At 72.3% G+C, this 56,907-nt stretch carries 50 protein-coding genes and 1 riboswitch (2 of these 51 only partly in view); of the genes, 36 read left to right on the plus strand and 14 right to left on the minus strand.

Annotated elements, in window-relative coordinates; genetic code table 11:
- Positions 1-233, plus strand: the 3' end of a protein-coding gene (locus AB0M35_RS04475; protein WP_363741284.1) for an MATE family efflux transporter. The gene continues 1,117 nt to the left of window position 1, outside the view; the window shows 233 of its 1,350 coding nt (coding positions 1,118-1,350); the start codon falls outside the window, past its left edge; it ends in the stop codon at positions 231-233.
- Between the two features lie 28 nt (positions 234-261).
- On the opposite strand, the gene AB0M35_RS04480 is transcribed toward AB0M35_RS04475, so the two are convergent.
- A complete protein-coding gene (locus AB0M35_RS04480; protein ID WP_363741286.1) occupies positions 262-570 on the minus strand; it encodes a hypothetical protein in 309 nt (102 codons plus the stop codon).
- 189 nt (positions 571-759) lie between these two features.
- Between AB0M35_RS04480 and truB the strand changes: the two genes are divergently transcribed.
- From truB to dapB, 6 genes are all read left to right on the plus strand, one after another.
- Positions 760-1,602, plus strand: coding sequence for a tRNA pseudouridine(55) synthase TruB (gene truB / locus AB0M35_RS04485; RefSeq protein WP_363741927.1), 843 nt, complete (start codon positions 760-762; stop codon positions 1,600-1,602).
- A 48-nt stretch (positions 1,603-1,650) separates the two neighbouring features.
- A complete protein-coding gene (locus AB0M35_RS04490; protein WP_363741288.1) occupies positions 1,651-2,580 on the plus strand; it encodes a bifunctional riboflavin kinase/FAD synthetase in 930 nt (309 codons plus the stop codon).
- A gap of 209 nt (positions 2,581-2,789) precedes the next feature.
- Positions 2,790-3,059 carry a 30S ribosomal protein S15 gene (gene rpsO, locus AB0M35_RS04495; protein ID WP_111243763.1) on the plus strand — a complete coding sequence of 90 codons (270 nt, stop codon included), beginning with the start codon at positions 2,790-2,792 and terminating at the stop codon, positions 3,057-3,059.
- 222 nt (positions 3,060-3,281) lie between these two features.
- A complete protein-coding gene (locus AB0M35_RS04500; protein WP_363741290.1) occupies positions 3,282-5,648 on the plus strand; it encodes a polyribonucleotide nucleotidyltransferase in 2,367 nt (788 codons plus the stop codon).
- 227 nt (positions 5,649-5,875) lie between these two features.
- Positions 5,876-7,162 (plus strand): pitrilysin family protein, encoded by a 1,287-nt coding sequence (locus tag AB0M35_RS04505; RefSeq protein WP_363741930.1) that lies wholly within the window; start codon positions 5,876-5,878, stop codon positions 7,160-7,162.
- A gap of 188 nt (positions 7,163-7,350) precedes the next feature.
- The gene (dapB, locus tag AB0M35_RS04510) at positions 7,351-8,118 is read left to right on the plus strand and encodes a 4-hydroxy-tetrahydrodipicolinate reductase (RefSeq protein WP_363741292.1); all 768 of its coding nucleotides are present in this window, start codon (positions 7,351-7,353) and stop codon (positions 8,116-8,118) included.
- Between the two features lie 111 nt (positions 8,119-8,229).
- Here the strand turns inward: dapB and AB0M35_RS04515 are convergent, their stop codons facing one another.
- Complete coding sequence (locus tag AB0M35_RS04515; protein WP_363741294.1) at positions 8,230-8,811, minus strand: GNAT family N-acetyltransferase; 582 nt, start codon at positions 8,809-8,811, stop codon at positions 8,230-8,232.
- Between the two features lie 35 nt (positions 8,812-8,846).
- Here AB0M35_RS04515 and AB0M35_RS04520 point away from each other — a divergent pair, with 35 nt between their 5' ends.
- Positions 8,847-10,133: a glycosyltransferase family 87 protein gene (locus AB0M35_RS04520; protein ID WP_363741933.1), complete on the plus strand. Its 1,287-nt coding sequence runs from the start codon at positions 8,847-8,849 to the stop codon at positions 10,131-10,133.
- Here AB0M35_RS04520 and AB0M35_RS04525 read toward each other — a convergent pair.
- Positions 10,032-10,583 carry a GNAT family N-acetyltransferase gene (locus tag AB0M35_RS04525; protein ID WP_363741296.1) on the minus strand — a complete coding sequence of 184 codons (552 nt, stop codon included), beginning with the start codon at positions 10,581-10,583 and terminating at the stop codon, positions 10,032-10,034. The genes AB0M35_RS04520 and AB0M35_RS04525 overlap by 102 nt on opposite strands.
- Before the next feature lie 80 nt (positions 10,584-10,663).
- On the opposite strand from AB0M35_RS04525, the gene AB0M35_RS04530 reads away from it, so the two are divergent.
- From AB0M35_RS04530 to AB0M35_RS04555, 6 genes are all read left to right on the plus strand, one after another.
- Entirely contained in the window at positions 10,664-11,893 is a 1,230-nt protein-coding gene (locus AB0M35_RS04530) for a crosslink repair DNA glycosylase YcaQ family protein (protein ID WP_363741298.1), read from the plus strand.
- A gap of 188 nt (positions 11,894-12,081) precedes the next feature.
- Positions 12,082-12,642, plus strand: coding sequence for a DUF2752 domain-containing protein (locus AB0M35_RS04535; protein WP_363741936.1), 561 nt, complete (start codon positions 12,082-12,084; stop codon positions 12,640-12,642).
- Between the two features lie 218 nt (positions 12,643-12,860).
- A complete protein-coding gene (thyX, locus tag AB0M35_RS04540; RefSeq protein ID WP_363741939.1) occupies positions 12,861-13,604 on the plus strand; it encodes an FAD-dependent thymidylate synthase in 744 nt (247 codons plus the stop codon).
- 179 nt (positions 13,605-13,783) lie between these two features.
- On the plus strand, positions 13,784-14,710 hold the full coding sequence (dapA, locus tag AB0M35_RS04545) for a 4-hydroxy-tetrahydrodipicolinate synthase (protein ID WP_363741300.1): 927 nt from the start codon (positions 13,784-13,786) through the stop codon (positions 14,708-14,710).
- A 52-nt stretch (positions 14,711-14,762) separates the two neighbouring features.
- Positions 14,763-16,454 (plus strand): ribonuclease J, encoded by a 1,692-nt coding sequence (locus tag AB0M35_RS04550; RefSeq protein WP_363741302.1) that lies wholly within the window; start codon positions 14,763-14,765, stop codon positions 16,452-16,454.
- Between the two features lie 70 nt (positions 16,455-16,524).
- The gene (locus AB0M35_RS04555; protein ID WP_363741304.1) at positions 16,525-17,709 is read left to right on the plus strand and encodes a S1 family peptidase; all 1,185 of its coding nucleotides are present in this window, start codon (positions 16,525-16,527) and stop codon (positions 17,707-17,709) included.
- A 61-nt stretch (positions 17,710-17,770) separates the two neighbouring features.
- On the opposite strand, the gene AB0M35_RS04560 is transcribed toward AB0M35_RS04555, so the two are convergent.
- Entirely contained in the window at positions 17,771-19,528 is a 1,758-nt protein-coding gene (locus tag AB0M35_RS04560; protein ID WP_363741306.1) for a YbjN domain-containing protein, read from the minus strand.
- 35 nt (positions 19,529-19,563) lie between these two features.
- Complete coding sequence (locus tag AB0M35_RS04565; protein WP_363741308.1) at positions 19,564-20,046, minus strand: YbjN domain-containing protein; 483 nt, start codon at positions 20,044-20,046, stop codon at positions 19,564-19,566.
- A gap of 106 nt (positions 20,047-20,152) precedes the next feature.
- On the opposite strand from AB0M35_RS04565, the gene AB0M35_RS04570 reads away from it, so the two are divergent.
- Complete coding sequence (locus AB0M35_RS04570) at positions 20,153-22,597, plus strand: DNA translocase FtsK (RefSeq protein WP_363741311.1); 2,445 nt, start codon at positions 20,153-20,155, stop codon at positions 22,595-22,597.
- Between the two features lie 126 nt (positions 22,598-22,723).
- Here the strand turns inward: AB0M35_RS04570 and AB0M35_RS04575 are convergent, their stop codons facing one another.
- Positions 22,724-22,951: a hypothetical protein gene (locus tag AB0M35_RS04575; protein ID WP_363741314.1), complete on the minus strand. Its 228-nt coding sequence runs from the start codon at positions 22,949-22,951 to the stop codon at positions 22,724-22,726.
- A 79-nt stretch (positions 22,952-23,030) separates the two neighbouring features.
- Positions 23,031-23,345, minus strand: coding sequence for an SMR family transporter (locus tag AB0M35_RS04580; protein ID WP_363741317.1), 315 nt, complete (start codon positions 23,343-23,345; stop codon positions 23,031-23,033).
- 58 nt (positions 23,346-23,403) lie between these two features.
- Positions 23,404-23,468, minus strand: a riboswitch (guanidine-III (ykkC-III) riboswitch).
- Positions 23,469-23,562: 94 nt separating this feature from the next.
- Here AB0M35_RS04580 and AB0M35_RS04585 point away from each other — a divergent pair.
- From AB0M35_RS04585 to AB0M35_RS04615, 7 genes are all read left to right on the plus strand, one after another.
- Positions 23,563-24,492, plus strand: coding sequence for an ornithine cyclodeaminase family protein (locus AB0M35_RS04585; protein WP_363741320.1), 930 nt, complete (start codon positions 23,563-23,565; stop codon positions 24,490-24,492).
- A gap of 71 nt (positions 24,493-24,563) precedes the next feature.
- Entirely contained in the window at positions 24,564-26,042 is a 1,479-nt protein-coding gene (gene rimO / locus AB0M35_RS04590; protein ID WP_363741323.1) for a 30S ribosomal protein S12 methylthiotransferase RimO, read from the plus strand.
- 53 nt (positions 26,043-26,095) lie between these two features.
- Positions 26,096-26,689 carry a CDP-diacylglycerol--glycerol-3-phosphate 3-phosphatidyltransferase gene (gene pgsA, locus AB0M35_RS04595; protein WP_363741325.1) on the plus strand — a complete coding sequence of 198 codons (594 nt, stop codon included), beginning with the start codon at positions 26,096-26,098 and terminating at the stop codon, positions 26,687-26,689.
- A gap of 138 nt (positions 26,690-26,827) precedes the next feature.
- Complete coding sequence (locus AB0M35_RS04600; protein ID WP_363741942.1) at positions 26,828-27,355, plus strand: CinA family protein; 528 nt, start codon at positions 26,828-26,830, stop codon at positions 27,353-27,355.
- Between the two features lie 125 nt (positions 27,356-27,480).
- Entirely contained in the window at positions 27,481-27,933 is a 453-nt protein-coding gene (locus tag AB0M35_RS04605; protein WP_363741328.1) for a helix-turn-helix transcriptional regulator, read from the plus strand.
- Positions 27,934-28,128: 195 nt separating this feature from the next.
- The gene (locus AB0M35_RS04610) at positions 28,129-28,992 is read left to right on the plus strand and encodes a PspA/IM30 family protein (protein WP_363741331.1); all 864 of its coding nucleotides are present in this window, start codon (positions 28,129-28,131) and stop codon (positions 28,990-28,992) included.
- A 22-nt stretch (positions 28,993-29,014) separates the two neighbouring features.
- The gene (locus AB0M35_RS04615; RefSeq protein WP_363741333.1) at positions 29,015-29,785 is read left to right on the plus strand and encodes a hypothetical protein; all 771 of its coding nucleotides are present in this window, start codon (positions 29,015-29,017) and stop codon (positions 29,783-29,785) included.
- 6 nt (positions 29,786-29,791) lie between these two features.
- Here the strand turns inward: AB0M35_RS04615 and AB0M35_RS04620 are convergent, their stop codons facing one another.
- From AB0M35_RS04620 to AB0M35_RS04635, 4 genes are all read right to left on the minus strand, one after another.
- The gene (locus tag AB0M35_RS04620) at positions 29,792-33,442 is read right to left on the minus strand and encodes a hypothetical protein (protein ID WP_363741336.1); all 3,651 of its coding nucleotides are present in this window, start codon (positions 33,440-33,442) and stop codon (positions 29,792-29,794) included.
- A gap of 183 nt (positions 33,443-33,625) precedes the next feature.
- Entirely contained in the window at positions 33,626-34,426 is an 801-nt protein-coding gene (locus AB0M35_RS04625) for a DNA-formamidopyrimidine glycosylase family protein (protein ID WP_363741339.1), read from the minus strand.
- 436 nt (positions 34,427-34,862) lie between these two features.
- Positions 34,863-35,198 carry a CPCC family cysteine-rich protein gene (locus AB0M35_RS04630; RefSeq protein WP_363741342.1) on the minus strand — a complete coding sequence of 112 codons (336 nt, stop codon included), beginning with the start codon at positions 35,196-35,198 and terminating at the stop codon, positions 34,863-34,865.
- On the minus strand, positions 35,155-35,991 hold the full coding sequence (locus AB0M35_RS04635; RefSeq protein WP_363741344.1) for an SAM-dependent chlorinase/fluorinase: 837 nt from the start codon (positions 35,989-35,991) through the stop codon (positions 35,155-35,157). Before AB0M35_RS04635 ends, AB0M35_RS04630 begins: the two co-directional genes overlap by 44 nt.
- A gap of 125 nt (positions 35,992-36,116) precedes the next feature.
- Between AB0M35_RS04635 and AB0M35_RS04640 the strand changes: the two genes are divergently transcribed.
- Complete coding sequence (locus AB0M35_RS04640; protein ID WP_363741347.1) at positions 36,117-36,695, plus strand: hypothetical protein; 579 nt, start codon at positions 36,117-36,119, stop codon at positions 36,693-36,695.
- Between the two features lie 107 nt (positions 36,696-36,802).
- Here the strand turns inward: AB0M35_RS04640 and AB0M35_RS04645 are convergent, their stop codons facing one another.
- Complete coding sequence (locus tag AB0M35_RS04645; RefSeq protein ID WP_363741349.1) at positions 36,803-41,392, minus strand: ATP-dependent helicase; 4,590 nt, start codon at positions 41,390-41,392, stop codon at positions 36,803-36,805.
- A 164-nt stretch (positions 41,393-41,556) separates the two neighbouring features.
- Here AB0M35_RS04645 and AB0M35_RS04650 point away from each other — a divergent pair, with 164 nt between their 5' ends.
- The 10 genes from AB0M35_RS04650 (at position 41,557) to AB0M35_RS04695 (ending at position 51,826) form a co-directional block, all read left to right on the plus strand.
- Positions 41,557-41,934 (plus strand): hypothetical protein, encoded by a 378-nt coding sequence (locus AB0M35_RS04650; RefSeq protein WP_363741351.1) that lies wholly within the window; start codon positions 41,557-41,559, stop codon positions 41,932-41,934.
- 204 nt (positions 41,935-42,138) lie between these two features.
- Positions 42,139-44,976, plus strand: a complete 2,838-nt coding sequence (locus tag AB0M35_RS04655; protein WP_363741353.1) for a Na+/H+ antiporter subunit A — start codon at positions 42,139-42,141, stop codon at positions 44,974-44,976.
- A gap of 41 nt (positions 44,977-45,017) precedes the next feature.
- Positions 45,018-45,440: a Na(+)/H(+) antiporter subunit C gene (locus AB0M35_RS04660; RefSeq protein ID WP_363741944.1), complete on the plus strand. Its 423-nt coding sequence runs from the start codon at positions 45,018-45,020 to the stop codon at positions 45,438-45,440.
- 34 nt (positions 45,441-45,474) lie between these two features.
- Positions 45,475-46,977: a Na+/H+ antiporter subunit D gene (locus tag AB0M35_RS04665; protein ID WP_363741355.1), complete on the plus strand. Its 1,503-nt coding sequence runs from the start codon at positions 45,475-45,477 to the stop codon at positions 46,975-46,977.
- On the plus strand, positions 46,974-47,570 hold the full coding sequence (locus AB0M35_RS04670) for a Na+/H+ antiporter subunit E (RefSeq protein ID WP_363741357.1): 597 nt from the start codon (positions 46,974-46,976) through the stop codon (positions 47,568-47,570). Before AB0M35_RS04665 ends, AB0M35_RS04670 begins: the two co-directional genes overlap by 4 nt.
- Positions 47,567-47,830: a monovalent cation/H+ antiporter complex subunit F gene (locus tag AB0M35_RS04675; RefSeq protein ID WP_363741359.1), complete on the plus strand. Its 264-nt coding sequence runs from the start codon at positions 47,567-47,569 to the stop codon at positions 47,828-47,830. Before AB0M35_RS04670 ends, AB0M35_RS04675 begins: the two co-directional genes overlap by 4 nt.
- 71 nt (positions 47,831-47,901) lie before the next feature.
- Positions 47,902-48,255, plus strand: coding sequence for a monovalent cation/H(+) antiporter subunit G (gene mnhG / locus AB0M35_RS04680; RefSeq protein ID WP_363741947.1), 354 nt, complete (start codon positions 47,902-47,904; stop codon positions 48,253-48,255).
- Between the two features lie 234 nt (positions 48,256-48,489).
- Entirely contained in the window at positions 48,490-49,842 is a 1,353-nt protein-coding gene (locus AB0M35_RS04685) for a hemolysin family protein (RefSeq protein ID WP_363741361.1), read from the plus strand.
- Positions 49,839-50,906, plus strand: a complete 1,068-nt coding sequence (locus AB0M35_RS04690) for a hemolysin family protein (protein WP_363741363.1) — start codon at positions 49,839-49,841, stop codon at positions 50,904-50,906. The genes AB0M35_RS04685 and AB0M35_RS04690 overlap by 4 nt, the downstream gene beginning before the upstream one ends.
- 11 nt (positions 50,907-50,917) lie before the next feature.
- Positions 50,918-51,826, plus strand: a complete 909-nt coding sequence (locus tag AB0M35_RS04695) for a sporulation protein (RefSeq protein WP_363741366.1) — start codon at positions 50,918-50,920, stop codon at positions 51,824-51,826.
- Between the two features lie 66 nt (positions 51,827-51,892).
- Here AB0M35_RS04695 and leuE read toward each other — a convergent pair whose 3' ends face one another.
- Complete coding sequence (gene leuE, locus AB0M35_RS04700; RefSeq protein ID WP_363741368.1) at positions 51,893-52,555, minus strand: leucine efflux protein LeuE; 663 nt, start codon at positions 52,553-52,555, stop codon at positions 51,893-51,895.
- Positions 52,555-53,796, minus strand: coding sequence for a bifunctional pyridoxamine 5'-phosphate oxidase family protein/GNAT family N-acetyltransferase (locus AB0M35_RS04705; RefSeq protein WP_363741371.1), 1,242 nt, complete (start codon positions 53,794-53,796; stop codon positions 52,555-52,557). Before AB0M35_RS04705 ends, leuE begins: the two co-directional genes overlap by 1 nt.
- 34 nt (positions 53,797-53,830) lie before the next feature.
- Between AB0M35_RS04705 and AB0M35_RS04710 the strand changes: the two genes are divergently transcribed.
- The 3 genes from AB0M35_RS04710 to AB0M35_RS04720 form a co-directional block, all read left to right on the plus strand.
- Positions 53,831-55,171: an aminotransferase class I/II-fold pyridoxal phosphate-dependent enzyme gene (locus AB0M35_RS04710; RefSeq protein WP_363741374.1), complete on the plus strand. Its 1,341-nt coding sequence runs from the start codon at positions 53,831-53,833 to the stop codon at positions 55,169-55,171.
- A 278-nt stretch (positions 55,172-55,449) separates the two neighbouring features.
- Entirely contained in the window at positions 55,450-56,142 is a 693-nt protein-coding gene (locus AB0M35_RS04715) for a UdgX family uracil-DNA binding protein (RefSeq protein ID WP_363741377.1), read from the plus strand.
- A 169-nt stretch (positions 56,143-56,311) separates the two neighbouring features.
- On the plus strand, positions 56,312-56,907 hold the 5' portion of the coding sequence (locus AB0M35_RS04720) for an acyl-CoA dehydrogenase family protein (protein ID WP_363741380.1). 544 nt of this gene lie beyond the right edge of the window; only the first 596 of its 1,140 coding nucleotides appear in the window; it begins with the start codon at positions 56,312-56,314; its stop codon lies off the right edge, out of view.

Genomic DNA, 56,907 nt, shown 5'->3' on the forward strand with positions numbered 1-56,907 from the left:
GTGCCGGCGACATTCGTTATCTGCGAAATCTCACCGTGGCCGGTGTCCTCGGCGGGTTCCTTCCCGCCATCTGGCTCTCCCACGCCTTCGCGCTCGGCCTCGGCGGCATCTGGGCCGGTCTGCTGCTGTTCACCGTGATCCGGCTGATCGGCCTGCTGCTGCGACTGGGCGGTGGCGCCTGGGCGGTGACCGGGGCGGTCCGCACCGAGCAGCGCGCGGGCAGTGCCGCCTGACCGCTGGCCCGACTGGTCAGGCCTGGCCCTAGAGGGCGTAGACCAGCAGCACCAGGGCCGTCCCCACGGCCCAGGAGACGACCATGGCGACCACCTTGAAGGTGTTCGGATAGCGCTGGTAGAGGCGGTCCCGATCCTGCCAGGCCCACCAGCGGCGGCGGAGCCGGCTCGCGCCGGGCAGCGCGGCGAACGCCCCGGCCACCCGGGCGCCCAGCGTGCGCCTCGGCGGTGGCGGGTCGAGCATCCAGTCGGGCAGCGTGGTCGACTGCCGGGGCGTACGCAGGCGAACCGGTGCATCGGTGACTGGCCGGTCGGTGGGTGTGCCGTCCGTGGTCATCTCGGTCTCCCCGTGGTCTGCGGCGCCGAGCCGGCCGACGCCGATGTGCGCCCATCGTTACAGTCCCCTCCCAGGCCGTAAATCCGGTTTCGGCGGGCGGTCGTCCGCTGCCGAGCCCGCCGCGTCGATCTGGCAGGCTTGCACGTCGTGAGCACAGACGGTCTGATCGTGGTGGACAAGCCGGGCGGCATGACGTCGCACGACGTCGTGGCGCGCATCCGCCGGTTGGCGCGTACCCGGCGGGTGGGACACGGGGGCACCCTCGACCCGATGGCCACCGGCGTGCTGGTGATTGGGGTGGGTCGGGCGACCCGCCTGCTGACGTACGTGATCGGCGCTGACAAGTGCTACGCGGCCACCATTCGGCTCGGTCAGGCCACCGTCACCGACGACGCGGAAGGCGACGTGATCTCCACCGCTGCTGCCGGTGGGCTGACCGACGAGGCGATCCGAGCCGCGCTGGCCGCATTGACCGGCCAGATCGACCAGGTGCCGAGCGCGGTCAGCGCCATCAAGATCGATGGGCAGCGGGCGTACAAGCGGGTCCGGGACGGCGAGAGCGTCGACCTGCCGGCCCGGCGGGTCACCGTGTCGCGGCTGGACGTACTGGCGATCCGGCGCGACCAGCCCGACGTGGTGGACGTCGACGTCCAGGTGGCCTGCTCGACCGGCACGTACATCCGGGCGATCGCCCGGGACGCGGGCCTGGCACTGCGGGTCGGCGGGCACCTCACCGCGTTGCGGCGTACCGCTGTGGGTGGTTTCACCCTTGCCGAGGCCGCCACCCTCGATGACCTGGAGCAGCGCGCACCCGAAGTGGTCGACCTGCCGTTGGCGGCGGCGGCCGCCCGGTTCTTCACCCGCCGGGACGCCAGCCCGGACGAGGCCAAGGTGCTCTCCCACGGCGGACCGCTCGACGCGGTCGGTCACGCCGGGCCGTACGCGGTCTTCGATCCGGCCGGCCAGTTGATCGCTATCGTCAGCGAGCGGGCCGGCCGGGCCCGCGCGGAGATCGTGCTCGCCCCGGCGTGACAGCAGCCGGCGGCCGAGCGGAGCACCGGGCAACAGGAGAGGATCAGCATGCAGCGGTGGCGGGGGTACGACGCGGCGCCGGGGGGCTGGGGACGCTCGGTCGTCACCATCGGTGTTTTCGACGGCGTGCACAAGGGTCACCAGGCCACCATCGGGCACGCCGTGGCCCGCGCCCGGGAGTTGGGCGTGCAGTCGGTCGTGGTCACCTTCGACCCGCATCCGGCGGAGGTGGTCCGGCCGGGTTCCCATCCGGCGGTGCTCACCGAGCCGGCGCGCAAGGCGGAGTTGATCGAGGCGCTCGGCGTCGACGTGCTCTGTGTGGTGCCGTTCACCCCCGAGTTCTCCCGACTGCCGGCCGAGGCGTTCGTCCATGACGTGCTGGTCGAGCACCTGCACGCCACCTTGGTGGTGGTGGGGGACAACTTCCGGTTCGGGCACCGGGCGGCCGGCGACGTGGCGCTGTTGGAGCAGCTCGGCCGCACGTTCGGCTTCGCCGTCGAGGGCGCCCCGCTGGTGGCCGAGGCCGGTACCGTCTTCTCCTCGACGTACATCCGCTCCTGCGTCGATGCCGGCGACGTGACGGCGGCGGCCAGCGCACTGGGGCGGCCGCACCGGCTGGAGGGCGTGGTGGTCCGGGGCGACCAGCGCGGCCGTGAGCTGGGTTTCCCGACCGCGAACCTGCTCTGCCACCGGTACGCCGCGATTCCCGCAGACGGGATCTACGCCGCCTGGCTGATCCGTCGCGGTCAGCGGCAGCCGCTGGGCGCGGCCGTGTCGATCGGCACCAACCCGACCTTCTCCGGCCGGGAGCGCCGGGTCGAGGCGTACGCGCTGGATTTCGACGGCGACCTGTACGGCGAGCGGCTCGCCCTGGACTTCGTGGCGCGTCTACGGGGGCAGGTCCGGTTCGATTCGATCGAGCCGCTGGTCGCCCAGATCGCCCAGGACGTCGAGCGGACCCGCAGGGCGCTCGCCTGAGTGGCCTCATCCGGGCGATCGGGACGAGGTGCTGGTAGGCTGGCGGAGACGTCGGCTGACCGACGTGTGTCCTCGCATGTCTGCTCGACGCCGCGGATGTGAGGGCGCGTCCGGTAGCGGTGCCCGGCCTGTGGCGGTGCTCAGCCTGTAGCAATGCATCAGCCCGGCCCGCACGGACAGCATCGACAACCCACTGGAACAGGGAGAACATGGCGCTCGACCAGCAGTCAAAGGCCAAGATCCGCGAGGAGTACGCGACCGTCGAGGGCGACACCGGTTCGCCCGAGGTGCAGGTCGCTGTCCTCACCAAGCGGATCGCTGACCTCACCGAGCACCTGAAGGTGCACAAGCACGACCACCACAGCCGCCGTGGGCTGCTGCTGCTGGTCGGCCGCCGCCGTCGGCTGCTCAACTACGTGCAGAAGAAGGACATCAACCGCTACCGGTCGCTCATCGAGCGACTCGGCCTGCGCCGGTGACGTGAGACGGGGGAGTGGCCACCGGCCGCTCCCCCGTCGCGTCCCACCTCGAGACACGGGCCGCGAGCACCCAGACAGGGGAGCCGTCGGCGTACCGGTCTCCGGTAGTGGCCTCCGGGCGCCTCCGGCATTTTGCCGCTGGTCCCGGGCGCTTCGATCGAAGACCGGCCGTCGGTACAGCTCCCGCTCGTGGCCCCCGATGCGAAGGAGCATTGCCGCACCATGACCGAGACCAAACTCGGCACCGAATCCCGTACCGCCGTGATCGACAACGGGTCCTTCGGCACCCGTGAGATCACTTTCTCCACCGGTCGGCTGGCCCGGCAGGCCGCCGGCTCCGTCATCGCCCAGCTCGGCGAGACGGTCGTCCTCTCCGCCACCACCGCCGGCAAGCAGCCGAAGGAGCAGTTCGACTTCTTCCCGCTGACCGTCGACGTCGAGGAGCGGATGTACGCCGCGGGCCGGATCCCCGGTTCGTTCTTCCGCCGTGAGGGCCGCCCCAGCGAGGACGCCATCCTCACCTGCCGCCTGATCGACCGGCCGCTGCGCCCGTCGTTCGTCAAGGGCCTGCGCAACGAGGTCCAGGTGGTCGAGACGATCCTCGCGCTCGACCCCCAGCACCCGTACGACGTGGTGGCGATCAACGCCGCCTCGATGTCGACCAAGCTGTCCGGCCTGCCGTTCTCCGGCCCGATCGGGGCCACCCGGATGGCGCACGTCGACGGCCAGTGGGTCGCCTTCCCGACCCACGAGGAGCTGAGCCGGGCCACCTTCGACATGGTGGTGGCCGGTCGGGCCCTGCCCGACGGCGACGTCGCGATCATGATGGTCGAGGCCGAGGCCACCGAGCACACCGTCAAGCTGGTCGCCGGCGGCGCCCCGGCGCCCACCGAGGAGGTCGTGGCCAGCGGCCTGGAGGCCGCCAAGCCGGCCATCCGTGAGCTGTGCCGGGCGCAGAGCGAGCTGGCCGACGTGGCCGCCAAGCCGGTCGCCGAGTTCCCGGTCTTCCTGGACTACCAGGACGACGCGTACGACGCGGTTGCCGAGTTCGCTCGCGCCGACGTCGCCGAGGCCCTCCAGATCGCCGGCAAGGCGGACCGCGAGGAGGCCCTGGACGCGGTCAAGGCCCGCCTGCTGGAGGAGGTCGGCCCGCGCTTCGAGGGTCGGGAGAAGGAGCTGTCGGCCGCCTTCCGCTCGCTGACCAAGTCCGAGGTACGCAACCGGGTACTGCGTGAGCAGGTCCGCATCGACGGCCGTGGCCCGCGTGACATCCGGCCGCTGAACGCCGAGGTCGGCGTGCTGCCCCGGGTGCACGGCTCGGCGCTGTTCGAGCGCGGTGAGACCCAGATCCTCGGCGTCACCACGCTCAACATGCTGCGCATGGAGCAGGCGCTGGACACCCTCTCCCCGGAGAAGTCCAAGCGCTACATGCACAACTACAACTTCCCGCCGTACTCCACCGGTGAGACCGGCCGGGTCGGCTCGCCGAAGCGCCGCGAGATCGGGCACGGCGCGCTCGCCGAGCGGGCACTGATCCCGGTGCTGCCCTCGCGCGAGGAGTTCCCGTACGCCATCCGGCAGGTCTCCGAGGCGCTCGGCTCCAACGGCTCCACCTCGATGGGGTCGGTCTGCGCCTCCACGCTGGGTCTGCTCAGCGCCGGTGTGCCGCTGAAGGCGCCGGTGGCCGGCATCGCCATGGGCCTCATCTCCGACGAGGTGGACGGCAAGACCCAGTACGTGACGCTGACCGACATCCTCGGTGCCGAGGACGCCTTCGGTGACATGGACTTCAAGGTCGCCGGCACCCGCGACTTCGTCACCGCGTTGCAGCTCGACACCAAGCTCGACGGCATCCCGTCCGACGTGCTTGCGGCCGCGCTCCAGCAGGCCCACGAGGCCCGGCAGACCATCCTCGACGTGATGCAGCGGGCCATCGAGGCTCCGGCCGAGATGTCCGACTACGCGCCGCGGGTCACCACGGTGAAGATCCCGGTCGACAAGATCGGCATGGTGATCGGCCCGAAGGGTCAGACCATCAACGCCATCCAGGACGAGACCGGCGCCGAGATCTCCATCGAGGACGACGGCACGATCTACGTCGGTGCGACCAACGGCCCGTCGGCGCAGGCAGCCGTCGAGCGGATCAACGCGATCGCCAACCCGACCATGCCGAAGGCCGGTGACCGGTTCCTCGGCACCGTGGTCAAGACCGCACCGTTCGGCGCGTTCGTCTCGCTGCTGCCCGGCCGCGACGGCCTGCTGCACATCTCCAAGGTGGGCGACGGCAAGCGGGTCGAGAAGGTCGAGGACTTCCTCAACGTCGGCGACCGGGTCGAGGTCGAGATCGCCGACATCGACCAGCGCGGCAAGATCTACCTGGACAAGGTCCGCCCCGAGGGCGCCGAGGCACCGGCTCCCGCCGAGGCGGGCGACGAGCGGCCGGCCAGCCGTGACCGGGGTGACCGTGCCCCGCGTGACCGCGGTGACCGTGAGCGCGGCGGCGACCGTGGCGGCCGTGGCCCGGAGCGGGGCGAGGGCGGCGAAGGTGGCGGCGACAACCGGCCGCGTCGGCGCACCCGGCACAGCTGATCTCCGACCAACCGTACTGATCCGCTGACCGGCCGGGCGACATCGTCGCCCGGCCGGTTCGTCACCGTCCACCCTCGTCGTACTGGAAGCAGGTTGCCGTGAGTCGCACCCGGCGTTCGTCCCTGTCCGTGGCTCGCCCGGGGGCGACGCCGCCCGGCGCCGGTGGCCGGCACGCCGTCGGCACCGTCCGTCCGGCCGGCGGCTCGACCCGGGCCGTCACCCGGACGTTGAGTGACGACCCGTTGGGCGGTACGGTGCGTCGCACCGTGCTGCCCAGTGGGCTGCGCGTACTGACCGAGGCGATCCCGGCCATGCGCAGCGTCTCGTTCGGCATCTGGGTGGCGGTGGGTTCCCGGGACGAGACCGGGCCGCAGGCCGGTGCCGCGCACTTCCTGGAGCACCTGCTGTTCAAGGGCACCCACAAGCGGGGTGCGTTGGAGATCTCCTCGTCGATCGAGGCGGTGGGTGGCGAGACCAACGCCTTCACCACGAAGGAGTACACCTGCTACTACGCGCGGGTGCTGGACGAGGACCTGCCGCTGGCCATCGACGTGATGTGTGATCTGGTCGCCGACTCGGTGCTGGAACCGGCCGATGTGGAGACCGAGCGGGGCGTGATCCTCGAGGAGATCGCCATGCACGACGACGAGCCCGGTGACGAGGTGCACGACCTTTTCGCCCGGGCCGTCTACGGCGACCATCCGCTGGGCCGGCTGATCTCCGGCACCTCGGACACCGTCACCCCGATGACCCGTCGCCAGATCCAGGCCTTCTACCGGCGCCGCTACGTCGCACCGCAGATCGTCATCGCGGCCGCCGGAAACCTCGATCACTCCGCCGTGGTCCGGCTGGTCCGGCAGGCGCTGCGAGGCACCCCGCTGGACACCGACCCGGCCTCGCCCGCGCCGTACCGACCGGCCACCCCGACGGTACGCACCCGGGCCGCCAGCACGGTGGTGGAGGCGAAGGAGACCGAGCAGGCGCACGTGGTACTCGGCTGCCCGGCCATCGACCGGCTCGACGAGCGGCGCTTCGCGCTCGGCGTACTGAACAACGTGCTCGGCGGCGGCATGTCCAGCCGACTGTTCCAGGAGATCCGGGAGCAGCGCGGGCTGGCCTACTCGGTCTACTCCTACGCCAGCCAGTACGCCGACAGCGGTCTGTTCGGCGTCTACGCCGGCTGTGCCCCGGGGCGGGTCGACGAGGTGCTGGAACTGACCCGGGCCGAGCTTGCGCGTACCGCCGAGCACGGCATCACCGAGGTCGAACTCGCCCGAGGCAAGGGGATGAGCAAGGGCGCCTTCGTGCTCGGGCTGGAGGACACCGGCTCGCGGATGAGCCGGCTGGCCAAGGGTGAACTGCTCTACGGCAACCTGATGCCGGTCAACGAACTGCTCGACCGGGTCGACGCGGTCACCTTGGACGACGTCAACACCCTCGCCGCCGACCTGCTCGCCCGGCCGATGTCCCTGGCGGTGGTCGGCCCGTTCACCGACCGCGACTTCACCGCCTGACCGTCTCCGCCCCGCCAACCCCGCCCGCCCCGGGCTGGCCTCGGGGTGGGCGGAGATCAACACCGTTACAGCGCGATGGCGGTAACCCGGTCGACCGGATACCGCCATTGCGCCGTAACGGAGTCGGTCACGCCGCATCTGCCGGCTCTGGCGCTGGCTGCGGAGTCGATTGGGATAGGTTGTGCCGCGTGACTGACGAGCGGGAAAAGGCCGGGCCGATCAGGGTCGGCGTAGTGGGTGCGCGGGGCCGGATGGGCGCCGAGGTGTGCAGGGCCGTCGACGCCGCTGCCGACACGACGCTGGTGGCGGCGGTGGACCAGGGCGACGAACTGGCCGCCGTCGCGGACGCCGGTGCGCAGGTGGTCGTCGACTTCACCACCCCCGGTGTGGTCATGGACAACCTGCGTTGGTGCATCGAGCAGGGCATCCACGCGGTGGTCGGCACCACCGGCTTCACCGAACAGCGCCTCGACCAGGTGCGCGACTGGTTGGCCGCCAAGCCGGGCGTGGGTGTGGTGATCGCCCCGAACTTCGGCATCGGCGCCGTACTGATGATGCAGTTCGCCGCCCGCGCCGCCCGGCACTTCGAGTCCGTCGAGATCATCGAGCAGCACCACCCGCGCAAGCTCGACGCGCCAAGTGGCACCGCCACCCACACCGCCCGCCTGATCGCGGCGGCCCGCGCCGAGGCCGGGCTGGGCCCGGTGCCGGACGCGACCGCCGACGAGGTGGCCGGTGCCCGGGGCGCCGACATCGACGGGGTACGCGTGCACGCGGTACGCGCCACCGGGCTGGTCGCCCACCAGGAGGTGCTCTTCGGCACCACCGGCGAGACGCTGACCATCCGGCACGACTCGTACGACCGGGTCTCGTTCATGCCCGGCGTGCTGGTCGCGGTCCGCGCGGTCGGCAACCGCCCCGGCCTGACCGTCGGCCTGGACCCGCTGCTCGACTGAGCGTCTCGCCGGGGCCGGGCTCACCCGGCCCCGGCCCGCTCGGGCCGTCCAGGCCGGTTCGGGTCGTCCAGCCGGCTCCGGCTCGGGACCGCTCAGCCGGCCGCAGGTCGGTCAGCTGGCGTCGGCCGGCTCGGTGGGGACCGCGACGTGCAGGCGGAGCTGGGGGACCAGCATGTCGTCCACGTCCAGCGCGCGGCCCGCGCCATCGGGTTCCCACCCGGCGGCGGTGAGGAACTTGCGGGACGCCTGGTCACCCTCGAAGACCCAGGCCAGCGCCCGGCTGAAGCCGGACTCACGCCACAGGTCGACGCTGGCGGCCAACAGCCGGCTGCCGTGTCCACGGCGGCCCCAACGCGGCTCCACCAGCAGGTCGGTCACCGCGACCACGTCCGGGCCGAGGGCGTCGGCCGGCTCGTTCGGGGCCAGCGCCTCGGCGTCGACCGGACCGGAGGCGGCGAAGCCCACCAGATACGATTGCTCGGCCTGCTCGACGGCGACCAGTACCCGATGGTTCTCGCTGGGCGGTTGGCGTACCGCAGCCTCCCAGCGCTGGGCGAGCAACGCCTCGTCGAGGTTGGCCAGCACGTGCCGGGGCAGCAGTCGCCGGTAGGCGACCCGCCAGGTGGCGAGCTGGATGCGTGCGATCTCGCCGGCGTCCTCCGGACGCGCCGGGCGGACAAACCCGAGAGCCATGGGACGACAGCCTACGCAGGGTGAGGGAGGCGACGGTGGCGCAGGGTGCCAGGCGGACGATCGGACAGATCGTCGTCGTGGTCGTGCTCGCCGTCGCGGTGGCCGCCTTCCTGTCCGTGGCGGCGGCCCGACACGGCTTCTTCGACCTCGGGGTCTACCGGGGTGCGCTGGTCTGGTGGGCACGCGACGGTGGGGAACTCTACGACTACCTGCGGCCCGGCACCCAGTACGGCTTCACCTACCCGCCGTTCGCCGCGCTGATGATGTTGCCGATGGCATACCTGCCCTGGCATGCGGCGATCGTGGTGAGCGTGGCCGCAGGCGTGGCGACCAGCGCGGTGCTGATCTGGTGGCTGCTCGACCCGGTGTCGCGGCGGGCCGGCTGGACCCGCTGGTTCGCCTTCGTGGTGGCGCTCTGCCTCGCCGCCGCGTTCGAGCCGATGCGCGAGACCATCAACTTCGGCCAGGTCAACACCCTGCTGCTGTGCCTGGTCGCGATCGATCTGCTGCGGCTGCTGCCGAACGGCAGCCGGTGGGCCGGGATCGGCATCGGCCTGGCCACCGCGATCAAGCTCACGCCGGGCATCTTCCTCGTCTACCTGCTGGTGACCGGCCGCATCCGGGCGGCGGTCACCGCCGTCGCCGCCGCGACCGGGGCGACGGTGCTCGCCGCCGCGCTGTTCCCGGACGCCTCCCGGGAGTTCTGGACCACCGCGTTGTGGAACACCGGCCGGGTCGGTGAGCTGGCGTTCGTCTCCAACCAGTCGCTGCGCGGCGTGGTGGCCCGACTCGATCCGACCAGCCCCAGCACGCTGGCCTGGCTGGTGCTGGTGGCCGCGACGGTGGCGCTGTGGGTGTGGCGGTCCCGCGCCGCCGCGTCCGCCGGAAACGAGGCCGCCGGCCTGGCCCTGACCGGCGTGGTGATGTGCCTGGTCAGCCCGGTCACCTGGGTGCACCACCTGGTCTGGCTGCTGCCCGGCCTGCTCCTGCTGGTCGAGGACGGCATGGCCGCGCCGTCGCGCAGCCGCCGACGTCGCGTCCTGCTGGTCGCCGCGGCCGTCGGGTACGGCTTCCTGAGCAGCCGGATCGTCTGGGCGTGGGAGAAGGACTTCACCGGGCTGGACGGGTTCGTGTTCAGCAACACCTACGTGTGGATCAGCCTGGCGTTGCTGGCTTTCCTGCCGGTGCGCCGGCCCGGTGCGGTCGACGGCGCGTCGGCCTCAGCCGTCGAGCCGTCCGGCGTAACGCAGTTCGACCAGACCGAGCGGCGCACGCCCGCCGGACAGCGGCACCGGATAGGTCGACCGCTCACCGTCCGGTGACAGCCCGGCCCGCTGGTAGAACCGGCGGGCCCGGTGGTTGTCCGCCAGTACCCACACCCGGTACTCCGTCCAGTCCCGGTCGCGCAGGCCGGCTTGGGCCGCCGCGAGCAGAGCCTTCGCCGTGCCGTCACCCCAGTGCTCGGGCGCCACGTACATCGCCACCACCTCGCCGTACGCCGGATCGAGGTCGCCCCGGTCCTGGTTGTTGCGGTACGGGCCGAAGGTGGTGAACCCGGCGAGCGTGCCGTCGGTCTCGGCGAGCAGGGTGGTGAAGGGATGCTCCGGATCGGCGGTGCCGAGATCACGGCGGCGCTGTGCCCAGGCGACCGGGTTCAGTCGATCCAGCACCTCGTCCGGCATGATCCCGGCGTACCCGGCCTGCCACCCCCTGATGTGCACGCGGGCGATCGCCTCGGCGTCGGCGGCCTGTTCGCGGCGGATGGTCGGCATGATTGCCGTTCTACGCGGCCGGCGGCGGCAGGTCCAGCGTCGTGCACGGGTGTCGTACGGCTGACGTAGCCTGCCTGGCGATGGCCGCACCGGAATCGCTCTCGCTCGCCCAGGCCCGGCGGATCGCACTGGCCGCACAGGGCTTCCTCGACCCTGCGCCCACCGGGGCGCCCACCCGCCGTCACCTGCGCCGGGTGCTAGACCGGGTCGGCCTGATCCAGATGGATTCGGTCAACGTGCTGCAACGGGCGCACTACCTGCCGCTATACAGCCGGATCGGGTCCTACCCGACGTCGCTGCTCGACTCGGCCGCCTACCGGGCGCCCCGTGAGATGTTCGAATACTGGGGGCACGAGGCGTCGCTGGTGCCGGTCGGTCTGCATCCGGCGCTGCGTTGGCGAATGGCCCGGGCACACGCCGACGCCTGGGGCGGCATGCGGCGCATTGCACAGGAGCAGCCGAAACTGGTGGCCTGGGTCCGTGACGAGGTGGCCGCCCGAGGGCCGTTGACCGTGGCCGAGATCGAGCACGACGCGCCCCGAGCGACCGGCAACTGGGGGTGGAACTGGTCGGCGGTCAAGCAGGCCCTGGAGTTCCTCTTCTGGGCCGGTGAGGTCTGCGCCGCCGAGCGCACCACCTCCTTCGCCCGCCGCTACGACCTGCCCGAACGGGTGCTGCCGGCCGAGGTGCTGGGCACTCCGACACCCTCCGACGCCGAGGCGTACCGCACGCTGGTCGGCATCGCCGCCCGGTCGCTCGGGGTGGCCGCCGAGCCGGAGCTGCGGGACTACTTCCGGCTGCCGGTGGCCGGGGCCCGACAGGCCATCGCCGAGCTGGCCGAGGCGGGGGAGTTGCGACCGGTCACGGTGCAGGGCTGGCGGCAGCCGGCCTGGCTGCACGGCCAGGCCCGGCTGCCCCGGTGGGTACGCGGCAACACGCTGGTCAGCCCGTTCGACCCGCTGGTCTGGGAACGTGGCCGCACCGAGCGGCTGTTCGACTTCACCTACCGCATCGAGATCTACGTGCCGGCGGCGCAACGGGTGCACGGCTACTACGTGTTGCCGTTCCGGCAGGGTGAACGCTTCACCGCCCGGGTCGACCTCAAGGCCGACCGCAGAGCCGGGGTGCTGCTGGTGCCGGCCGCCTGGGTGGAGCCGGGCGCCGACCCGGGTGAGACCGCCGTGGCGCTGGCCGCCGAGCTGTACCGGCTGGCCGGCTGGCTCGGCCTGGACGCGGTGGCGCCGCCGGCCGCCGGTGACCTCGCCGCCCCGTTGGCCGCCGCCCTGGTGGGTGTGGCCGGTGTACGGTGAGCCTCGTGACGAGCGTTGACCGACCGCCCGCCCAGCCGCACCCGCCGACCGGAGCACCAACCCCGGCCGGTGCGCCGGTCGAGGCCGTGCCGACCGCTGTCGGGCCGGGCAGCGTCGGGCCGGCCCCTGAGGGGCGCGACGGTGTGGTGCCGGGTGGTGTCGAGTCGGGCGGGGCTTGGTCGGGTGGTGTGGGACCGGACGGGGCTTGGTCGGGTGGTGCCGGGCCGGGCGCCGGAGTGCCGGGCGGTGCCGGGCCGGGCGGGTGGCCAGCCGGTTACCAGGGCGGCTATCCGGTGGCCGAGTCGGATCGGCTCACCCGGTTCGTGGCGCGGCTCTATGACCGTACGCCGCGTTGGGTGGTGCCGTTGGCCGCGCTTGGCTGCGTGGCTGCCGGCGTCGGCTACACGTTGCTCAGCGACCCCACCCGGTCCGCGCCGGACGCCCTGCCGAGCTGCCTGCTGAAGATGACCACCGGGCTGGACTGTCCGGGCTGCGGGGGCACCCGCGCCCTGTGGTACGTGTTGCACGCCGACCTGCCCGCCGCTGCCCGGCACCACTTCCTCTTCGTGTTCGCGCTGCCGTTCCTGGCGTACTTCTTCGTCGCCTGGGCCGGCAAGCAGGCGTTCGGTTGGCGGCTGCCCGAGCTGCGCGTCGGCCCGAAGATGGTCGGTGCCTTCCTGGCCGTCTGGATGGCCTTCTCCGTAGCCCGCAACCTCCCCTGGCCCCCCTTCACCACCCTCTACGTCTAACCCACCCCCCCACCACCCACACCCCACCCCCACCCCAGTGCGTCGATCTTGCACTTTCTGTCGGGGTAAAAGTGGTCAAGGCGTGCATTTCGCCGACCGAAAGTGCAAGATCGGCGAGGTGGGGGCGGGGTGGGGGCTGGGTGAGGGCGGGGTGGGGGCGGGGTGGGGGCGCGCTGGAGAGCGGGGCGGGGTGGGGTTAGAGTCGCGGAATGCCGGAGATGGTGCAGCCCCAGGTCAGGCTGATCGCGTGGACTCATTTCGACCCGCCGCAGGACGTGCCGTGGTCGACGGACGCCGACGGGGGGCAGGCGCTCGCGGAGTTCGCCGGTCGGGCCTGTTACCAGAGCTGGAAGAAGCCGAACCCGGCCACCGCCACCAACGCCGGTTACCTGGCGCACATTCTGGAGGTCGGTCATCTCTCCGTGCTGGAGCACGGGTCGGTCAGTTTCTACTTCACCGGGGTGTCCCGCTCGTTCACCCACGAGTTGATCCGGCACCGGCACTTCTCGTACTCCCAGCTGTCCCAGCGGTACGTGCCGGAGCGGGACGCCGCGATGGTCGAGCCGAAGGTGATCGCCGAGGACCCGGAGCTGCACAAGCGGTTCGTCGAGGCCGCGGAGGCGAGCGTACGCGCGTACAACGAGCTGTTGGAGGGGCTGGAGCGGCACTTCGTCGACGAGCCCAACCCGACGCTTCGGCGCAAGCAGGCTCGCCAGGCGGCCCGCGCTGTGCTGCCGAACGCCACCGAGACCCGCATCGTGGTGACCGGCAACTACCGTGCGTGGCGGCACTTCATCGCGATGCGGGCCACCGAGCACGCCGACGTGGAGATTCGTGAGCTGGCGGTGGAGTGCCTGCGGCAGTTGCAGCAGGTTGCTCCGAACGTTTTCGCCGACTTCGTCATCTCGACCCTGCCCGACGGCACCGAGGTCGCGGCGAGCCCGCTCGCCGAGCAGTCCTGAGCGGGCGCCAGGCTGCCCGTCGGGCAGTCGTCAGTGAGCGCGAGTCCGCTCGCCGAGCAGTCCTAAGCTAGGCGGGGCTGCCCGTCGAGCCGTCCTGGGCGGGCCGGGGGGCTGCCCGCCCAGGGGGCATGCCACCCTTCCCCGGCAGCCCTCCATCCGCTGTCCGATAGGTTGTCACCATGACGCACGACCACGTTGACGCCCCGGCACGGGCGGTGTCCCGCCCCTTTGGACGAGTGATCACGGCCATGGTGACCCCGTTCACCGCTGAGGGCGCGCTCGACCTGGACGGCGCCGCGCGGCTGGCGAACCATCTCGTCGCGAAGCAGGGCAACGACGCCCTGGTGATCAACGGCACTACCGGCGAGTCGCCGACCACCACCGATGCCGAGAAGGAACAGCTCATCCGCACCGTGGTGGAGACCGTGGGGGACCGGGCGCGGGTGCTGGCCGGAGTCGGCACCAACGACACCCGGCACACCATCGAGCTGGCCGCCTCGGCCGAGAAGGCCGGTGCGCACGGACTGCTGGTGGTCACCCCGTACTACAACAAGCCGCCCCAGGCTGGTCTGCTGCGGCACTTCACCGCGGTGGCCGACGCCACCGGGCTGCCGGTGATGTTGTACGACATTCCGCACCGCTCCGGCGTGCCGATCGAGACCGAAACCCTGGTCCGGCTCGCCGAGCACGGCCGCATCGTGGCGGTGAAGGACGCCAAGGGCGACCTGACCGCTACCAGTTGGGTGACCAGCCGCACGGATCTGGCGTACTACAGTGGCGAGGACTCGCTCACGTTGCCCGCGTTGGCCGTCGGTGCGGTCGGCGTGGTCGGCACCTCGACGCACTTCACCGGCGCGGAGACCAAGCAGATGATCGAGGCGTACGACGCGGGAGACATGTCGACCGCGTTGACCCTGCACCGTCGGCTGCTGCCGCTGTTCACGGGGATCTTCCGTACTCAGGGCACGATCCTGGTCAAGGCCGGTCTGACCGTGCAGGGCCTGCCTGCCGGTCCGGTCCGGTCGCCGCTGGTGGACGCCACCGAGGACCAGGTGGCTCAGCTGCGCGCCGACTGCGCGGCAGCGGGCCTGCCACTTCCCGAATGATCAAACGAACGGACGGACGCCGGGTGACGGCGTCGCAGAATGAGGTGAACGCGTGACCGAGGCGCACAACGAGGAGGTTCAACTTCCCCCGCCGCTGCCGGAGGGCGGATTGCGGATCGTCCCGCTCGGTGGGCTCGGCGCCATCGGTCGGAACATGACCGTCTTCGAGTACGACGGGAAGTTGCTCGTCGTCGACTGTGGGGTGCTCTTTCCGGACGTGGAGCAGCCCGGCGTCGACCTGATCCTGCCCGACTTCGGGCCCATCCTCGACCGGCTCGACGACATCCAGGCGATCGTGCTGACCCACGGCCACGAGGATCACATCGGCGCCGTGCCGTACCTGCTCGCCCACAAGGCCGACATCCCGCTGGTCGGCTCGCAGTTCACCCTGGCGCTGGTCGAGGCGAAGCTGGCCGAGCGGCGGATCCAGCCGTACACGTTGACCGTGCGCGAGGGCGGCCGGGAGCGGCTCGGCCCGTTCGAGTGTGAGTTCTTCGCCGTCAACCACTCGATCCCGGACGCGCTCGCGGTGGCCATCCGTACGCCGGCCGGGTTGGTGCTGCACACCGGCGACTTCAAGATGGACCAGCTTCCGCTGGACGGCCGGATCACCGACCTGGCCGGCTTCGCGCGGCTCGGAGCCGAGGGCGTGGACCTGCTGCTGTCGGACTCCACCAACGCGGAGATCCCCGGCTTCGTCACTCCCGAGCGGGAGATCGGCCCGGTCCTCGACTCGATCTTCGCAAAGGCGCGGGGCCGGATCATCGTCGCCTCGTTCGCCTCGCACGTGCATCGGGTGCAGCAGGTCTTCGACTCGGCGGTCGAGCACGGCCGCAAGGTCGCCCTGATCGGCCGGTCGATGGTGCGCAACATGGGCATCGCCCGCGACCTGGGCCTGCTGAACATCCCGCCCGGCCTGGTCGTCGGTCTGGACGAGGCGACCTCGATGCCGCCCGAGCAGATCGTGTTGATGTCCACCGGCTCGCAGGGGGAGCCGATGAGCGCCCTGGGCCGGATGGCCAGCGGCGACCACCGGCACATCACCATCGCCCCCGGCGACACCGTGGTGCTCGCGTCCTCGCTGGTGCCCGGCAACGAGACCTCGGTTTACCGGGTGATCAACCGCCTGGCCCGCGCCGGTGCCGTGGTGGTGCACAAGGACGTGGCCAAGGTGCACGTCTCCGGCCACGCCCCGGCCGGTGAGCTGCTCTACCTGCTCAACGTCGTACGCCCGAGCAACCTGATGCCGGTGCACGGCGAGTGGCGGCACCTGCGGGCGCACGCGCGACTGGGCATCGAATCCGGCGTCGCGCCCGACCGGGTCGTGCTCTGCGAGGACGGCGACGTGGTCGACCTGGTCGAGGGCCGCGCCAGCCTGGTCGGGCGGGTCAAGAGTCGGTACGTCTACGTCGATGGCCTGGCCGTCGGCGACGTCAGCGAGTCACTGCTCACCGAGCGCCGCATCCTCGGCGACGGCGGGTTCATCGCCGCCACCGTCGTGGTCGACTCGGTGACCGGCAAGGTGGTCGCCGGTCCCACCGTCTCCGCCAAGGGCTTCTCGGAGGACGCGGCGGCGTTCAACGCGGTGATCCCACTGGTGACCGAGGCGCTCAACCGGGCCGCGGCGGACGGGATCACCGATCCGCACCAGCTCCAGCAGATCGTCCGCCGGACGGTGGGCCGCTGGGTCAACGACGCCTACCGGCGCCGGCCGATGATCGTGCCCACCGTCGTCGAGGTCTGAACCGTTCGGACGTTTTGCCCGTACTCCGACCCGGCAGGCGTGCCCGCGCCCGCCGGGAGGAGCGTGGCGGATGGACCGCAGAAGATTGACAGCCATCGGCGTCGTGGTGGCCGCGGTGGGCGCGGCGGCGGCGGTGACCCTGCCGTCGTTCGCCGGTGACGGTGGCGCGCCGCCCAGCGCGCCGACCGGCCAGGCGGTGGAGGGCGCCGACCCGGAGGTGGTCGAGGCGATGCGCCGGGATCTGGGGCTGGACCGGTCCCAGGTGGCGGCCCGGCTGAAGACCGAACGCTGGGCGACCGGTGTGGTCGACCAACTCCGGGCGGAGCTCGGCGCGGACTACGGCGGCAGCTGGCTCAGCGCCGACGGCAGCCAGCTGAACGTGGCGGTCGCCGACCCGGCCGAGGCGGCTCGGGTCCGGGCCACCGGGGCGGTCCCCAAGGTGGTCGAGCGTGGGGTCGGGCAGCTCGACGCGCTCAAGACCAGGATGGATCGCAGCGCCGCCCGCGCCCAGCAGGTCTCCGGCTGGTACGTCGACGTGTCCTCGAACAGCGTCGTGGTGCTCGCCCAGCCGGGTGCCGAGGCGGCCGGTTGGCGTTTCGTCGCCCGCGCCGGGGTTCCTCGCCAGGCGGTCCGGATGGCCACCGAGGAACAGCCGCGACTCTTCGCCGACGTGCGTGGCGGCGAGCCGTTCTTCGTCGGCAGTGGACGCTGCTCGGTCGGCTTCGCGGTGGTCGGCGGCTATGTCACCGCCGGACACTGCGGCCGGGTTGGTGCCCGCACCTCCGGGCCGGACGGAGAGTTGCAGGGTGTCTTCCGGGCTTCTTCCTTCCCCGGCGACGACTGGGCCTTCGTGCAGGTGAACAGCAACACCAGGGTGTTGCCCGAGGTGACCGACTTCCGGGGCGGCGTCGCCCGGGTCGCCGGTTCGCGGGAGGTGGCCGCAGGTTCGTCGATCTGCCGGTCCGGCTCCACCACCGGGGTCCGCTGCGGCATCGTGCAGGCACGCAATGCCACCGTGCGCTACCCGGAAGGGCTGGTCAGCGGCCTGGTACGGACCAACGTGTGCGCCGAACCCGGTGACTCCGGCGGCTCGTGGATCTCGGGCAACCAGGCGCAGGGCGTCACCTCCGGCGGCTCGGGTGACTGCGTACGTGGTGGCACGACGTTCTACCAGCCGGTCAACGAGATCCTGCAACGCAACAACCTGACCCTGATCACCACGCAGAACTTCCGCGCCCTGAGCGGCCAACGCTGATCGGTCGGGCCCGGCCGCCGTGGATCGGCCGGGCCCACCGACCGATCCGTCGGCGGCCGGGTCAGGGAAGGGCGGCGACTGCCTCGGCGTACGCGACGCCGGTCCGTACCGCCGCGTCGACCAGGACCGTGACCTGGGCCGGGGCCACCCCGTACGCCAGGTCTGTGGCCACCTCACCGGCCAACACCAGCGCACCGTCACCGGGATCGTGCACGTACGCCTTGGGGAGCAGCCGGTCACGGTTCCAGCCGTTGCAGAACGCGTACGCCTCGGCTCGCCGGGTTGCCGGCAGTCGACGGTCGGCGACCACCCGCGCGTGCAGGACGTCGCCGCGTTCCCCGGCCCGCCGGAACTGGATCACCGCGTCGCCCCAGCGCCCGAGCACCGTCCCGGTGCTGTCGAGGGCGTACCCGTCGCCGCGCCGGTCCAGCGCGGCAGTGATCATCGCCACGGACAGCGCGCCCAACTCCTCCTCCACCGGCGTCCCGCTGCCGCCCGCCATCCCGTCGAGCGTTCCGTCGTCGTGCCAGGACTCGCCGGCGTGTGAGGACTCGCCGGCGTGTGAGGACTCGTCGTGCCAGGACTCGGCGGGCTCGTCGTCGGGCAGTGGCACCGGTGGGGCCAGTGGTCGCTCGGCCAGCCAGGCGGCCATCCGGCCGGACTGGTGCCCGGTGCCGTTGCGGGCGTCGAAGCTGCCGGCCAGCTCGGTGGCGACGGCGAGCAGATCGGCGCCGAGGGTGGCCACCGCAACCGTTGCGGCGGGCCGTCCCTGGTAGGCCGGTCGGCGTACCGTCCGGTCGCGGCGTTCCTCGGCGGCCAGGGCGCAGACCAGCGCGCCCGCCGCAGCGAACTCCATCACGGCCAGGTCCTCGTGTGGTTGGTCCAGGCGGGGCAACTGCTCGACGATGATCTCCAGACCACGGTCGAGGTGACCGCCGAGCGCGCAGTAACGCAGGTGCGTGGCGAGATGGCCGAACCCGTCCGGCGCGACCCGGTGTCGGCGGTACGCCCGTACATGCGTCTGCGCCGCCCGCTGCGTCGCCCCCGCCCGCAACCAGGGCAGCAGCGCACCCGTCAGGGCAGCCTCGGGCTGGGCGGTGCACCGGAGCGGGCCGTCGAGCAACGGCTCGACGGCGGCCAGCGCCTCGGCCCAGTCGCCCCAGCCGGCGAGCAGCTCGGCCTGGCGTACCGGCAGGCAGTCGGGACAACCGGCGGCCGGGTCCGGGCCGGCGGCCTGCCAACGCCGCAGCCAGTGCCGGGCTGCGGGTTCGTCGCCGATGTGGTCCGCGATGCGGCAGCGCAGCTGGGCGACGAGGGCCGACCCGTCGCCGCCGGCGCCGGCCGGGTCGGCGAGTCCGGCCACTCCGGCCACTTTGGCCACTTTGGTCCGGGCCGGATCGGTGAGCCCGGCCAGTCCGGTCCGGGCCGGGGCGGCGAGCCCGTCCAGTACGGTCCGGGCCTGGTCGAGGCCGATGCGGGAGGTGCCGAGCAGCGCCTCGACAGCGTACCGCTGGTAGCGGCGTAGCGTCTCGTCGTCCGGCCCGGAGCGAGCCCCGTCGCCGGGGTGCCCCGGCCGCCGGGCCGCGTCGAGGCAGCGCCGGACGGGCTCGAAGAGTCGCCACCGCTGGCCGCTGCGCAGGTGGGCTTCGACCAGTTCGGACCAGGCGCTTGCGGCGGATCCCGGATCCCCGGTGCCCTCGGCGAGGGCGGCGACCCGTTCCAGTTCGGCGATGCGCGCCTCACCGTCCGGCATGTCCCGAGCGTCGGCCAGCAGGTCGGCGGGGTACCGGTCGGAGCGCCCACCGGTCGGCGCCGACATTCGCGGCCGGCTCCGGCCACCGGTGGCCCACCCGCTCACCGGTGCGCCGTCCCCGGGATCCGCCCCACCTCGGCGGCCAGCCGGCAGCCGGTGGCGATGCCCCGGTCGAGCAGCCGGTCCAGCTGATGCGGCGTCACCCCCCGTTCCAGGTCGGTGATGACCTCGCCGCAGACCCGGGCCTGCCCGGCGTCGTCGACGTGGACGAACGCCTTCGGCCAGAATCGGTCCCGGTTCCAGCCGTTGCAGAAGTGGTGCAGCGTCGGTACGACGTCGACCGGGAAGGCGTGCGTGGCGACCGTACGGACCTGAAGCAGCTCTCCCGCGTCGCCGGCACGTAGGAACCAGATGTGCGCCTCGGTCCATCGTCCGACCAGGTTGCCGCCGTCGACGGTCACCGCGTGGCCTCGGTTGGCGAGCACCGCGGCGACCAGGTCGTGGGTCAACGGTCGCAGCGTGGACGGATGCCCGGCCAGCGGGTCGGCCAGACCGTCGTCGAACTCCGTCGACGCCATCGACATCCCTTCGCCAGGCAAATATCACGGCAGGTGGCGGGGACCGCGTTGCGACACGCGGAGCCGGCCTGGAAGACCGGCGTATCGCGGGACCCGACGTTACGGTGATGCTATGGCGGGCCGTACCTCTCAGGCGAGCCGGCGACGCGGCGCGTCGCCGCGTGCTGGCGCGAACAGTCGTGCCCGCCAACCGGCGAAGAAGGCCGCCCCGGCGCGGCGCCGTACCGCGTCGCGGGGCCCCGGCCCGGCCGCCTACGTCGGTCGGGCGATCGGGGCACTGTGGATGGGCCTGGCCCACGGCGCCGGCTGGGCGGTACGCGCCGTCGGCCGGCAGGCCGCCTCGGCCCGCGACCTCGACCCGGAGCACCGCCGCGACGGTGCCGGGCTGTTGATGATCGGCCTCGCACTGCTCAGCGCGGCAGCCCTCTGGTTCTCCGCGGCCGGGCCGGTCGGTGCCCGCCTGGCCGACACGGTCCGGCTCTTCCTCGGCGCCATCTCCGTCGTGGTGCCGGTACTGCTCGGCATCGGTGCCTGGCGGCTGATGCGTCAGCCCGGCGACCCCGAACACCGGGGCCGGGGGTGGATCGGCTGGGGTTCCATGCTGATCGCCACCGCCGCGATGCTGCACATCGGCCAGCAGCCGGGTGACCCGGGTGAACGGGACTTCGCCGGTGGCCTGGTCGGTGCGGGTGTGGGCAGCGTGCTGGAACGGGCGGTCACCGCCTGGGTCGCGGTGCCGCTGCTGATCCTGCTGCTGGTGTTCGGCCTGCTCGTGGTGACCGCGACGCCGATCAACAAGATCCCGGAGCGGCTCGGCCTGCTCGCCGGCAGCGTGATCGGCCAGACCGGGCAGGAGACCGACGAGGCGCCCGCCGCGCCGGCCCGGCGCCGCCCGGCGAAGCGGACCCCACCGCCGGTGGCTCCGGACGACTTCGACGACCTGGACGATGTGGATCTCCAGGAGACCATGGTCCTGCCGCGCAAGGCACCGTCCCGGGTGCCGGCGAGCCGCAAGCCGGCCGAGCCGCCGGAGCACTCGCCCGCGCCGACCCGGGCCGAGCAACTCGCGCTGACCGGCTTGGCCGGCGACTACACCCTGCCACCGGCGAACATGCTCGGCAGCGGGGCCGCGCCGAAGACCCGCAGCAAGGCCAACGACGAGGTGATCGCCGCGCTGACCGGCGTCTTCGAACAGTTCGACGTGGATGCGGCGGTGACCGGCTTCACCCGAGGCCCGACGGTCACCCGCTACGAGGTCGAGTTGGGCCACGGCGTCAAGGTCGAGCGGATCACCCAGCTCTCCCGCAACATCGCGTACGCGGTGAAGTCGCCGGACGTACGCATCCTCAGCCCGATCCCGGGCAAGAGCGCGGTCGGTGTGGAGATCCCGAACACCGACCCGGAGAACGTGGCCCTCGGCGACGTGCTCCGCTCCCGCGCCGCCACCAGCGACCACCATCCGATGGTGGTCGCCCTGGGTAAGGACATCGAGGGTGGCTACGTGGTGGCCAACCTGGCGAAGATGCCGCACATCCTGATCGCGGGAGCCACCGGCGCCGGGAAATCGAGCTGCCTCAATTCCCTGCTGATGTCCATCCTGACCCGGGCCACGCCGGACGAGGTGCGGCTGCTGCTGATCGACCCGAAGCGGGTCGAGATGACCGGCTACGAGGGCATTCCGCACCTGGTCACCCCGATCGTGACCAACGCGAAGAAGGCCGCCGACTCGCTGGAGTGGGTGGTCCGCGAGATGGACATGCGCTACGACGACCTGGCGGCCAACGGCGTCCGGCACATCGACGACTTCAACCGCAAGGTCCGCAACGGTGAGATCAAGGCGCCGCCCGGCAGCGAGCGGGAGATGCGGCCGTACCCGTACCTGCTGGTGATCGTCGACGAGTTGGCCGACCTGATGATGGTCGCGCCGCGCGACGTGGAGGACTCCATCGTCCGGATCACCCAGCTCGCCCGGGCCGCCGGCATCCACCTGGTGCTGGCGACCCAGCGCCCCTCGGTCGACGTGGTGACCGGCCTGATCAAGGCCAACGTGCCGTCCCGGCTGGCGTTCGCCACCTCCTCGCTGGCCGACTCGCGGGTCATCCTCGACCAGCCGGGTGCGGAGAAGTTGCTCGGCCGTGGTGATGGGCTGTTCCTGCCGATGGGCGCCTCGAAGCCGGTCCGCATCCAGGGCGCCTGGGTCACTGAGCGCGAGATCAGCGACGTGGTGAAGTTCTGCAAGGACCAGCGTGAACCGGAGTTCCGCCCGGACGTGCTGGCCCCCGCGCAGGACAGCAAGAAGAAGATCGACGAGGACATCGGCGACGACCTGGACCTGCTGGTGCAGGCGGTCGAGTTGGTGGTCACCTCGCAGTTCGGCTCGACCTCGATGCTCCAGCGCAAGCTGCGGGTCGGCTTCGCCAAGGCCGGCCGCCTGATGGACCTGATGGAGACCCGGGGCGTGGTCGGCCCCTCGGAGGGCTCCAAGGCCCGCGACGTGCTGGTCAAACCGGACGAGTTGGAAGAGGTCCTGGCGGGCCTGCGCGGCGACGAGGACTGACCGCCCGACAGCGACCGACCAGCGGTGAGGACCGTCGACAGCGACTGACCGGGCGGCAGCGACCGACCTGCCGCAGACATGCCTCGGGCCCGCCGCGTGCACGCGGCGGGCCCGAGGTGCAGGTGCTCAGAGCGCGCTGAGGATCAGCATGCTGAGCAGCATGGCGACCACGTTGGCGCCGGCGGCGTACCAGCCGAGCGGCTTGTCGCCGAGCATCGCGCCGACGACGCCGAGGACCAGACCGATGACTCCGAAGAGAATCGGATTGAGCAGCAGCGCGAGAACCGCGCACACGAAGCCCACGATGGTGCAGATGCGGGCGGCGCTGGTCGAACGAACGGTGCTGGTGGCCATGTCTGCCTCCGGATGGTGAGTCTGCGTCTGCCGTCCGGTCTCTACCCACTGGGATGGCTCGTCACGCCCACCCGTACGGTCAGTGGTAGATCTTCAAGCCGACCACCCCGGCGACCACCAGCAGCAGACAGAGGATCCGGGGCAGGCTGGTCGACTCGCCCAGCGCGAACATCCCCACCAGCGCGGTGCCGGTCGCGCCGATGCCGACCCAGACCGCGTACCCGGTGCCGACCGGGATCTCTCGCAGCGCGTACGCCAGTCCGCCCATGCTCAGCACCAGCGTGACCGCGAAGATCGCGGAGGGGAGGGGACGGGTGAAGCCGGCGCTGCGGTCCAGGGCGATCGCCCACGCCGTCTCCAGCAGTCCGGAGAGCACCAGCACGATCCAGGCCATCGGGTCACCTCTTCGCGGTCGCCCGAGCCACCTGGGCGCGGGACGAGTCGGGTCCAGTTACGGGGCGTCTTGGCCTGACCGGGTACGCCCACGACTCGTCCGGGGGGCCACGCGGGCCACCGGGACCGACCGTAGCACCGGCCCGGACGGCCGGCTCGGGTGAGGCCGATCACCTCCGGTGGACCTCAACCTCACTTGACGTTGCACGATTAAGGGCATGACCCTGCTCATCTCCGATCCGGAGGTCGCCGCCGCCCTGGACGCTTCGACCGCCGTGGACGCGATGCGCCAGGCTCTGCTGGCCGCGTACGACGGGCGGCTGGTGGCCCCACCCCGAGCCGCCGCGCCGCTGGGCGGCGGCCGGATGGTGCTCACCGCCGGACACCTGGTCGGCCAGTGGTACGGCTATCGGTCGTACGACACCTTCGGACACCCGGGAACCGAGCAGGTGGTGGTGCTGCACGACGGGCGTACCGGTGCGGTGCGGGCGGTGGCGGTGGGGGAGGAGTTGGGGTCCCGGCGTACCGGTGGGCTGGGCGGGGTCGCGGTGGACGCGCTGGCCCGCCCGGACGCCACCACGCTCGGGGTGATCGGCTCCGGTGGGCAGGCGTGGACGCAGGTCTGGGCTGCCGCCGCCGTACGCCCGCTGCGTGAGGTGACCGTGTTCAGCCGTTCGGTGGCCCGCCGGACCGCGTTCGCCGACCGGGTCCGTGCCGAACTGGGTGTCGAGGCCCGTGCCGTGGACACTGCCCGGGCGGCGGTCCACGACCGCGACGTGGTGGTGCTCGCCACCGCCAGCCCCACCCCGGTGCTGACCGCCGCCGACCTGGCGCCGGGCACCCACGTCAACGCGGTCGGCTTCAAACAGCGTGATCGTGCCGAGTTCGGCCCCGATCTGCTCGACGCCGCCGCTGTGCTGGTCACCGACTCACCGGCGCAGGCCGACGCGTACGTCCCACCGATGCTGGCCGCCGAGGCGCCGTACGCCGCTCGGCTGCGCGACCTGGGCGCGGTGCTGGCCGGCGCGGCACCCGGTCGCACCACCGCGGACCAGCTCTCGGTCTTCTGCTCGGTCGGCCTGGCCGGCACCGAGGTGTTCCTGCTCGACCAGGTGGTCCGGACCCTCGCCCCGGCCGTCCCGAGCTGATCCGCCGCGCCCGACCCGTTGGACGCCGCGCCCGCCCCGCCGGAGCGGGCCCGACGGCCCGGTACCCTCGGATGGTGTCTGCCACCTCTTCTGACGGTCGCCGTGTCGCCCTGCTGACCCTGGGCTGTGCCCGTAACGAGGTCGACTCGGAGGAGTTGGCCGCCCGCCTGCACGCCGACGGCTGGCAGGTGACCACCGACGGCGAGGGCGCCGACGTGGTGGTGGTCAACACCTGCGGTTTCGTGGAGAAGGCCAAGCAGGACTCCATCCAGACGCTGCTGGCCGCCGCCGACACCGGCGCCAAGGTGGTCGCTGCGGGCTGCATGGCCGAACGGTACGGCCGGGAGTTGGCCGACAGCCTGCCCGAGGCCCAGGCGGTGCTCAGCTTCGACGACTACCCGCAGATCGCCGCCCGGCTGGACGCCGTCGTCGAGGGCCGCGAGTTCACCGCGCACACCCCCCGCGACCGCCGTGAGCTGCTGCCGTTGACCCCGGTCGCCCGGCGGGACAGCGCGGTGTCGGTGCCAGGGCACGGCCGGAGTGTCGACATCGACGAGCACACCCCGGCGCACCTGCGCCCGGTGCTGCGTCGCCGGCTCGACAGCGGGCCGGTCGCCTCGCTCAAGCTGGCCAGCGGCTGCGACCGCCGCTGCGCGTTCTGCGCCATCCCCGCCTTCCGTGGCGCCTTCGTTTCCCGTACCCCGGACGAGCTGCTCGCCGAGGCGGAGTGGCTGGCCAAGAGCGGCGTCCGTGAACTTGTCCTGGTCAGCGAGAACTCCACCTCGTACGGCAAGGACCTGGGGGATCCCCGCGCCCTGGAGAAGCTGCTGCCGCAACTCGCCGCGATCGACGGCATCGTCCGGGTGCGGGCCAGCTACCTCCAGCCGGCTGAGACCCGACCCGGCCTGGTCGAGGCGATCGCCACCACGCCGGGCGTCGCGCCCTATTTCGACCTGTCGTTCCAGCACTCCAGCGAGCCCGTGCTGCGCCGGATGCGACGTTTCGGCTCCACCGACCGGTTCCTGGAGCTGCTGGCCTCGGCGCGGGAGTTGGCGCCGCAGGCCGGGGCGCGGAGCAACTTCATCGTCGGGTTCCCCGGCGAGACCCGGGCCGACGTCGACGAACTGGTCCGCTTCCTGACCGACGCCCGGCTCGACGCGATCGGTGTCTTCGACTACAGCGACGAGGACGGCACCGAGGCCGCCGGGCTGCCCGGCAAGGTTTCCGCCGCCACCATCAAGCGTCGGTACGACAAGCTCAGCGCGCTCGCCGACGAGCTGTGCTCGCAGCGCGCCGAGGACCGGCTCGGTACGACGGTCGAGGTGCTGGTCGACTCGATCGACGGGGACGTCGTCGAGGGACGGGCCGCGCACCAGGCGCCGGAGGTGGACGGTTCGACCACCCTCGTCGCGCCCGCCGACGGCGGCGTCGACCTGGCCGCGCTTCGCCCGGGTGACCTGGTCCGGGCCACGGTGACCGGCACCGAGGGCGTGGACCTGCTGGCAGTGCCGGATGAGATGATCTCGGCGGCGCCCGGCGCGACACGGTGACAGCGGGCCGAGACGAGAGGGAACGACAGCATGGGGTGCCCGAGCGTGGGCCGATGACCGGCGCGACCGAGTCGACACCGGCTCCGGTGGCGGCCCAGGTCCCGGTGGTGAACGCCGCCAACGCGCTGACCGCCCTGCGGCTGCTGCTCGTGCCGGTCTTCGCGGCCTCGGTGGTCGTCTCGGGCATGACCCACGCCGGCTGGCAGATCACCGCCTGCCTGATCTTTGCCGTCGCCTCGGCGACGGACCTGGTAGACGGCTGGATCGCCCGCCGGTTCGCGTTGATCACCGCAGTCGGCAAGGTGGCGGACCCGATCGCCGACAAGGCGCTCACCGGCGCTGCTCTGCTGCTGCTGTCCTGGTACGACCGGCTGCCCTGGTGGGTGACCGGGCTCATCCTCGCGCGTGAACTCGGCATCACGGCCCTGCGCTTCTGGGTGATCCGGCGCGGGGTGATCGCGGCCAGCCGTGGCGGCAAGGTCAAGACCGCCCTGCAGATCCTGGCCATCACCTGGTATCTGTGGCCGATGCCGGCCGGGTTGGCCGTGATCGGTCCCTGGATCATGGGTGCGGCGGTCGTGGTGACCGTCGTCACCGGTTTCGACTACATCGCGCAGGCGCTGCGGCTGCGCCGCGCCCGCAGCTGAACCGCGCTGCTCCGGCAGCCGGACCGCACGCTCGACAGCCGGGCCGCTCGCGCAGCTGGAGAACTGCGCCGTGGCGAGTAGAAACCCGTCCGGTCGGGAAGGATGCCAGGCGTGGGTGTGAGAGAAGCCGAAGGATCGATGGGCCGCGCGGCGGCGGGAGTGGTGCACCGCCTGACCGAGCGGCGGGAGACCGTGGCCACCGTCGAGTCGCTGACCGGTGGGCTGCTGGCCGCCACGATCGTGGAGATCGCCGGGGCGAGCGCCGTCTACCGGGGTGGGCTGGTGGTGTACGCGACCGAGCTGAAGGAGTGGCTGGCCGGCGTACCGGCGCGGCTGTTGGCCGAGCGTGGCCCGGTCGACGCCGACGTGGCGGTGGCCCTCGCCGAGGGTGGGCGGCGTCGCTGCGGGGCCGACTGGGGGCTGGCCACCACCGGGGTGGCCGGCCCGGAGCCGCAGGACGGCAAGCCGGTCGGGCTGGTATTCGTCGCGGTCGCCGGTCCGGAGGGCACGCAGGTGCGCCAGCTGAATCTCGACGGTGGGCGCGACCAGATCCGGGGCGCCACGGTGACCGAGGCGTTACGGCTGCTCACCGAGCACACGCAGATTTCTGACGGCGCGGACGCGACGGTCGGCGGCGGCGGTCGGAGCGGCCACGCGGGCCGGTAGCCGGGCGGGGTGGGATGTCGTGGCGGCCCATACCGGGTACGGTTGCGGGAAGGCTCCGTCGATCGGGGCCGGTGCCGCCGCCGGGCCGCACGGTCAGGCGTACTCTGTCCCCCAGGGGAGGTGCGATGGTCCTGCTACGCCGGGTGATCGGTGACGCACTACGGGCGCGCCGGCAGGGGCAGCACCGCACGCTGCGCGAGGTCTCGTCGGCCGCCAACGTCAGCCTGGGTTACCTGTCCGAGATCGAACGCGGCCAGAAGGAACCCTCCAGCGAACTGCTCGCCGCGATCTGCCACGCGCTGGGCGCCCGCCTTTCCGAGTTGTTGCGTGAGGTCAGCGACACCGTCGCGCTGGCCGAGCAGTTGCCGGGCGTGCTCGTGCCCGTGCAGGACGAGCCGACCGAGTCGACGCCGGTCGCCGCAGCGGTGAGCAAGGCGACGGGCCGTGCCGTACGCCAGGTCAGCGCGGACGGCGTCGCCGTCTCGGTGCGACAGGAGTCCCCGCTCAAGGCGACCCTGCGTAGCACCCGTGTCCGGTCCCCCGAGCGCACCGACCGGGATGTGGTCTGCGCCGCCTGAGCGCGGGTGCGCTCGTCGGCGGATGGTCGCGGTGGCGGCTGCCGCGTAGGGTTGATCGCGTACGTCCCCTCGTCGCCGGTACGGATGCCGTGCTGGCGCTCGGCTGGGACGATGGACCCACCATCGCCGGTGGCCGAGCTGGGCCACCCGACATGGGGGCTGGCGCAGCGACGTTACTGAGGGGATACCGCGGAGATGGCGAACCCGTTCGTCAAGGGTTGGAAGTACCTGATGGCGCTCTTCGGCGCCCGTATCGACGAGCACGCCGATCCCAAAGTGCAGCTCCAACAAGCCATCGACGAGGCACACCGGCAGCACCAGGCCCTCGTCCAGCAGGCCGCCGCGGTGATCGGCAACCAGCGCCAGCTGGAGATGAAGCTGTCTCGGCAGATGTCCGACGTCGAGCGGTTGCAGGCCAACGCCCGTCAGGCGCTGGTCCTCGCCGACCAGGCCCGGGCCAAGGGCGACGAGGTCGAGGCCGGGCGCTACGAGCAGTCCGCGCAGACCCTCGCCACCCAGTTGGTCTCCGCCGAGCAGGCCGCAGAGGACCTGAAGACGCTGCACGACCAGGCGCTCGGCGCCGCCGGGCAGGCCCGCCGGGCGGTGGAGAACAATTCCATGATCCTCCAGCAGAAGCTCGCCGAGCGCGCCAAGCTGCTCAGCCAGCTTGAGCAGGCCAAGATGCAGGAGAGCGTGGCCGCCTCGTTGGAGTCGATGTCCGCGCTCACCGCGCCCGGCACGACGCCCAGCCTGGACGAGGTCCGCGACCGCATCGAGCGGCGCTACGCCAACGCCATGGGCCGCGCCGAGCTGGCCAGCAACTCGGCCGAGGGGCGGATGCTGGAAATTCAGAAGGCCACCCTGGACACCGCTGGCACGGCCCGGCTGGACCAGATCCGGGCCAGCATGGCCGGCGAGCAGCTCGGTGCCGGCGCCGAGCGCGGCGCGGTGGGCGGCCCGCAGCCGGCGACCGCGGATCCGGCCGTCGCCCGGCTGGACGAGATCAGGGCAACGATGAACCGGGACCGGGGCACCGGCGACGCCAGCGCCGCCGGCTGAGCGGAGGATCGAGGAGGCGAGGGTGGCAGCAGACGAACGCACCCGGTACTTCCGGCGGCTGGGCAAGCTGCGACGCTCCGCCCGGCGGTGGAGCGTACTGGCCGGTGGGTTCGGCGGCGCGACCGCCATCCTGACTCCGTACGCCGGGATCGGACCGGCCGACGCGGCCTGGGCCGCCGCGGCGGGCGCCAGCATCGCGTTGGCCGCCTGGCGCTGGATCGATCTGCGGGCGCTGGCCGCCCAGCCCGCCCCGCCCGCCCTCGACCCGGCCCAGGCCGCCGCCCGCAGCCGGGCCCGCCTGGTCGCCGCCGTGGAACGACTGCCCGCCGGGGCCGGGGTGGTGGCCGAGGTACGCCGAGCCCGTGCCCGCACCGCACTGCGCGGCACCAGCGCCGCCGAGCCGTGGGAGCGGCTGGACCGGGCTTCCGCCACCATGGCCGGAATGACGGGCCGGCTGACCGGCCTCGCCGAGCCGGCCGTCGCCGAGGCGAGTGCCGCCGAGCTCTCCCTGCGTGAGTTGGCCAACCGGGTCGCCAGTGTGGAGCGCGCCGTCCGCCTCGCCCCGGCCGACGCCAGGCCACCGCTGGCCGAGACGCACCGGGCGCTCACCGGCCAACTGGAGGCCGGTGTGGCGGCGTACGAGCGCCTGGTGGTGGCCGCCGCCGGCTACCTCGCCGAGGAGTACCGCCCCCAACTCGAACACCCGGCCGCCACCCGCCTGACGGAGGCGACGGATCTCCTGCACGGCTTCGCCTCCGCCCTCGCCGAACTACGCCCCCGCCCCACCCCCTGACCACGGTCACTCTGGGGTGGTGACCGGGATGGTGCCGGTGAACGGGGAGGCACCGACCACGTTGAACGAGCGGATCCGGTAGTGGTAGGTGACGCCTCGGGCCAGGCCGGTGTTGGTGAAACCTCGACCGGTGACGGTGAAGGTGGCCAACTCGCGGGTGAAGGCGACGTCGAGGGCCCGCTGCACGGTGAAGCCGGCGCCCTGGCTGGCGGGAGTGCTGGCCGCCCAGCTCAGCACCACCGTGGCGGTGTCCGGGCCAGGTGTGCTCGTGGCCACGCTCACCGAGGTCGGTACGCCCGGTGCCGGTGGGCTGGTCACCGTGGCCACCGTCGACCAGGGTGAGGCGGCGCCCAGGTAGGTGGTGCGTACCCGGTAGTAGTAGGTGGTGTCGGGGGCGACCGCCGGATCGATGTGGTGGTCGCCGACGCCGATGGCGGTGGTGCCCGGCCCGCTGGTGAAGGTCGGGTTGGTGGCCCGCTGCACGTCGATGCCGGTGGCGAAGGAGCGGTTGGCCCAGCGCAGCGCGACGCGCAGGGGAGCGGCCGGGGGTATCGTCGCGGTCAGCTTCGTCGGTGCGGCGAGCTGCACCGACGCCGGGACGCTGTTCGACCAGGCGGAGCAGCTGACCGTGTTCTCCGCCCGGATCCGGTAGTGGTAGGTGACGCCGGGGGTGATGGTGGCGTCGGTGTACCGGGTCGCGCTGGCCGCCACGGTCAGCTCGGTCAACCCGTGGGTGAACGTCGCGTCGGTGGCGCGTTGCAGCAGGTGACTGGTGGCCGGTGGTCGGCTGCCGTTGCCGGTCCAGGTCAGGTTGATCGCCGGTAGGGCGGTCGCCGAGCCGGGCGCGGGGGTGGCGGTCAGCCCGCTGGGCGACCGAGGGGCGACGCGTACCACCAGTGGCCGGCTCATGCCCTGGTCACGGTGCCCGCTCGCGCCACTGCACCAGCGATATTCCCAGCCCAGGCTGACCAGTTGATTGACCACCGAGGCCGGTCGCCCGTCGAGTGGACTGACCGGGGTGGACCCGACCGGTACGCCGACCGGGCGGGTCGGGTCGAGCAGCCGTACGCTGTCGCCGATCTTGAACGGTAGGGGCGGTGCCTCCGGACGCAGCGCCAGTACCACGTCCTCGCCCGGGTCGACCCGGATGATCTGTTTCCAGCCCAGTTCCCCCGGGTGCGGGGGGCGGATCGCGCCGTCCCGGCCGACCCGACCGACCACCTGCACGTCCAGCCCGTCGAAGCGCACCGGGTGGCTCTGTCGGCCGGTGCCGCGTACCCGCCACAGTTGGCTGCCGTCGCCGGGCGCGCCGACCGGTACGGCCGGGTCGCTGATCTGCAGCACCTCGGTGGCCGGATCGTTGGGCCCGAGCGGCAGGACGGTCTCGGCGCGCGGCCCGGCGTGCGGGTGCGCCACGCCGAGTCGCCCGGTCAGCCGGCCGTGCTCGGGCTCGAAGACCTGCCGCACCGCCTTGACCACCAGCGGCAGGGTGACCGGCGCGGCGGCACCGGCGGGAGTGAACTCGACCCCGGTGGCGTGCACCGGGATCCGGGTCGGGCCGGCGGTGACCGTGCCGAAGCAGGGGTCGTACGCCGGGTCGGGTACGACCGGGGGACGTTGGCTGGCCGCGTACGCGGTGGGTAGCCGTTCGCGCAGCCGGTCGAGGTCGTACGGCGCGGCCGGGGTGCCGGCCACCCTTACCTGCACCAGGGTGCGGGTGTTCGGGCCGTAGCCGGGAACGCTGCGCGGTGCGCCACCCTCGGCGGTGCGGTCCGGCGCACCGCAGTGGTGGTCGTAGCGGGGGTCGAAGGCGGGAAACGGTGCGGGGCAGTCGTTGTAGAGGATCAGGGTGCTGCCCGGGGTGACCGTGGCGAAGTCCACCAGCACGTCGGCCCGTTCGCCGGGGGCCAGCAGCAGCGCGTGCCCGTCGACGTTGAGCACGGCCGGGTCACGCCGGTCGTAGCGGAACCCGACCGGCCGGTTGGCAATCACCACAGGCGCCGGCAGCAGGCCGCACTCGTTGCCGATCCGGACCAGTTGGGGTCCGCCGGCGTCCGGGTCGGGCACTCCGCCGGGCCGATTGTCGGTGGGCCAGCCTGCCGGACGCCCGGGTGCCCGCACCGCGTCGACCATCGGCACCTCACCGGCGTCGGCGTCGGCGAGCCGGCCCTCGGGCGTCCACATCGGCTCGTTCGAGCCGGCCCGGTACAACTGGAGGTTGAGCCAGCGGTCGGTGCATGCGTTGAGGATCCGCCACCGGTACACCCGGGGCTCGACCTCCAGGTACGGGTAGGCGGCCCCGTTGACCAGCACGGTGTCGCCGTACGCGGCGGGCACCGCGCTGGGGTGCGGCACCCCGGGCACCTCCGGCGGCTCGTCCGGCTCGGTGACCGGGTCGTGGCGCGGGTTGGGCACCGCTGTGGCGTCCGGTCCGGCAGCCGGCACGGTACGAGACCACGGGCCGTAGTCCCACCGGCCGGTGGGGTTGCTGCCGTCAGGCTGGTACGGATTCTGCCGGGGCTGGTAGACGTGCGGGTGCCAGAGGCTGCCCCGGGCCCCCCAGCGCTGCCGGTCCCAGGTCGGGTCCTGGGTGGCGAGTTGGGCGTCGTCCGGTACGAAGGTCTTGTCCTCGAAGACCAGGGGCACCTGCTCCTCGGGCAGTACGCCGTCGGCGACCAGCCGGTCCTCCGCCTCGTCGGTGAGCAGGCAGAGCGCGACCTGCCCGGAATAGACGGTCAGCCGGGACAGCCCGATCGTGTTGTCATGGAACCAGAGCAGCCGTCCGCTCTGCTCGTTCGGGTAGTAGACCGTGGTGGCGCCCTGCCCGGGGTGCGGCATGTCGGGCACGTGCGTCAGGCCGACGCCGGTCGGATAGGGGGTGATCTCACCGGCGGGCGTGATCCACTGGTGAGGGTTACCGGCGCTGATCCAACCGGTGTGCGCCCCGGCCAGGTGCAGCACCGCCCGGTTCTGTGGGTACGGCGCTGGCCCGCCGAGCGGGCCCCTGCCGGCTGCGGGCACGGTCGGGTCCACCGGCAGGAAGAGTTCGCCGGCCGGGCCGGCGGGTAACCGGTTGATGAACTTGATCCGCACTGGCCGGCCCCGACGGGCCAGGATGACCGGGCCGAGGTGCCAGGCACGCGGCGGCGGGGCGACCGTGTTGTGTCCGTCGGCGTCGGTGCCCAGGTTCAGTTGCCGGTAGCCGCGCAGCCGGGTCACCGGCAGGTCCTGGTGCAGCCGTTGGGTGTACTCCGTCAGCCCGATCTCGTAGTAGTCGCAGCCGGGATGACTGATGGTGTCCGGCACCGCGACGGGAAGGTGGGCGCCGAGGGGGGTACGCCCCAGCGCGCCGAGGCCGGGCAGCGGGTCGACGAACTTGCGGATCCCGGTGCCGACCACCACCGCGCCGGTGGAGTCGACGACGGGCAGCGGACTGTGGGCGTGGTTCGGTATCGGGCCGAAGCAGCGTGGTGCCGCCGCCGGGTCCAGGCTCGCCGGTGCCGGTGTGCCGGCCGGTTCGGGCGGGGCGGTGACGCCCGCGATCTGGTCCGGATCCGGGTCGGTGCGCGCGCCGGGGACGGTCCCGGACGAGGCCTGCTGTGCACTGCGGGTGGTGCGGTCGAGCCAGGTCGACCGGAGTCTACGGAACACGGCCATGGCTCTCCCGGTGATCGGGGCGCGGTCGGCCGCCACCCCGACGTGGTCGGCCGTATCACGCTGCGTTGACTATCCGTGAGCGCTCAACCGCAGCATGCGACGCCGTCGGCCGGTTAAGGAAGTACCCAAACGTGTCAATTTGCTGCTCATCCGGCGTGTTGTTTCGCGCCACCCCGGCTGCGATCAGGTGGAGGCGGTGCTGGGCTGGCAGTGGGGACACCAGTAGGTGACCCGTTCGCCCAGTTCCTCCTTGCGGACAGCGGTGCCGCACCGGCGGCACGGCTGGGCCCGCCGCCCGTACACGTAACTGGTCTGGCCGCGCCGCAGCGACCCGGTGGTGCTCTGCGTCCGCCGGCCCCGGTTGGCGGCCAGCAGGTCGTGCGCCATGGTGACCAGGCCGGGGAGGTCGGGCACGTCACCTACCCGGGTCCGCGGGTCTATCCCGCGCAGGAACAGCACCTCGCACTTGTAGAGGTTGCCGACACCGGCCAGGTTGCGCTGGTCGAGCAGTGCCTCGGCGATGCTCTCGGCCGGCCGGCTGGCCAGCCGGCGGACCGCCTCGACCGGGTCCCAGTCCGCGCCCAGCAGGTCGGGGCCGAGGTGCCCGACGAGCCGATGCTCCTCGGCGGTCGGCACCAGCGCCACCTCGTGCAGGTGGTAGCCGACGGCGGTCGCGGTCGCGGCGTGCAGCACCACCCGGATCAGGTGGGCCGGTCGGGCGTTCCAGCGTTCCCCCGGGGCGTACGTCCGCCACGCGCCGTCCATCCGCAGATGCGAATGCAGCGTCCAGCGTGCCGTGCCGGTCGGCTCGTCCAGTCGGATCAGCAGGTGTTTTCCCCGGCTGGCGCAGTCGGCCACCAGCCAGCCGGTGAGGTCGGTGGTGGCCAGTCGGGGCACCCGGAAGTCGCTGCCGGTCAGCCGGGCTCCGGTCAGCGCGCGGGCCAGGACGCGGGCGGTGTTCCACACGGTGTCACCCTCGGGCATCCCGCCATTATCCCCCGACCGAGTGCAATTCACGTGTATCGCTATCTGTAGCGCACTTCTCATCGATCTGTATATGGGCGCAGGATTGGGCGAATATCTGGAGGATTGCCTCCGGCTCGGCGGAGCGCCGTCGCCGAGGGGGCTGCTGGTGACCGCCGCACGTACCCTCGCCGCACCGGCGACCTTCTGGGACGGGCTGCAACTGACCACGAACGCCTGGGTCGACGTGGCGTACCTGTGGACCGGTACCGGTCCTCGGGGTGTTGTCGGTGACGGACCGCTGAACATCCGCAGCGGCCCGGGCACCAGCTACGCGACGCGCGGCCTGGCCGCGCGGCACGGTGCCCCGCTGCTGAACCGGGGGCCGAGTCGGGCCGGTGTCAGGCGGCTTCTGCCCGGCTCGGCCGGCGGGGTGTCGGTGCCGGGCGTCGAGACGTCAGGGCAGTTCCTCGGGCCGCGGGGCGCGTACCAGATCTTGATAGCGGGGGTGGCAGGCGCCGTAGACGGCGAAGTTGAGCCGGGCCATGGAGAGGCTCAGCTCGCCGTTCGGCCCGCCGCGCACCACCTCGGCATCGGCCTCACCCTGGCCGTCGTCGGTCCAGAAACACACTGGACAGGTGCCGCCGCCGGTCCGGGACGCGCAGCAGGGACAGGCGGCAGGCACCCAGCGATCTTCCACTCCGACAGCCTTCCACAGTGGACGTTTCGTGCGTGTGGCGCCGGGCCGGTCAGCAGCCGGCGAGTCCGTCGACCCGCAGCAGCGTACCGGCATCGACGGCGAGCACTTCGGCGGCCCGGCCACCGTTGACCGACAAAGCGACCCGGTCGGCCGAGTCGACGTGCGCCACCAGGGCACCGGGTGGCGCATCACCGAACGTACGACCGTGCACCGCCGTACGCTCCCAGCTCTGCTCGTCCGCCGGGCGGATCCGGACCCGGTCCGGCAACGCGAGCAGCAGATCGGCCGGGGCAGCCAGTTGGACGTTGCCGAAGTGGTCCACGGTCAGCACCTCGGCGGTGAAGCCGTCCGGCCGTACCTCGACCACCGGGGCGGGCAACCGGATCAGCGTCGACGGGTCGACGGCCGGGCCGGCCTCGGACAGCGCGGCACCCGACGCCAACCGGGCCGCCACCGGAGCGAAGACGTCCCGACCGTGGAAGGTGGCCGAGACCTGATCCGCCAGCCACCGCGGATTGGTCAACTCCACCGCTTCGGTCACCCCGCCGAGCGCGTCGGCGGCATCGATCAGCAGGCCGTTGTCCGGCCCGACCAGGAACCCCTCGGGGGTGGCCAGCGCGATGCCCCGTCGGGCCGTACCCACACCCGGGTCGACCACCGCCACGTGCACCCCGACCGGCAGGTGCGGCACGGTCTGGGCGAGCACCGCCGCACCCCGCCGGATGTCTCCCGGCGGCACCAGATGGGTCACATCGATCACCCGGACCGCCGGTGCGAGCCGGGCGATCGTGCCGTGGCAGGCCGCCACGAAACCGTCGGCCAGGCCGTAGTCGGTGGTCAACGAGACGACCTCGGCCGATGAGGTGGTGCGCGTACTGCTGGTCACGGCATCGGATGGTACGTGCGGCGGCCGGCACCTGCGGGCAGCCACCCGCCATGGCGGATAGGTGACAGACGCACTGACCGACCGGCCACTGCCCGGGATCCGCCGGCTTGGGCAGACTGTCAGGAGTGACCCACCGGATGATCCTGCCCGCCGTCGTTCTGCTCTCGGCCGCAGCCGCGCTCACCGCCTGCGGCGGTGATCCGGATCGGCCCTCCACGGCCGACCCGGCGGCGACCTCGGCCGCCAGCACCGCAGCGGAACCGACCAGCCCGGAACCCCCCGCCGCCCCGACCGCCGCAGCCGAGCAGACCGCCGAGGCGCCGGGCGGACCGAGCCCCGACAGCACCTCTCCTCGGCTGCCGCTGAGCCCACCGCCGGTGGAGTTGCCGCCCCGCCAGCCGGGCGCGCCCACCGCCCGGGAGGTCATCGCGGCATTCCGGGCCGCCGGTCTGAAGGCTGCCAACTCGCGGGACCGCTCGGTCGAGTGCGGGCCGGACGGGCTCGGGTTGGGCTGCTCCGAGCTGGTCGTCACCGACGCTGTCGCGGTGTACGTGTTCCCGGACGAGAGCAGCGCCGGTGACCTGGCCGAGCGGTGGAGTGGCGCCTCCTACCGTCGAGGCACGGTGGTGCTCAACTACCTGGAAGCGCCGACGCCGAAGGCCGACCGACCCCGCTACGAGAAGGTCCTCGCCGGCCTGCGCTGAGGGCCCGCAGGATCACGCCGGGCCTGCGGGCATCCGTTTGCCGGCGCCGACAGGAGTACGGCGTCCGGCAGGATCACGGCTTCCGCAGGATCACGGCGCCGGCAGGGTCAGGCGCGTAGTCGTAGACCGCGCGGGGTGGTGCGGAACCCGGCGGCGGTGAGCGCGTCGCTCAGCGCCGAGGAGCGCACCGCCTCGCCGTCGGCCCGCTCCACCGAGATCGGCCCCAATGCGCCGGAGCCGACAGCATCGGCCAGGGCCTTACCGGCGCCGGCCAGCGCGTCGGGGTCGTCGGTGAAGGAGAGGATCGTGCGCCCGCCCCGCTCCACGTAGAGCACCAGGTCACCGGAGACCAGCACGACCAGGGCCCCGGCCTTGCGCCCGGCCCGGTGGCCGGTGGCCGGTGCTGCCGCTTCGCCGGACTCGACCACCCGTTCCGGCCAGGGCAACGCCGCACCGTATGGGTTCGCCGGATCGGTGGCGGCCAGCACCACGGCTGGGCCACCGCGGACCGGCGTGGCGCCCAGCGGCTCGGCCAGGGCACGGATCCGGTCCACCGCGCCGGGCACGGCGAACTGTGCCGCGCCGAGCCCGTCGACGAAGTAGCCGCGCCGGGCGGCCCCGCGTTCCTCCAGCGCGGTCAGCACCGGATAGACCGCGGCGAAGCCACCGGAGACCTGCTCGGCCACGACCGCCCCCCGGGTGAGCACGCCGTGGCGTTCCAGCAGCACGTCGGCCAGGGCGGCGGCCCGCCGGGTCGGATCGGTGTCGCGCTCCGGCAGTCGGGACCAACGACCGGCCACCGTCGGTGGGCCGCCCCGGCTGGGCAGGGCCACCCGCCCCGGACGTCGGTAGCGGCCGCGCGCCGCCGCTGGTCGGGCCCGATGCGCGCCGCCACCCCCGAGCACCGTCCGCAGCGGCGCCAGGGTGTCGTTGGTGAGGTGCCCGGCCCAGACCAGGTCCCAGATGACCGTGGTCAACTCGGCGTCGTCGGTGGCGCCGACCCGGTCGGACAGCGCCCGGAAGAACAGCGCCTGACCGTCACCGAGGGCGTCGAGCACCGCGTCGTGCAGGGGCGTACGGGCCAGCGCCTCGTCCGGCGGCGGGAGCAGCAGCGGTGCGACGTCGGCGTACGCCAGGCTGACCCAGCCGTCCCCGCCGGAGATCGCACCGGCACCGGCCCACACCACCTCGCCGCTGGCACACAGCTCGTCGAGCAGCGCGGGGGAGTAGTCGGCCACCCGGACCGGCAGCACCAGTCGTTCCAGCGCCGACGCCGGCACCGCCACGCCCTGCAACTGCTCCACGACAGCGGCCACCGCCTCGACTCCCCGGGCCGACGAGCCGACCTGCTGCCAGCGGGGCAGGAAGGTGGCCAGCGCCCGGGGCGGCACCGGCTCGATCTCCCGGCGCAACGCCGCGAGGGACCGGCGGCGCAGCAGGCGCAGCACCTCCGCGTCGCACCATTGGGTGCCGACCGTCTCCGGCGTGAACTCGCCGGAGACCACGCGGCCGGTGGCGGCCAGCCGGCGCAGCGCCTGTTCCACCACGAAGACCCCCAGCCCGAACCGCGCCGCGCAGCTGGCCGCCGTGAACGGGGCATGGGTGCGGGCGTACCGGGCGACCAGGTCGCCGAGCGGGTCGGCCACCGGTTCGAGGTACGCCTGCGCCACCCCCACCGGCAGGGCCACGCCGAGCGCGTCGCGCAGCCGGCCGGCGTCCTCCACGCCCACCCAGCGGTCCTGCCCGGCGATGCGCACCCGCAGTACCCGGCGGCTGGCCGCCAGGTCGGTCAGCCAGTCGACGGGCGCGCCACGCTCGGCCAGCTCCTCGGTGCTCAGGTCGCCGAGCTGACGCAGCAGCTCGACCACGTCCTCCGCGTCGCGCGGCCGGCGCTGCGGGGTCAACCAGCGCAGTTGCCGCTCGGTCTCGGTCAGCACCGCCGGGTCGAGCAGTTCGCGCAGATCGACCCGACCGAGCAGCTCGCCGAGCAGGGCCGAATCCAGCGCGAGTGCCGCGGCGCGGCGCTCGGCGAGCGGGGCGTCGCCCTCGTAGAGGAAGGCGCCGACGTAACCGAAGAGCAGGGAGCGGGCGAACGGCGACGGCCGGGGCGTCTCCACCTCGACCAGCCGCACCCGGCGGCCGGCGAGGTCGCGCATCACCTGGACCAGGGCGGGCACGTCGAAGACGTCCTGAAGGCACTCCCGGGCGGCCTCCAGGGTGACCGGGAAGTCGGCGTACTCACGGGCGACGTCGAGCAGTTGGGCGGCCCGTTGCCGCTGCTGCCACAGCGGCTGGCGGCGGCGGGGGTCACGGCGGGGCAACAACAGCGACCGTGCGGCGCACTCCCGGAACCGGGCGGCGAACAGCGCCGAGGTGCCGACCGACTCCTCCACCAGCTGGGCGATCTCGTCGGGATCGAAGGCCACCACGTCGGCGCCGGGCGGGCTGTCGGCGGTGTCCGGCAGGCGTACGACGATGCCGTCGTCGGAGGGCAGCACCTGCGCGTCCAGTCCGTGGCGTTCGGCCAGTCGACGGCCGATGGCCAGCGCCCAGGGCGCGTTCACCCGGGCACCGAGCACGCTGTGCACGGCCAGCCGCCAGTCGCCCAGCTCGTCGCGGAACCGCTCGACCACCACCGTCCGGTCGTCCGGCAGCGCGCGGGTAGCGGCCTGCTGCTCACGCAGGTACGCCATCAGGTTCCCGGCGGCCCAGTCGTCCAACCCGGCAGCGCGTAGCGTGGCGGTGGCCTCCGCGTCGCCGTGGCGCAGCAGCGCCCGGATCCGGGCCCCGATCGCCCGGCCCAGCTCCACCGGGCGCCCCGGCTGGTCGCCCTTCCAGAACGGCATCTTGGCCGCCTGGCCGGGTGCGGGGGAGACCAGCACCCGATCCGGGGTGATCTCCTCGATCCGCCAGGAGGAGGAGCCGAGCAGGAAGATGTCGCCGACCCGGGACTCGTAGACCATCTCCTCGTCCAGCTCGCCGACCCGGGCGGCGCGTTGCGCGCCGGCCAGGAAGACGCCGAAGAGGCCCCGATCCGGAATGGTGCCGCCGCTGGTCACCGCGAGCCGCTGCGCACCCGGACGGCCGGTCAGCACGTCGGTGGCGCGATCCCAGACCAATCTTGGCCGCAGCTCCGCGAAGGCGGTCGACGGATAACGCCCGGAGAGCATGTCCAGTACGGCGTGCAGGGCCGAGTCGGGCAACTCGGCGAAGCTTGCCGCCCGGCGGACCACCGCCGCCAGGTCCCCGACCCGCCACTGGTCCAGCGCGACCATCGCGACGATCTGCTGGGCGAGCACGTCCAGCGGGTTGCGGGGATGGTGCAACTCCTCGATCGTGGCCTCGCTCATCCGCTCGGCGACCACCGCACAGGAGAGCAGGTCGCCACGGTGCTTGGGCAGCACCACCCCGCGCGACACCGCGCCGACCTGGTGCCCGGCCCGGCCGACGCGTTGCAGGCCGGCGGCCACGCTCGGCGGTGCCTCGATCTGCACCACCAGGTCGACCGAGCCCATGTCGATGCCGAGTTCGAGGCTGGAGGTGGCGACCACGGCGGGCAACTGACCTGCCTTGAGCGACTCCTCGATGTGCTGGCGTTCCTCCCGGGAGACGCTGCCGTGATGCGCCCGGGCGATCACCGCCGGGGCGCCGCCCACCGCGCCGGCCTGGGCCATCATCTGCGCGGGTGTGCGGCTGGTGCCGGCCGCCGGTGCCACTGGCGGCTCGTCCGCCGCCTGTTCGGCGGCGAGTTCGTTGAGTCGGGCGCAGAGCCGTTCGGCGCTGCGGCGGGAGTTGGTGAACACGATGGTCGAACGGTGCGCCCGGATCAGGGCGTACACCCGCTCCTCCAGGGCCGGCCAGATCGACGCGGTGCGTGGCCCGCCGAGATCGTCCTCGGGTGCCGGCTGTTCGTCGAGGCGGGTCATGTCCTCCACCGGCACCTGGACGCTGACCTCGATCGTCTTGGCGGTGACCGGGGCGACCACCTCGACCGGTCGGGCGCCGCCGAGGAACCGGGCGCACTCCTCGACGGGCCGGACCGTCGCGGAGAGCCCGATCCGCTGCGCCGGTGCGGGCAGCAACTCGTCGAGCCGCTCCAGGGAGAGCGCCAGGTGGGCGCCGCGTTTCGTGCCGGCCACCGCGTGCACCTCGTCGAGGATCACCGTCTCGACGCCGCGCAGCGAGTCGCGCGCGGCGGAGGTCAGCAGCAGGAACAACGACTCCGGGGTGGTGATGAGGATGTCCGGTGGGGTACGGGCGAAGGCCCGGCGCTCGTCGGCCGGGGTGTCACCGGTACGCATGCCGACGGTGATCTCCGGCGGGGGCAGCCCGAGCCGGCTGGCGGCCTGCCGGATGCCGGCCAGCGGGGCGCGTAGATTTCGTTCGACGTCGACCGCGAGCGCCTTGAGGGGGCTGACGTAGAGCACCCGGCACCGGTGCCGAGGATCGGCCGGGGCGGGGTCGCGGGCCAGCCGGTCGAGTGACCAGAGGAACGCGGCGAGGGTCTTGCCGGAGCCGGTCGGCGCCACGACGAGGGCGTTGCGCCCGGCGGCGACCGCCGTCCAGGCCCCGACCTGGGCTGCCGTCGGTGCCTCGAAGGCGGCGTCGAACCACTCCCGAGTCGCCGCACCGAACTGGGAGAGCGCCGGGTCGCCCGCCGCCGCTGTGCTGGAATCCGCCACGAGCCCATCCTGCATCGCGGCACCGACACCCGCCGACGTCCGGCAGGGGGTTATAGGCTTATTAAGCTGCTCTTGCCTGTTTGAGCGTTCAATCCGTTAAGTCTTACTTAACTGCTTGCTTGTGGCAGGCAACATAAAGTAACTTCACCCGCGGTGTGGCGAGCGGTGGAGGAGGTCGGATGGCCGTCGAGCAGCGGGGCCCAGGATCCGGCACCGACGTTCTGATCCGCAAGGTCGACAGTCGTGTCGTCGCTCTGCGCGCCGGCCTGCACGGCCCCGACCTCGAGTTGGCCGAACGACTCGCCAGTTGCCTGCGGGAGCTGGTCGCCGTCACCGCGCAGGCCAGCGCGGCCGATCGCGCACAGGTGCGCGTCGCCGTGCACTACTTCGTCCTGCGTCGGGAGAGCCGGGGCCAACTGCTGTCCGTGCGCTCCCTGGCTGCCACCCAGCGGCTGGTCAACAAGGCGGCCCGGCGGATCGGCCGACCGGATCTGATGGTGGAGGTCCGCCCCGGACGCGACCCGCTCCCGCCGGCACCCCGCCCGTCTCACCGGTGACCCGGGCGCCGCTGGTCGGCGACCGACCGGGCCGGGCTTCGCGGAATCCCCTGCACGCATCGTGATGGTGGCCTGTCGCAACAAAGGCGAATATGGGGTTTTTTCGGCAAAACCGCCCATTGAGCGCCGAATTGTCGTCTGATCGCTCTTAGGCGCCAGGCACGCGAAACGGGCGCCGCTGCCCCACCTCGACCGGGAGCGCGCGTGCTCGTACTGCTGACCCTGCACCTCGCGGCGGCCATCGTGGCGCCGCTACTGGTTCGCCGGTGGGGTCCGCGCGCCTGCTATCCGCTGGCCCTGGCGCCCGCCGCCGCGTTCGGTTGGGCACTGGCGCGTACGCCGGACGTGGCCCACGGCGGCGCGGTGGTCGAGACGTACCCATGGATCCCGCAACTGGGCCTGGACCTGGCGTTTCGGATGACCACCCTGTCCTGGCTGATGACGCTGCTGGTCGGTGGCGTCGGCGCGCTGGTGCTGGTCTACAGCGCACGCTACCTGCCACCCGACGCCGTCGGCACGGCCCAGTACGCCGGCGTCATGGTCGGATTCGCCGGGGCGATGCTCGGGCTCGTCCTCGCCGACGACCTGCTGCTGCTCTACGTCTGCTGGGAGTTGACCACCGTCTTCTCGTACCTGCTGATCGGGCACAGCACCGAGCGGCGTTCCGCCCGCTGGGCGGCCGGCCAGGCGTTGATCGTGACCACGCTCGGCGGCCTGGCCATGCTGGTCGGGTTCATCATGCTCGGCCACCACGCCGGCACCTACCGGTGGTCCGAACTCGCCGAGCGCCCGTTGCCCGGCGGCTCGTACCTGGTGATCGCGGTGCTGCTGATCCTGCTCGGGGCGCTGTCCAAGTCGGCGCTGCTGCCGTTCACCTCGTGGCTGCCGGTGGCGATGGCGGCGCCGACGCCGGTGAGCGCGTACCTGCACGCCGCGGCGATGGTGAAGGCCGGCATCTACCTGCTCGGCCTGCTGGCCCCGGTGCTGGCCGGGGTCGGGCCGTGGCGTCCGGTGGTGCTGGTCGCCGGTCTGGCCACCATGGTCATGGGCGGCTGGGCGGCGCTGCGACAGACCGACCTGAAACTGCTGCTCGCGTACGGCACGGTCAGTCAACTCGGCCTGCTCGCGGTGGCGGTCGGCGTGGGCACCGCGGATGCCGCGCTGGCCGGCGTGGCGATGCTGGCCGCGCACGCCCTGTTCAAGGCGGCGCTGTTCCTCGTGGTCGGCGTGATCGACCATGGCGCCGGCACTCGGGACCTGCGGAAGCTGTCTGGACTGGGGCGCGGCGCTCCGGTGCTGGCCGGCGTCGCCGTGCTCGCCGCCGCGTCGATGGCCGGCGTACCACCGTTGCTCGGCTTCGTCGCCAAGGAGGCGGTGTTCGCCGCCTTCACCGATCGACCGGTGGTCCTGACGGTGCTGGTCGTCGGCACCGTGCTCACGGTCGCCTACAGTCTCCGGTTCCTCTGGGGCGCCTTCGGCACCCGCCCGGGAACGGCCCCGACCAGGCTGCGGCGGATCCCACCGGCGATGCTGCTGCCGCCGGCCGCGTTGGCCGTGGTCGGGCTCGTCGCCGGCTCGGCGGCGGGTCAGGTCGACCACCTGTTGCGGCCGTACGCCGAAAGCCTCGGACCCGTCCACGCGCACCTGGCGTTGTGGCCCGGTCCCAACCTGGCGCTCGGGCTCTCCGCGCTGGCCCTGGCCGGCGGGGCGGTGCTGTTCGTGTCGCGCCGTCCGCTGGCCCCCGCGCTGGCCCGGCTACGTGCACCGGTCACCGGGCCCCAGGGCTACGAGTGGATCACCCATCGCTTCGACCGGGTCGCCGTGGACGTCACCAGCGTCACCCAGCGGGGTTCGCTGCCGCAGTACCTCGGTCTGATCCTGCTCGTGTTGGCCGCCGTACCCGGCGGTGTGCTGCTGGTGATCCGGCCCTGGGAGCACCCGATCGCGGTGTGGACGACCCCCGTGCAGCCGGTGGTGCTGCTGGTGATCAGCGTGGCCGCGCTGCTCGCCGTGGGTGCCCGCCGCCGGCTGACCGCGATGCTGCTGGTCGGCATGACCGGCTACGGCACCGCGATGCTCTTCGTGCTGCACGGCGCACCGGATCTCGCGCTGACGCAGTTCCTGGTGGAGACCGTGACGATCGCGGTCTTCGTGCTGGTGCTGCGTCGCCTGCCGAAACGGTTCTCGGTCCGACCGCTGTGGAGCAGCCGTTGGATCCGGCGGGCGATCGGGACGATCGTGGGGCTGACCATCGCCGGACTGGCTGTCGCCGCCGCCACCGCCCGGCACGCGCGCAGCATCTCGCTGGACTACCCCGAACTCGCCGTCGAACGTGGGCACGGCCGCAACGTCGTCAACGTGACGCTGGTCGACATCCGCGCCTGGGACACCCTGGGCGAGTTGACCGTGCTGGTGGTCGCCGCCACCGGGGTGGCCAGCCTGGTCTTCCAACGGTCCCGCACCGGCCCTCGGCCGCGTCGGCTGGACGTCGACCGGGGCGAGGTCGTCGCCGGTCGTCCGGTCTGGCTGCGCGGCGGCGCCACCCTGCACGAGCGCAACCGGTCGCTGGTGCTGGAAGTGATCACCCGGCTGATCTTCCATACCGCCGTGCTGTTCTCGTTCTACCTGCTGTTCTCCGGCCACAACGCGCCCGGCGGCGGCTTCGCCGGCGGGCTGGTCGCCAGCCTGGCGCTGACCATGCGGTATCTCGCCGGTGGCCGGTACGAGTTGGCCGAGGCCGCACCGGTCGGCGCCGGCACGGTGCTCGGTGCCGGGTTGGCCATGGCGGTCGGTGGCGCGATGGTCTCCCTGCTGGCCGGTGGTGCCGCGCTGGAGAGCGCCAAGGTCGACTTCTGGCTGCCGCTGGTCGGTGACTTCTATCTGGTCACCTCGATCTTCTTCGACGTCGGGGTCTACCTGGTGGTGATCGGGTTGGCGCTGGACGTGCTGCGCAGCCTCGGCGCCGAGGTCGACCGGAACATCGAGGCCGACGGTGGTCCCGAGGGTGGACTCGCCGTCGAACCCGAGGGAGGGCGCAGGTGAGCGGTACCGGTGCCAACCTGGTGTCCTTCGTCGCCATCGGGATGCTCGTGGGTTGCGGTGTGACCCTGCTGTTGGAGCGCAGCCTGAGCCGGATCCTGCTCGGCGTCATCCTGATCAGCAACGGGATCAACCTGCTGATCATCTTCGGTGGTCGACCCGGCGGGGCGCCGGTGGTCGGGGTCACCGAGCCGGCGTCGATGAGCGACCCCCTGCCACAGGCCATGGTGCTCACCGCCATCGTGATCACCTTCGGGTTCACCGCGTTCCTGCTGGCCATCAGCTACCGCAGCTGGTACCTGGACGGCGACGACGAGGTGCCGGACGACATCGAGGACCAGCGGATCATGCGCCGCGCGGCGCGTAAGGAGGTCTCGGCCGTCGACTTCGGCGAGGAACCGCCGGAGTTGGACCCCGAGCAACTCGACGCGCCGGCACCCGGGCGACGCGGGGAGGGACCGGGATGAGCCGGTACGTGCCAGGTCCGGGCCGGAGCGGGCGATGACCGCGCTCGTACCGCTGCCGGTGCTGCTGCCGTTGCTGGGTGCGGCGCTGACGCTGCTGCTGGCGAACCGGCCGTTGCCGCAGCGGGTGGTCAGCGTCAGCTGCCTGAGCGCCACCCTGCTGGTGGCGGTGCTGCTGTTGGTGCGCTCGTACCAGCACGGGCCACTGGTCGTCGAGATCGGTGCCTGGCCGGCACCGGTGGGCATCGTGCTGGTCGCCGACCAACTGGCCGCGCTGATGCTGGTGGTCTCCTCGGCGGTGACCCTCTGCGTGCTGCTCTACTCGATCGGTCAGGGTCAGGCAGAGACCGGCGAGAGCGCACCGCTGGCCATCTTCCACCCCACCTATCTGGTGCTGACCGCCGGCGTGACCAACGCCTTCCTCGCCGGTGACCTCTTCAACCTGTACGTCGGCTTCGAGATGCTGCTCGCCGCGAGTTTCGTCCTGATCACCCTGAACGGCACCCGGCTGCGCATCCGCACCGGCTCGACGTACGTGGTGGTCAACGTACTGGCCTCGATGATCTTCCTGATCTCGGTGGGCCTGATCTACGCGGCTACCGGCACCCTCAACCTCGCTCACCTCGCCGCCCGACTGGACGCGCTGCCCGACGGCGTACGGCTGAGCCTGCAGCTGATGCTGCTGCTGGCCTTCGGCATCAAGGCGGCGGTCTTCCCGCTGTCGGCCTGGCTGCCCGACAGCTACCCGACCGCCCCGGCCCCGGTCACCGCCGTCTTCGCCGGCCTGCTCACCAAGGTCGGCGTGTACGCGATCATCCGGACCCAGACCCTCCTCTTCCCCGGCGAGCAGGCCGGCACGCTGCTGCTGGTGGTGGCCGGGTTGACCATGCTGGTCGGCATCCTCGGCGCGGTGGCCCAGTCGGACATGAAGCGACTGTTCTCGTTCACGCTGGTCAGCCACATCGGCTACATGATCTTCGGGGTCGGGCTCAGCACGGTGGCTGGTCTCGTCGGCGCGATCTTCTACGTGGTCCACCACATCACCATCCAGACCACCCTCTTCCTGGTCGCCGGCCTGGTGGAGCAACGCACCGGCAGCACCGACCTGCGCCGGCTCGGCGGGCTGGCCCGGGTGGCACCCCTGCTCGGGTTGCTCTTCTTCGTCTCGGCCATGAACCTCGCCGGCATCCCGCCGTTCTCCGGGTTCCTCGGCAAACTCGGGCTGCTCCAGGCCGGTGTGGCCGTCGGGGGTGTGCTGCCCTGGACGCTGGTGGCGGTCGGCACGGTGACCAGCCTGCTCACCCTCTACGTGGCCAGCCGGGTGTGGAGCATGGCGTTCTGGCGGGCGCCCTGCGAGACCGTCAACCCGAGCGCACCGCTGCCGGGGTTGACGGTCGGTGCCACCACGGCGCTGGTGGTCCTCGGGGTGGCCCTGACCGTGATAGCGGGACCGCTGTTCGAGGTGACCACGGGCGCGGCGGTCGACCTGCGGGAACGGACCCCGTACATCCACGCCGTCCTGCCGGGTGGGTCGCCGTGACCGGGCCGGGCCCGGACGGGACGCCGCCGCAGGGCGTGCGGACCCGCCTGGGTCGCCGACGTGACCGACTGATCGCGGTGGGCTGGCTGGTGCTGGTCTGGAACCTGTTCTGGGGCGACTTCAGTTGGGGGAACCTGCTCGGTGGGCTGCTGGTGGCCGCCGGCGTGCTGCTGTTCTTCCCACTGCCACCGGTGACCTTCGGCGGTCGTCTGCGGCTGCGCGGGCTGGTGGTGTTCGGGGTGCGGTTCGTCGCCGAACTGGTCCGGGCCAGCCTGCACGTGGCCCGGATCGCGGTGCAGCCCGGTTACGTCCCACGGTCGGCCATCGTGGCGGTCCGGTTGCAGGTGCCCACCGACCTCAACCTGGCGCTCACCGCCGAGGTGCTGTCCCTCGTCCCGGGCACCTTGATCGTGGAGACGGATCGGGAGGCCGCGGTCCTCTACGTGCACGTCCTCGACGTGCACGGCCCAGCGGACCTCGCCGCCGCCCGTAAGCAGATTCGCATCGTGGAACGACGGATCGTCGCGGCGGTCGGCTCGGAGGCCGAGCTGCGCCAGGTGCGCTCCGTTCCCGTCGACAAGGAGTCCTCGTGAACTTCGTCCTCGTCCTGGCGATCGCCGGTCTGCTGTCGGCGACCGCCCTGCTCGCCCTCGTCCGGCTCTACCGGGGGCCGTCGCTGTTGGATCGGGTGGTCGCCGCCGACATGCTGCTCGCCACGATGGTCGGTGCCGTGGGCGCCGAGGCGGCGCTCAACCGGCACGCCAGCACGCTGCCCGTGCTGGTGGTGCTCGGCATGCTCGGCTTCGTCGGCTCGGTGGCCCTGGTCCGGTTCGCCGTCCGGGACCAGCCGTGACGCCAACCGTCGGGTCCGTGCCGGTCGACACCGGGCCGGTCGAGAGCGCGCCGGCGGTGGCCGGGCCGGGGGTGGCCGTCGACTGGTCGGTCACCGCGGCCGACGTGGCCGACTGGCTCGGTGCCGCCAGTCTGGTCGCCGGCGCACTGCTGAGCCTGGCCGCCGCCATCGGGGTGCTGCGGTTCCCGGACACCCTGAGCCGGATGCACGCCGCCACCAAGCCCCAGGTGCTTGGCGTGCTGCTCCTGCTGCTCGGGGTGGCCCTGCGGCTGCGTACCCCCGCCGATCTCGGCATGGTCGCGCTGGTCGGCGTCTTTCAGTTGGCCACCGCGCCGGTCGCCGCCCAGATGATCGGCCGGGCCGCCTACCGTAGCGGGCGCCTGAATCGGGATCTGCTCGACGCCGACGAACTGGCCGACCGCTGAGGTGACCGAAGGGTCTGCTGATGACGCTGGTACCTCCGTTACACCAGCCCAGTGGCGGCCCGGTGCGGTGTCCCACACCGCCGACGCGCTCGTCGCTCAGCCTCAGCGACGGGGCCGACCGGGCCGGTAGAATGACCGCATGATCGACTCTTCTGCCCAGGAGGGCAGCAGTAGCCAGCCGGGTAAGCCCCGGCATCCACATGACCCGACGACCCCGGGAGCCCTGAGCCTCCCGTGTTGATCCTCGTCGGTCTTCTCCTGATCATCGTTCTGACCGTCGCGACGGGTTATTTCGTCGCGCAGGAATTCGGCTATGTCGCCGTGGACCGCGGCAAGCTCAAGCAACGCGCCGCCGAGGGTGACCAGGCCTCCGCCCGAGCCCTGGAGGTGACCGCGCGGCTGTCGTTCATGCTCTCCGGCGCCCAGCTCGGCATCACCGTCACCGCCCTGCTGGTCGGTTACGTCGCCGAGCCGTACCTCGGTGCCGGCCTGGCCGAACTGCTCGGCGTGGCCGGCGTCTCCACCGGCGTCACGCTGCCGCTGTCCGTCGTGCTGGCCCTGCTCATCGCCACCGTGGTGCAGATGGTGGTGGGTGAGCTGGCCCCGAAGAACCTGGCCATCGCCCGCCCCGAGCCGGTGGCCCGGGCACTGGCCCGGTCCACCCTGTTCTACATGGCGCTGGCCGGCCCGCTGATCAAGCTGTTCGACCGGGCAGCGGTGCGGCTGCTGCGGCGGGTCGGTATCGAGCCGATCGAGGAGCTGCCCAGCGGTGCCACCCCGGAGGACCTGGAACAGATCATCGCCGAGTCCCGCATGGAAGGGCACCTTGATGCCGAGATGTCCGAACTGCTCGACCGAGGGCTCGACTTCCGTCAGCTGACCGCCGGCGAGGTCATGGTGCCCCGGGTCGACGTGCACGCCGTACGCGCCGACGAGATGATCAGCCGGGTGGTCGAACTGCTCGACACCGGCCGTTCCCGGTTCCCGGTGCGCGGTGCCGAGGGCGTGGACGACCTGGTCGGCGTGGTCGGCATCTCCGACGTGCTCCGGGTGCCCCCGGCACAGCGCGCCACCACGCCGGTCGGCACGGTGGCCGTACCACCGTTGTTGGTGCCCGAGACGCTGCCCCTGCCCACGGTCCTGGACCGGCTGCGCTCCGGGCACCGGCAGTTGGCCTGCGTGGTCGACGAGTACGGCGGCTTCGCCGGCGTGATCACGCTGGAGGACATCGCCGAGGAACTGGTCGGCCCGATCCGTGACGAGGACGACCCGCCGGAGCGGGCCCCGGCCCGGCAGGACGACGGTTCCTGGGTGGTACCGGCGCGCTGGCGCATCGACGAGGTCGCCGACAGCACGGGCATCGCGTTGCCCGAACATCCCGAGTACGACACTCTCTCCGGTCTGGTCATGCGGGAACTTGGCCGGGTGCCCGAGGTCGGCGACCGTTTGGAGATCAACCTGCCGGCCGACGGCGACAACGCCGAGGTCTCCCCGCGTGCCCTGGTCGAGGTGCTCGCGGTCGACCGGCACGTGGCCGACTCGGTTCGCCTTCAGCTCGCCGGCGGGCGTGAGGGGGTGACCGCGTGAGCACCGGATTCGCGCTGATCACCTCGGTGGTCCTGCTCGCGCTCAACGGTTTCTTCGTCGCCGCCGAGTTCGCGCTGGTGGCGAGCAAGCGGTACCGCCTGGAGCAGGCGGCGGCCGGCGGTGGCCGGGCGGCCCGGGCAGCCCTCGACGGCGTACGCGAGCTGTCGCTGATGCTGGCCGGCGCGCAACTGGGCATCACGCTGTGCACGCTGGGCCTCGGTGCCCTGGCCGAGCCGGCGATCGAACGGTTGCTGGGGCCGTTGCTGCACGCCGTCGGGCTGCCCTCCGGCGCCAGCCACGTGATCGCGCTGATCTTCGCGCTGAGCCTGGTCACCTTCCTGCACCTGGTGGTCGGCGAGATGGCGCCGAAGTCCTGGGCGATCACCCATCCGGAGCGGTCCGCGCTGCTGCTGGCCCTGCCGTTCCGGGCCTTCGCCCGGGTGGCCCGGCCGGTGCTGTCGTCGCTCAACGCGGTGGCCAACGCGATGCTGCGTCTGGTGAAGGTCAACCCGCAGGACCAGCTCGCTCAGGTGCACGGCCCGGACGAGCTGCGGATGCTGCTGGAGCAGTCCCGTGAGCACGGCCTGCTCGGTGCCGCCCAGCACGAGTTGCTGACCAGCATGCTGGAGTTGCAGGGGACCACGGTGGCTCAGGTGATGGAGCCGTTCGACCGGATGGTGACGGTCCGCCGCGACGACCCGGTCGAGCGGATCGAGCAGGTCAGCCGGGACAGCGGCCGGTCGCGGCTGGCGGTGCTGGACGCCGCCGGTGACGTCTGCGGCCTGGTGCACGTACGGGAAGCGGTGCGGGCTGCGGCCGTCCGGCCCAACGCCACCGCGGCGGATCTCATGAACGATGCGATCACGCTGCCCGACACGGCGACGGTGACCGAGGCGGTGGCCGTGATGCGGGCCCGCCAGTCCCAGTTGGCCATGGTCCGCAACGGTGCCGGTCCGACCCGGCCGGTCGGCTTCGTCGCCCTGGAAGACCTGCTGGAGGAGGTCATCGGGGAGTTCGACGACGAGACCGACCCGATACCGCGCGCGGTGCGTCGGTTGAGGTAGGAGCGACACGGATGCGGCTGACGGGGGTGTCACCGGGCGGTACGGGCCTGACGGTGCAGACCGCGTTGGCCAATCCGAGCACCCGCCCCGGCCTACGGCTGCCGGGGCGGGTGAACCTGATCGCCGGCTCCGTCGACGTGCCGGTCTACCACGTCCGGCTCGGCCTGGTCAGCACGGTCGAGCCGGACGACCCGGAGGCACCGCGTCGGTTGGTGCAGTTCCACCAGGCGCAGATCTCCGATGCCCTGGTCCTCCCGGCGGGTCGGGCCCGGTCGATCCCGTTCGAGTTCCCGCTGCCCTGGGAAACCCCGGTGACCACGCTGGAGGGCGTACCGCTGCTCAGCCTGCGGATGGGGCTGCGTACCGAGGTGGCGATCGAACCGGCGGTGGACCAGGGCGCGATGGTGCCGGTCTTCGTCCACCCGCTGCCCACCCAGCAGCACATCCTTGCGGCGCTGGACACCCTCGGCTTCAGTGCCCGCCAGTCCGGGCTGGTCGACGGTCGGCTGCCCGGGGTGGCGCAGACCTTGTCCCTGCACCAGCGGTGGGGTTTCTGGGTCGGCCCGCTCTACGCCGGGCCGATCACCGAACTAGAGGTGATCTTCGTGACCAACTCCGCCGGCCTTGAGGTGATCTTCTGGTGCGATCGCCGGTTGGCGCTGGCCGGCATCACCCACACCAGCATCAGCCGGTTCCGGATCTGGCATGTCGGTGCCGACCAGCGAGACTGGATCTCCACGGTCGACGGCTGGCTACGCGAGACCATCAACCGGCATGCCGCCGCCGCGGCGCACGCCGACTGGTCGGCCAACATCAGCGAGTCCGCCCACGTCAGCCGCCCGCCCGACGAGCCGATCCCGCCCGGCTACGGCCTGGGCGGCACGGCGGGTGGTGCCGGTACCGGCGGCGACGGCACCTGAGCGCCAGTGTGGTCAACAGGGGGCCCTGCTATACGCGAGGCGTTAACAGGGGCCCTTCCTTGCACCTCAGCCCTGGGCGAGCTTGAGGCCGAAGCCGAGGAAGAGCGCGCCGACGGCGGTGGTGGCGCCGGCGGCCAGCCGGCGGCGCTGCCGGAACTGGGCGGCCAGGAAGGTGCCCGCGAAGATCAACGCGGTCAGGTAGAGCGCGCTGGTCACCTGGGCGATCAGGCCGAGCAGCAGGAACGACAACGCCGGCCAGGGGTAGGTCGGGTCGACGAACTGGATGAAGAACGAGACGAAGAACAGGATCGCCTTCGGGTTGAGCAGGCTGATCACCAACGCCTTGCGGAACGGACTGCGCATCTCCGCCGGCTGCGCGGCGTCGATCAGCCGCGGGGTGGCCGGGTCGTTGCGGTCCCGCCAGCGCCGCCAGGCCGCGAGCAGCATGGTCAACCCGACATAGCCCAGGTACGCCGCACCCGCGTACTTGATCACGAGGAAGATCGGCGGGTACGCCTTGAGCAGCGACGCCACCCCGGCAGCGGAGAGGAACATCAGCACGCCGTCGCCGACGAACACCCCACTCGCGGCCCGGTAACCGGCGCCCACCCCGCGTCGCGCGGCGGTGGAGAGCACGAACAGCGAGTTGGGCCCGGGCAGCAGCACGATGGCCACGGTGCCCAGCACGTACGTCCAGATGTCGGTGATCCCCAGCACGCTGGACATCATCAGGCCGACGGTGCCTCCGCGCGAAGCCTTTCCCGCAGCCTGACCTGTGCGTTCGGCCACTCTTCGACGGTCATCGAATACTGCACGGTGTCCCGCCACGAGCCGTCCGGGCGGAGTCGGTGCTTGCGCAGCACGCCCTCCCGGGTCGCGCCGAGTCGTTCGATGGCGCGCTGGGAACGCTCGTTGCGGATGTCGGTGTGCCAGACCACCCGTACCGCCCCCAACTCGCCGAAGGCCCGGTCCAGCAGCAGGAGCTTGGCCTCGGTGTTGATTCCGGTACGCCACCACGGCCGGCCGAGGATGGTGTGCCCGATGGCCACCGACCGCCGTTCGGGATCGATCTCGTAGTACGAGGTGGTGCCGACCACCGCACCGGTCACCGCGCAGCGCTGCACCCACGGCACCTGCTCGCCGCGCCGCCCGGCCGCCAGATAGGCGCGGATGGCGGCCGTCAGTTCGTCGACGGCGACCGGCTGACGTGCGCCGAGATGCTGCCACACCTGCGGGTCGGCGGTCGCGGCGAACAGGTCGTCGGCGTGGGCCAGGTCCAGTGGTTCCAGCAGCACGTGTTCGCCGCGCAGGGCCACCGGCTCGTGCCATGCCGTGCGGGCCGGCCGCAGGTAGTCCGGCACGGGCACGGCGACCCCGGCGTCCGGCTCGGGCAGGCCGGCGGTCAACCGCAGCGGAACCACCCCGGCCCAGTGCGGCAGCGCGTAGTCGGCCGGCTCGTCGACGACGCCACCGGCGCGGGCACGTACCGAAACCTCGGTCAACGGCAGTGCCAGCACCGCGGTCTCGGCCAACTCTCGCCGGTTCGGTGGGCGACTGTCCGCCGCGCGACCGGCGCCGACCTTCTCGACCAGGGCGGTCAGCACGTCGGCCTTCTCGGTGCCGTCGGTGACCAACCGGGCGGTGCCGTGCGCGACGACCGACCGGTAGTTGGCGCTGTGGTGGAACTGCGAGCGGGCGTAGACCAGGCCGTCGAGCAGGGTGACCGCCACGCAGACCGGCAACCCGTCGCCCCGGGCGGCCAGCAGCGGCCGGCTGCCGGTGGAGCCGTGCAGGTAGAGCGTGTCACCGAGGCGTACGTGCAGGGTGGGCAGCACGCGGGGCTCCCCGTCCACGGTGAACCCGAGCGCGCAGTGATATGCCTCGTCGAGCACGGCGTGGGCGGCGGCCCGGTCGTAGCTCATCCGCTCCCGGGAGCGGCTGGCGGTGGTTCGGGCGGTCTGCGCGTACATGCTCCCACCTTTGTTCTAGTACAATACTGAATTTGTGTCAGCACGATATCAGGTGACCGGTGCGACAGCCGCCGAGATTTCCGCCAGCATCGAGTCCGGCATCCGCCACGCCACCCTCGCTCCCGGCGATCCGCTCCCTCCGGTACGGGCCCTCGCCGCCGAACTGGCCGTCAGCCCGGCCACCGTCTCCCGCGCCTACGCCGAACTGCGCCAACGTGGACTCATCGTCACCGCCGGTCGGCACGGCACCCGGGTACGCCCCCGCCCGCCGGTCGCCGCCCGCCGGGCCGCACTACGCCCACCACCCGCCGCCGGGCTGCGCGACCTGTCCCGAGGCGAACCCGACGCGCGGTTGTTGCCGCCGCTCGGCCCACACCTCGCCGCGCTCGCCGACACCATCGGCCCGGCGATCAGCTACTCCGACGCCGGAACGCTGCCCGAATTCGCCGAGGCGGCGCGCCAACGACTCGCCGCCGACGGCGTGCCCGCCACCGAACTGACCCTCAGCAGCGGTGCGCTCGACGGCATCGAACGACTCCTCACCACCTGGCTGCGTCCCGGTGACGCGGTCGCGGTGGAGGACCCTGGCTGGGCCAACCAACTCGACCTCATCGCCGCCCTCGGACTGCGTCCGATCGGCGTACCGCTCGACGACGACGGCCCACTGGTCGCGGGCGTGGCCGCCGCGATCGCCGCCGGGGCCCGAGCGCTCATCGTGACCAGTCGCGCCCAGAATCCCACCGGTGCCGCCGTCTCCGCCGAGCGCGCCGCCGACCTGCGTGCCCTGCTCGCCGGTCGCGCCGACGTGCTGCTGATCGAGGACGACCACGCCGCCGAACTCGCCCGCGTACCGCTGCACCCGCTCGCCGGGGCGACCGCCCACTGGGCCTTCGTCCGCTCGGTGAGCAAACCCTTCGGCCCCGACCTGCGCCTGGCCGTGCTGGCCGGGGACGAGACGACGGTGGCCCGGGTGGCCGGCCGTACCCGGGTCGGCACCGGCTGGGTCTCCACCGTGGCGCAGCGGCTGGTGCTGTCCCTCTGGCGCGACCCGGCGGTGACGGCCCTGATCGAACAGGCGGCCGACAGCTACGAACGGCGTCGACGCGGCCTCGTCGATACCCTGGCCGAACGCGGCCTGACCGCGCACGGCCGTAGCGGGCTCAACGTGTGGCTGCCGGTGACCGACGAGACCGTCGCCTCCACCGTGCTGCGCGACGCCGGCTGGCTGGCCGCTCCTGGCGCACTCTTCCGCATCGCCAGCCCACCCGCCCTGCGCATCACCGTCACTGCCCTCACCGACCCGGACCTCCACCCCCTGACCCACACCCTCACCCAAGCCGCCCACCCCACCCCACCCCCCCACTTCACCGCCTAACCACCCCCACGCCCCCGGCTCCCACGCACCCCACGCACCCCACGCACCCTCACCCCACCCCATGCGCCCTCACCCCACCCCATGCGCCCTCACCCCACCCCATGCGCCCTCACCCCCACCCCATGCGCCCGCGATCTTGCACTTTTCGTCTGGACTAAGCGGTCATCGCGGTATAAAAAGGCGACCGTAAGTGCAAGATCGCGCAGGCGCAGGCGCAGAGCGCGGCGGGTGCGGGGGTGAGGGTGGTTGGTGGGGGTGGGGCGGGTAGAAAGGGCGACATGGTTGAGATTGCGCCCGGGGCGCAGCAGTTCATCCCGCCGCAGGCGGACACCCTCGACGAACTGCGCGCCGCCGCTGCCGGTTGTCAGGGCTGTGAGCTGTACCGGGAAGCCTCGCAGACCGTCTTCGGCCGGGGTGACGCCACCGCCAGGGTGGTCTTCGTGGGTGAGCAACCCGGCGACATGGAAGATCAGAAGGGGCTGCCCTTCGTCGGCCCCGCAGGCCGGCTGCTGCGCCGGGCGGTCGACGACGCGGGGCTCGACCCCGGCCACATCTATTTGACCAATGCCGTAAAGCACTTCCGTTTTGAACTGCGCGGCAAGCGGCGCATCCACCAGACCCCGGACCGGGTGCACATCACCGCCTGCCGACCCTGGCTGGTCGCCGAGTTCACCCAACTGCACCCGCAGGTCATCGTGGTGCTCGGAGCGACCGCCGCGAAGGCGCTGCTCGGTCCGACCTTCCGGGTCACCCGCCAGCGCGGCGAGCTGCTGCCCTGGCCGGCCGCCGCTCAGCATCCGGAGGACTTCCAACAGGTGCCGGTGGACAGCGCCGGGGACACCACCGACGCGCCGCCGGCCCAACTGCTGGCCACCATCCACCCGTCCGCCGTGCTTCGCGCGGACGACCAGGACAAGGCGTACGAGGGGCTGGTCGCCGACCTGACCGTCGCCGCACGTGCCCTCACCTGAGGGCTGCGGACACCCGCGATGCCCTCGGTGCGTGGTGGGCACCGGGCAGTGGTGGCGGTCAGTGTCGGCGCCGCCACCCTGACCCGGAGCCGCCGCCCCGGCTCTGGCTGGCCGCCACCGGCTCGTCACGAGACAGCGGCCCCGGCACACCGGTGACACACTGGCCGCCATGCAGCAGCATCTGTACGAGCCGGACCACGAGGACTTCCGTGACCTGTGCCGACGGTTCCTCGCCCGCGAGGCGGTGCCGCACCACGAACGTTGGGAAGCCGACGGGATCGTCGACCGCGAGGTGTGGCGTAAGGCGGGCGCGGCCGGGCTGCTCGGCCCGGACGTCGACGAGACGTACGGCGGTGGTGGTCAGCGGGACTTCCGGTACAACGCCGTCCTGGTCGAGGAGATCGTCACCGCCGGCTGTTCCGGGCTCGGCTTCGGGCTGCACAACGACGTGGTGGCGCCGTACCTCACCGACCTGACCACCGACGCGCAACGCCAGCGCTGGCTGCCCGGATTCTGCTCCGGCGACCTGGTCACCGCCATCGCGATGAGCGAGCCGGGTGCCGGCTCCGACCTGGCCGGCATCCGCACCAACGCCGTCCGCGACGGCGACAGCTTCGTCCTCAACGGACAGAAGACCTTCATCACCAACGGCGAGCAGGCCGACCTGGTGGTCGTGGTCGCCCGTACCGCGGACCGGGGCGCCCACGGGGTGAGCCTGATCGCGGTGCAGACCGGCACCCCCGGCTTCACCCGAGGGCGGCGGCT

Source organism: Micromonospora sp. NPDC051196, from assembly GCF_040682415.1.
Lineage (GTDB): Bacteria > Actinomycetota > Actinomycetes > Mycobacteriales > Micromonosporaceae > Micromonospora.

What these genes read in the sequence shown, in the direction of transcription:
- AB0M35_RS04650 (WP_363741351.1), top strand. Translation starts at nt 41,557, where the DNA reads ATGGCCGTCGAGCAGCGGGGCCCAGGATCCGGCACCGACGTTCTGATC.
- rimO (WP_363741323.1), top strand. Translation starts at nt 24,564, where the DNA reads ATGGTGTCTGCCACCTCTTCTGACGGTCGCCGTGTCGCCCTGCTGACC.
- AB0M35_RS04515 (WP_363741294.1), bottom strand. Translation starts at nt 8,811, where the DNA reads ATGGCTCTCGGGTTTGTCCGCCCGGCGCGTCCGGAGGACGCCGGCGAG.
- AB0M35_RS04585 (WP_363741320.1), top strand. Translation starts at nt 23,563, where the DNA reads ATGACCCTGCTCATCTCCGATCCGGAGGTCGCCGCCGCCCTGGACGCT.
- AB0M35_RS04610 (WP_363741331.1), top strand. Translation starts at nt 28,129, where the DNA reads ATGGCGAACCCGTTCGTCAAGGGTTGGAAGTACCTGATGGCGCTCTTC.
- AB0M35_RS04565 (WP_363741308.1), bottom strand. Translation starts at nt 20,046, where the DNA reads ATGTCGATGGCGTCGACGGAGTTCGACGACGGTCTGGCCGACCCGCTG.
- AB0M35_RS04500 (WP_363741290.1), top strand. Translation starts at nt 3,282, where the DNA reads ATGACCGAGACCAAACTCGGCACCGAATCCCGTACCGCCGTGATCGAC.
- rpsO (WP_111243763.1), top strand. Translation starts at nt 2,790, where the DNA reads ATGGCGCTCGACCAGCAGTCAAAGGCCAAGATCCGCGAGGAGTACGCG.
- AB0M35_RS04625 (WP_363741339.1), bottom strand. Translation starts at nt 34,426, where the DNA reads ATGCCCGAGGGTGACACCGTGTGGAACACCGCCCGCGTCCTGGCCCGC.
- AB0M35_RS04490 (WP_363741288.1), top strand. Translation starts at nt 1,651, where the DNA reads ATGCAGCGGTGGCGGGGGTACGACGCGGCGCCGGGGGGCTGGGGACGC.
- AB0M35_RS04605 (WP_363741328.1), top strand. Translation starts at nt 27,481, where the DNA reads ATGGTCCTGCTACGCCGGGTGATCGGTGACGCACTACGGGCGCGCCGG.
- AB0M35_RS04580 (WP_363741317.1), bottom strand. Translation starts at nt 23,345, where the DNA reads ATGGCCTGGATCGTGCTGGTGCTCTCCGGACTGCTGGAGACGGCGTGG.
- AB0M35_RS04560 (WP_363741306.1), bottom strand. Translation starts at nt 19,528, where the DNA reads ATGTCGGCGCCGACCGGTGGGCGCTCCGACCGGTACCCCGCCGACCTG.
- AB0M35_RS04530 (WP_363741298.1), top strand. Translation starts at nt 10,664, where the DNA reads ATGGCCGCACCGGAATCGCTCTCGCTCGCCCAGGCCCGGCGGATCGCA.
- AB0M35_RS04620 (WP_363741336.1), bottom strand. Translation starts at nt 33,442, where the DNA reads ATGGCCGTGTTCCGTAGACTCCGGTCGACCTGGCTCGACCGCACCACC.
- truB (WP_363741927.1), top strand. Translation starts at nt 760, where the DNA reads ATGACGTCGCACGACGTCGTGGCGCGCATCCGCCGGTTGGCGCGTACC.
- AB0M35_RS04575 (WP_363741314.1), bottom strand. Translation starts at nt 22,951, where the DNA reads ATGGCCACCAGCACCGTTCGTTCGACCAGCGCCGCCCGCATCTGCACC.
- AB0M35_RS04695 (WP_363741366.1), top strand. Translation starts at nt 50,918, where the DNA reads ATGCGGCTGACGGGGGTGTCACCGGGCGGTACGGGCCTGACGGTGCAG.
- AB0M35_RS04555 (WP_363741304.1), top strand. Translation starts at nt 16,525, where the DNA reads ATGGACCGCAGAAGATTGACAGCCATCGGCGTCGTGGTGGCCGCGGTG.
- AB0M35_RS04525 (WP_363741296.1), bottom strand. Translation starts at nt 10,583, where the DNA reads ATGCCGACCATCCGCCGCGAACAGGCCGCCGACGCCGAGGCGATCGCC.
- AB0M35_RS04665 (WP_363741355.1), top strand. Translation starts at nt 45,475, where the DNA reads ATGACCGCGCTCGTACCGCTGCCGGTGCTGCTGCCGTTGCTGGGTGCG.
- dapA (WP_363741300.1), top strand. Translation starts at nt 13,784, where the DNA reads ATGACGCACGACCACGTTGACGCCCCGGCACGGGCGGTGTCCCGCCCC.
- leuE (WP_363741368.1), bottom strand. Translation starts at nt 52,555, where the DNA reads ATGATGTCCAGCGTGCTGGGGATCACCGACATCTGGACGTACGTGCTG.
- pgsA (WP_363741325.1), top strand. Translation starts at nt 26,096, where the DNA reads ATGACCGGCGCGACCGAGTCGACACCGGCTCCGGTGGCGGCCCAGGTC.
- AB0M35_RS04630 (WP_363741342.1), bottom strand. Translation starts at nt 35,198, where the DNA reads ATGCCGGTACGCTGCTGCGGGTCGACGGACTCGCCGGCTGCTGACCGG.
- thyX (WP_363741939.1), top strand. Translation starts at nt 12,861, where the DNA reads ATGGTGCAGCCCCAGGTCAGGCTGATCGCGTGGACTCATTTCGACCCG.
- AB0M35_RS04570 (WP_363741311.1), top strand. Translation starts at nt 20,153, where the DNA reads ATGGCGGGCCGTACCTCTCAGGCGAGCCGGCGACGCGGCGCGTCGCCG.
- AB0M35_RS04705 (WP_363741371.1), bottom strand. Translation starts at nt 53,796, where the DNA reads ATGTACGCGCAGACCGCCCGAACCACCGCCAGCCGCTCCCGGGAGCGG.
- AB0M35_RS04600 (WP_363741942.1), top strand. Translation starts at nt 26,828, where the DNA reads ATGGGCCGCGCGGCGGCGGGAGTGGTGCACCGCCTGACCGAGCGGCGG.
- AB0M35_RS04660 (WP_363741944.1), top strand. Translation starts at nt 45,018, where the DNA reads ATGCTCGTGGGTTGCGGTGTGACCCTGCTGTTGGAGCGCAGCCTGAGC.
- AB0M35_RS04715 (WP_363741377.1), top strand. Translation starts at nt 55,450, where the DNA reads ATGGTTGAGATTGCGCCCGGGGCGCAGCAGTTCATCCCGCCGCAGGCG.
- AB0M35_RS04645 (WP_363741349.1), bottom strand. Translation starts at nt 41,392, where the DNA reads ATGCAGGATGGGCTCGTGGCGGATTCCAGCACAGCGGCGGCGGGCGAC.
- AB0M35_RS04480 (WP_363741286.1), bottom strand. Translation starts at nt 570, where the DNA reads ATGACCACGGACGGCACACCCACCGACCGGCCAGTCACCGATGCACCG.